Consider the following 47,158-nt stretch of genomic DNA (forward strand, 5'->3'; position numbering starts at 1 on the left):
CCGGGCGGCGAGGGTCGCGACGGTGTCGCCGTCGCGGGCCACCGCCACCTGATAGCTCGCATAGGTGATGACGCCGCGGCCGTCCGGCGTGGCGTTCGCCACCGCGCTCGGCGAGGGGCTGACGTTGCCGCCGGCGCAGGCGGCGAGGCCGAGGCAGAGCGCCGTGGCGACGATCAGGCGGCGGAGCGGAAGGGGGGCGCGACGTGGCATGGGTCCGACCATATCTTGAGCGTGCCGGTCAGTCCAACACATCCTGTGCGAGGCCCTCGACCAGCGGCACGAACCGCACGGCGCCGAGCTCGGTATAGTCGAGCCCCGCCTCGGTCTTGGTGATGCGCAGGAGCGTCTGCACGGCGTGGATCTGGCCGACCGGCAGGACCATGACGCCGCCGGGGCGGAGCTGGTCGAGCAGGAGCTTCGGCGGGTCCTCGGCGGCGGCGGTGACCAGGATGCGGTCGAAGGGCGCCTGCTCGGGCAGGCCGAGCGCCCCGTCGCCGATCACCACGGTGATGTTGTGGAGATCGAGCCGGGCGAAGAGCGTCCGCGCGGCGCGGGCGAGCGCGCGATGGCGCTCGATCGTGTAGACCCGCCGCGCCAGCCGGGCGAGGATCGCCGCCTGGTAGCCGGAGCCGGTGCCGATCTCCAGCACCTTGCAGCGCCGCGTCACCTCCAGCGCCTGGGTCATCAGCCCGACGACCGAGGGCTGGCTGATGGTCTGGCCGCAGGCGATCGGCAGCGGCGTGTCCTCGTAGGCGCGGTCGCGGAACACCCCCTCGATGAAGGCGTCGCGAGGGGTGGATTCCATGGCCGTGAGCACGTCGGGATTGGTGACGCCGTGCGAGCGCAGCGCGAAGACGAACTGCATCCGGCGCTCGGCCTCGTCCATCGCGCTACTCCAGGGCGGCCGCGAGCGGCGCGACGAGGTCGTGCGCGGTCAGGTCGGCGCGGAGCGGCGTGACGGTGACGAAGCCGTCGTGGCACTCGCGCGAGTCCGAGCCGGGCAGCGTATCGCCGTTGCCGTGGGCATGGGTCAGCCACAGGTATTGCCGCCCGTTCGGCGCGACATGCGGCTGGACCCCGAAGGTCGGCGCGAGGCGCTGGCCCTGCACGGTGGCGCGCACGCCGCGCACCTCGGCGGCGGGGAGCGGCGGGAAGTTCAGGTTGTAGAAGACCCCGTAGGGCGCGGGCGCCCAGGCCGCCGTCTCGATCAGCCGCCGGCAGACCCGGGCGCCCCAGACCCGGGCCGCGTCGAACGGGTCGCCCTCGACGCGGTCGAGCGGCCCGAAATACTGCGACAGCGCCACGGCCCGCAGCCCGGTCAGCGCCGCCTCCATCGCGCCGCCGACGGTGCCGGAATAGAGCGTGTCCTCCGCGAGGTTGTGGCCGCGGTTCACCCCGGAGATGACGAGGTCGGGCGGCCGGTCGCGCAGTATCTCGCCCACCGCGGCGAGCACGCAGTCGGCTGGCGAGCCCTCGACGGCGAAGCGGCGGGCCTCGAGCCGCTCGAGCCGCATCGGCCGGATGTAGGAGACGCAATGCCCGACGCCCGACTGCTCGAAGGCGGGGGCGACGACCCAGACGTCGGCGTCGGTTCCCGCGAGCTCGGCGGCGATCGCCTCGGCCACGGCGAGGCCCGGCGCGCTGATGCCGTCGTCGTTGGTGATCAGGATGCGCATCTCGGGCCCTCGTGTCGCCGTCCCGCCCGGGAGGCAGCCCACGCCCGGCCGACGGCTTCCCCTTTTTCACGAGGGCTCGCCGGCTGTCAACGGAACCGCCTCGCCGGACCCTCCGAGGCGGGAGGCGGCCCGGTCAGACCACCGAATCGCGCCACTCGATCGCCGCGCCGACCGCAGCCAGCGCGTCGTCCACGTCGATCACCGGGTCGATCTGGAAATTCAGCATCGCGAAGGCCGCGGTCTCGCGATGCACCGCGGCGAGGTTCTCGGCCTCGAACACCACGAAGCCGCCCGGCTCGCCGACGCGGACCACGAACTCGTGGATGCGCACCCGGTCGGGCCGCCGCCAGGCGCGCATCAGCTCCAGCACGCGGCGCTGGCCTTCCTCGTATTCCGCCGTGGTGCCGTGACGCTTCTTCTTCCAGGTCAATACGTACTTCATGCAGGCTTCCTTGCCGAAGGCCGGGGGTCCCGGGGGGCGAAATGGCCCGCGCGGGGCGCGCCGCGGAGGAAAGACGCGAGTGCCAATGCGCCGAACCTACCGGAAATCGGGCGATTCTCCCAGCGCCGCGGCCGGCGCGCCCCACATGATCGAGATGTCGCCCGTTCGCATCTGCTCGGCCTCGTCCAACAGCCTCGCGACGATTGGCCATGAGGATGCACCGCCCGGGCGTCGTGTGGGACAAGGCAAGAGTCGTATAGCGGGGCCGGCGCGGCCGCGCCGGGTTCCTTGGGGCTTGCGTCCCCGGCGGATTCCGCTACCCCCTCGGCCCAGCCAGGAGGTCCGCAATGGCCCGCGATCCGCTGTTCCTCGTCGTCGCCTTCGCCTGCCTCGCCGTGCTCGGCGTGCTCGTGGTCGGGGTCGGCGGCTTCGCCCGGGGCGGCGCGTTCAACCGCAAGTACGGCAACAAGCTGATGCAGCTCCGGCTGCTCCTGCAGTTCATCGCGGTGATCCTGATCGTCCTCTTCGTCTGGATCTCGCGCCGCGGAGGCTGAGCATGGTCGTCCTCAACCGCATCTACACCCGCACCGGCGACCGCGGCGAGACCGCGCTCGGCGACGGCAGCCGGGTGCCGAAGCATGCGCCGCGCGTCGCCGCCTACGGCACCGTCGACGAGACCAACGCCACGCTCGGCCTCGCCCGGCTGCACGCGGCCGGCGAGCTCGCGGAGGCGCTGGCGCGCATCCAGAACGACCTCTTCGACCTCGGCGCCGACCTCTGCACCCCGGATCTCGAGAACGACGCCACGGCGAAGTATCCGCGCCTGCGCGTCGTCGCCGCGCAGGTCGACCGGCTTGAGGCCGAGATCGACGCGATGAACGCCCGGCTGACCCCGCTCCGCAGCTTCGTCCTGCCCGGCGGCTCGGCGCTCGCGGCGCACCTGCACCTCTGCCGCACCGTGTCGCGCCGCGCCGAGCGGCTGGCGGTCGAGCTCGCCGGGATCGAGCCCGTGAACCCGGAGGCGGTGAAATACCTCAACCGCCTGTCCGACTGGCTCTTCGTCGCCGCCCGCATCGCCAACGACGAGGGCCGCGCCGACACGCTCTGGACGCCGGGCGCCAATCGCTGAGGCAGGGGCGCCCGCGGCGGCGGCGCCTGCGCCCCCCGCAGGGGCGCCGGTAACCACTTCGTGTCACCGACCGCTTCGGTTTTTCGCGAATCGAGGTAATATATCAGTGACGGCGGCCGTGGGGTGGCGCCGCCGCCAAACGGGCGGGACCTGGCGATGGGAGCGAGGAACTTCGGAGGCTATTCGCGGGCGGAGCGTCTGTCGGACGCCGTCGTCCACGTCGCCGGCGTGACGTTCGGCGTGGCGGCGGCGGGGGCGATCGTGACGCTCGCCGCGGTCTGGGAGGGCGCCGGGCGCCATCTCGCCGCCGCGGCGGTCTACGGCTTCTGCCTCGTCGCCATGCTGGCCTGCTCCGCGCTCTACCACATGACGCCCGCGCCCGAATGGAAGGACCGGCTGCGCCGGCTCGACCAGTCGGCGATCTACCTCAAGATCGCCGGGGCCTACACGCCCTTCGCGGTGATGACCGGGCCGCAGGCGATGCCGTTCCTCGCCGGGCTCTGGGCGGTCGCCGCGGCCGGGGTGTCGCTGAAGCTCCTGTCGGCGCGCCAGCTCTTCGGGCTGACCGTCGCGCTCTACCTCGCCATGGGCTGGGCGGCGGTGCTGGTCGGCGGCCCCGTCCTCGAGCGGATGACGCCGGAGGGCTACCGGCTCGTGCTGACCGCGGGCGCGCTCTACACCATCGGCGTCGCCTTCCTCTGCTGGGACCGGCTGCCGTTCCACGTCACCATCTGGCACCTCTTCGTGCTCGCGGGGAGCCTCAGCGTCTACGCCGCGCTGGTGATCGAGCTCCGCGGCGTCGCCGCCTGACCGCGCCCCCCGGCCGCGGGCAACTTTCTGTTGCGCGGCCCCGCCCCCCCTCGTAGGAGAGCGCGAACATTTCCGGGGGAGCTCAGCCGATGAAGATCCTCGTGCCCGTGAAGCGGGTGATCGACTACAACGTCAAGCCGCGGGTCAAGGGCGACGGCTCCGGGGTCGAGCTCGCCAACGTCAAGATGAGCATGAACCCCTTCGACGAGATCGCCGTCGAGGAGGCGATCCGGCTCAAGGAGAAGGGCGTCGCCACCGAGATCGTCGTGGTCTCCATCGGCGTCAAGCAGGCGCAGGAGACGCTGCGCACCGCGCTCGCCATGGGCGCCGACCGGGCGATCCTGATCGAGGCCGCGCCGGACGTCTCCACCGACATCGAGCCCCTCGCCGTGGCGAAGCTCCTCAAGGCCGTCGCCGACGCCGAGGCCCCGGGGCTGATCATCGCCGGCAAGCAGGCGATCGACAACGACATGAACGCCACCGGCCAGATGCTCGCGGCCCTCCTCGGCTGGCCGCAGGCGACCTTCGCCTCCGAGGTCGCGGTCGAGGGCGACAAGGCGACCGTCACCCGCGAGGTCGACGGCGGCCTCCAGACGATCGCGGTCCGGCTGCCGGCGGTGGTCACCGTCGACCTGCGCCTCAACGAGCCGCGCTACGCGTCGCTGCCGAACATCATGAAGGCCAAGAAGAAGCCGCTCGAGGAGAAGACGCCCGCCGACTACGGCGTCGACGTCAGCCCGCGGCTCAAGGTGGTCAAGACCGTCGAGCCGGCGACCCGCAAGGCCGGGGTGAAGGTCGGCTCGGTCGACGAGCTGATCGCGAAGCTCAAGACCGAAGCGGGGGTGATCTGATGGCCGTCCTGGTCCTCGCCAAGCACGACAACGCCCACCTGAACGACGCCACCGCCCGGGCCGTGACCGCGGCCAGGGCGCTCGGCGGCGACATCACCGTGCTCGTCGCCGGCGAGAACGCCGGCGCCGTCGCCGAGGCCGCCGCGCAGCTCGACGGGGTGACGAAGGTGGTCCACGTCGAGGGCGCCGGCCTCGGCCACCGCCTTGCCGAGCCGCTGACCGACCTCGTCGTGTCGATGGCCGGGCCTTTCGAGCACATCGTCTTCCCCGCGACCACCTCCGGCAAGAACGTCGCCCCCCGGGTGGCGGCGCTCCTCGACGTCATGGTGATCTCCGACGTGACCGGCGTGGTCGGCCCCGACACCTTCGAGCGGCCGATCTACGCCGGCAACGCGGTGCAGACCGTGCAGTCGGCCGACGCGAAGAAGGTGATGACCGTGCGCGGGACCGCCTTCGAGCCCGCCGGCGCCCAGGCCGCCGCCCCGGTCGAGACCGCCGCCGCTCCGGCGGACGCCGGCCTCTCCGCCTGGGTCGAGGACAAGGTCGCGACCTCCGACCGGCCGGAGCTGACCAGCGCGAAGATCGTCGTCTCCGGCGGCCGCGGCGTCGGCTCGGAGGAGAACTTCCGCATCATCGAGGCGCTGGCCGACAAGCTCGGCGCCGCGGTCGGCGCCTCGCGCGCCGCGGTCGACTCGGGCTTCGCCCCGAACGACTGGCAAGTCGGCCAGACCGGCAAGGTCGTCGCGCCGGAGCTCTACGTCGCGGTCGGCATCTCCGGCGCGATCCAGCACCTCGCGGGGATGAAGGACAGCAAGGTCATCGTCGCGATCAACAAGGACGAGGAGGCGCCGATCTTCCAGGTCGCCGACTACGGCCTCGTCGGCGACCTCTTCGCCATCGTCCCCGAGCTGACCGGCAAGCTCGGCTGAACGCCTCGCGGCGCAAGCCGCGGCCCTCGCCTTTCGCGGCCCCACCACGTGGGGCCGCCGCCGTTTGAGGGCGCTCCCGACGGAGCGCCCGCCCCTGCTGCGCGACGGGTAAGAGACAGCCCGGCGGGAACAGGCCGCGACGTCGAAGCCAGACGGATTTGACCCGTGGCAAATCCCGTCCGCGATCGCCCCGCCGGGGGCGAGCGCGTCGCCGCGCTCGCCGGGGCGATCACGGCCGGATTGCGCGCGACGGGGAAATCTTCACCCCTGACGACCTCCGCGCCAACGCGCTCCGGTCGTCGGCGCGGCGAAAGCCGTGCTTTCGCTTGTCGCGCCGTGGCCTCGCGGGCAGAGCCCGCTTCGGTCGGTCCGTGTGGCCCCCTATTCCCCGACCGGGGCGACCGCCACCCGCCGGCCCGTCTCCGCCGAGACGCGCACCGCGTCCATCACCGCCATGTTGCGCGCGCCCTCGACGGCGCCGACATGGGTGGGCAGGCCGTCCTCGACCACCGCGCGGAAGTGCCGGATCTGCCGGACGTACGGATCCTCGCGCGCCGTCGCGTCCCGCGTCATCCGCATCGGCACGGTCCAGTCGCGCGCCCCGTCGTGGCGCCAGACCTCCAGCCGCGGCAGGGTCAGCGCCGCCTCGGTCCCCACCACCCGGTGCGAATCGACGTCATGGACCGCGAAGCGCCCGCTGTCGTCGGCGGTCAGGTCCCAGCTCCACGGCCCGGCCGCCGTGTCGGAGACGACGAGCGAGGCCAGCGCCCCGCTCGCGAGCTCGAAGGTGATCGCCCCGGTGTCCTCGACCGCGAGCCCCCGCGTGGCGCTCGACGCATAGGCCGACAGCGACACGATCTCGCCGCACAGATAGCGCAACAGGTCGATCTCGTGGATCAGGTTGATGAGGAACGTGCCCCCCACCCCCGGCGTCCGCCGCCATTCCGGCGCGAAATAGTCGTCCGGCTTCATCAGGCAGGCCGCCACGCTGACGCAGACCAGCCGCCCGAGCGTCCCCGCCTCGATCAGCGCCCGCGCCCGCTGCACCCTTGTGTCGTGCCGGCGGTGATGGCCGACCAGCACCGGCAGCCCCGTCCGCCGCGCCGCGGCGAGCAGCGTCTCCGCCTCGGCGAGCGTATTGGCGAGCGGCTTCTCCACGATCGCCGGCACGCCCGCCGCGAGGCAGTCCAGCGCGATCGCGACATGGGTCTCGTTCGGCGTCGCCACGATCGCCCCGTCGGGACGCTCGGCCGCGAGGAGTGCTCCGTGGTCGCGGTAGTGCCGCGTCCCGAAGCGGGCGGCGAGCGCCGCGCCGCCGTCGAACGGATCGGCGATCCCGGCGAGCTCGAAGCCCTCCGTCCCGGCGATCGCCTGGCAATGAGTGAGGCCGATCGCCCCGGCGCCGATCACGGCGATGCGCATCTCGCTCGTCCCCTCAGGCCGGCACGGCGGCGGCGACCACGGCCTTCGTGGTCCGCAACGCCAACGCCGCCCGCTCCGCCGGGCCGAGCCGCTCGGCGAGCGCGTGGTTCGGGATCTCGACGCTGATCACCGCGTCCGCCGGGATCGCCCGCGCCAGCCCCGCGAGGTCGATCCCGCCCTCGCCCGGCATCAGCCGCGCGCGCCGGGCGATGTCGATCAGCCCGGCGTCGGAGGGATCGTATTCCGCCGGCCCGTCGCAGAACTGCACGTAGTGGACGAGCCGCGGCGGCAGCGCCGCGATCTCGGCCAGCGTGGTGTCGGAGCGGTCGCAGTGCAGCGCGTCGACCAGCACCCCGCCGTTCGGCTCGCCCGCCGCCTCGACGATGCGCCGCGCCGCAGCGAGGTTCGGGACCTTCGTCCACGGCATGAACTCGAGGTCCACCGTCAGCCCGAATCCGGCCGCGAGCCGCGCCAGCGCCGCGAAGCGCTCGGTCAGCCGCGCCTCCTCGGGATCGTCGCCCGCCACCAGCACGTTCCGCGCCCCGAGCCGCGCCCCCCGCTCGAAGAACGGCGCGAAGCCGGCGACGTCCGTCTCCGCCTTCAGCCGGGCGATCTCGATGTCCGCCACCCCGATCCCGCTGTCGCGGACCGCCGCCGCCGTCTCGGCGAGCAGGCGGTCGTCGGTCATGATCGGATACGCCGCCTCCCCCGACGCCGCCGCCGGCAGGAGCCGCAGCCCGACGAGGTCGTAGCCGGTCGCCGCCGCGACCTTCACCGCCTCCACCGGGCCGACGTCGAAGACCGTCAGGAAGGCGAGCGAGAACCTGTGCGCCATGACCGGCCCCTACTGCAACGGCGAGAAGGCGAGCGGCATGGCGATGGTCGAGGTCATCGCCGGCGTCAGCCAGTCCGGGCCGCCCTTGGCCGGCCAGGCCCCGTCGGCGAAGGACTGCGACCGCGCCTTCGCCCGCGCCTCCAGCGAGGGATAGGGCCAGAGCTGGGTCAGCCGCGGGCTGCCGTCGAGCGAGTACATCGCGATCGTCAGCCGCGAGTAGGCGCTCCGCCCCGGCACGGCGCCCTGCCACTTGCCCATGGTCGGCATCAGGCCGTTGAGCTTCATCCGGTAGCTCCGCAGCTCGTAGAACGGCCCGAACCTGCCCGGCTCGACCGGCGGCAGGAAGTCGAGCGGCCTGTAGGTGTCGAAGCTCATGTCGACCAGATGCTCGACGCAGCCGAACGGGTTGTCGCTCCTGAGCGCCCGGTCGCGCTCCTCGACAAGCGCGTCGAGGCTGTCGAAGCCGCGCAGCACGTAGATCTCGTTCAGCGCCCCGATGTCCGAGGCGAAGGCGCCGAGCAGCCGCCCGCCGCCCTCGGCCACCCAGGCCTCCACCGCCGGCGCGGCCTTGCCGGCGCCGAAGATCACCGTCTTCAGCGTCGCGATCTCGTAGAACGTCATGCCGAGGCTTCCTCCAGTCTCTCTGTCTCGTCGAGCCCGTCCACGAGCAGTCCCGCGAGCACGCGGCCCGCGACGTATCCGAAGGTCATCGCCGGCCCGAGCGTGATGCCGCCGCTCGGATAATTGCCGCCCATGACGCTGGTCATGTCGTTGCCCACCGCGAACAGCCCCGGGATCGCCGCGCCGTCCGCGCCCGTCACCCGCGCCGCCGCATCGGTGCGCAGCCCCGCGAAGGTGCCGAGGCTCCCCGCGACGATCCGCACCGCGTAGAACGGCCCGCGCTCCAGCGGCCCGAGCGCCGGGTTCGGCCATCGCGCCGCCGCATCGCCCTGCACCCGGTTGTAGGGCGAGGCGCCGCGGCCGAAATCCGGATCCTCGCCGCGCCGGGCATGCTCGTTGAACCGCGCCACCGTCGCCTCCAGCGCCGCCGGGTCGATCCCGCAGGCCCGCGCCAGCTCGGGAATCGTCCGCCCCCGCCGCAGGTAGCCGCTCGCCAGGTGCGGCCGCAGCGGGAACGGGAACGGCTTCGCCGCCCCGAGCCCCCAGCGCCGCTGCGCCGCATGATCGGCGATCAGCCACGCCGCCGGCTCCGCCCCCTCCGGCGTCGCCCGGAACAGCCCCGCCATGAAGTCGTGATAGCTGTCCGCCTCGTTGACGAACCGCCGCCCGGCCGCATCCACCGCCAGGAACCCCGGCTTCGCCCGCTCCACCAGATGCGGAAACCGCCCGACGCTGCCGTCGCCCCGAGGGACCAGCGACACCGGCGCCCAGGCCCCCGGATGCACGAGGTCGTCGGCCACCCGCGCCCCCACCGCCTCCGCCATCCGCATCCCGTCGCCGGCGTTCCCCTCGGGCGCCGCCGAATGGTGCTCCGCGTGGTCGAACATCGCCGCGATCCGCGCCGCGTCGTGGGGGAATCCCCCCGTCGCCAGCACCACCCCGCGCCGCGCCCGTACCACGCCCGCCTCCGCCCCGCCGATCGCGGCGCCGACCACCCGCCCGTCCTCGACCACCAGCCGCTCCGCCGGCGCGCCCGTCCGGATCTCCACGCCCTTGTCGAGCGCGCTCCTGAGCAGCCGCGCCGCCAGCGCGTTGCCGTTGACGAGCTGCATCCCCCGCCCGTGAACCGCGAGGTCGCGCCCATGCCGCAGGAACCGCCCCGCCGCGTAGCGCGCCGAGGCAACCGACCGCGTCGCGTTGACGAGATGGCCCATGTCCGCGCCCGAGGCGACGCCCATCCCGGCCACGGACACGATGTCGAGCGGCGGCCGCAGCTTGGCGATCCACGCCCCCAGCCCCCGCCCGTCATAGGGCGCCGCCGCCACCGACCGCCCGCCGGTCGCATGGCCCGGCGTGGCGTGGAAATCCGGCGCCTTGTTGCCGTCGACGAAGGCGACCGCGGTCTCCGCCTCGAAGAACCGCACCATCTCCGGCCCGTTCCGCAGGAACACCTCCAACCGCGGATCCGCCGCCCGGTTCCCGAGCTCGCTCGCCAGATACCGCCGCGGCCCGGCCTCGTCCTCGACGATCCCTGCCCGCACGGCGAGCGGGTTGCGCGGTATCCACAGCCACCCGCCCGACCACGCCGTCGTCCCGCCGAGCACCGGCTCCTTCTCGACCACCACCACGTCGAGCCCGTGGAACGCCGCCACCACCGCCGTCGCCAGCCCGCCGGCCCCGGAGCCCACGACCAGCACGTCGCACACCCGATCCCCGCTCATGACGCCAGCAGCCCCGGCATCAGCGCCCGCTCCGCCCGCCTAGCGCAAACGCCGGCCTCCCACACGTCCCCGGTCAGGAACGTCGCCCGCACTCCCTGCCCCGCCGGCGCATCGAGCGGCCCCTGCGGCGCCGGCTTGCGCCCGCTCGTCGTCGGCGCCAGCTCCAGCGCCCCGCCGCGCGCCGCGCAATCCGCGGCGAGCCGCAGCGCCACCGCGCCGCCGATGCCGTCGCTCGCCCCGGTGACGACCGCCCTCATGCCGTCCGTCTTTCCGCCGGACGGGCGGCGAAGAACCGCGAGCCCCGGCTCGCCGCGCCGATCTCCCCGGCCGCCGCCTGCAACGCCGGCGCCAGCGCCGCCATCCGCGCGGCGTCGAGCCGCACGCTCGGCGCCGCGATCGAGAGGCAGCCGATCGCCTCGCCCGTCCCGGCGCTGCGCACCGGCACGGCCATCGCCGCCATGCCGGCGAGATAGCTGTCGATCGCCACCGCGTATCCCTGCGCCCGCGCCTCGGCGAGCCGCGCGAGCAGTTCCGTCGCGCTCGCCGGCGCCTTCGCCCCGGCCCCCGGCTGCGTCGGCGCGATCCCCTGCCGCGACACCGCCATCAGCGCGTCATCGTCGCTCATCGTCGCGAGCCAGGCCCGCCCACCGGCCGAGGAGGCGAGATGCGCCACCACCCCCTGCTCGCGGCCCGGGTCATAGCGCAGGCCGCCCGTCGCGCCCTGCGCCACGCCGACCCAGACGAGGCTGTCGCCGTCGATCACGCTCAGCCGCACCAACTCGCCCGACTCGGCCGCCAGCCGGTCGAGGATCGGCTGCGCAACATCCGTCACCCCGCTCTGCCCGAGGAAGGTCAGCCCCAGCGACGCCAGCTTGATCGTCAGCGCATAGTCGCCCTGCGCGCGGTCCTGCCGCACGTAGCCCAGGCGCGCGAGATCGTTCAGCAGCCGGTGCGCCGCGCTCGGCGGCATGTCGAGCCGCGTGGCGATCGCGCCCACCGGCAGGCCCGCCGGATGCCAGGCCAGCATCTCCAGTATCCCGAGCGTCCGCTCCAGCACGCTGCTCACCGCAACCTCCGATTCCCGTCGCGTGCCGACGACATACTACCTCGCCCGCAAAAATGGAATGATATTCTGAAATTGAATTGCGTTCGGCACTGTGGCACCAATCGGCCAACGATGACGAATCGGAGGACGCAATGGCGGCGGCAGACGGGCTCGGCGGGATCGCGGAGGGCGCGACGTTCGACCTCGCGGTCCTCGGCGCCGGCGCGGGCGGCATGGCGGCCGCGGTGTTCGCGGCGCTGGAGGGCCAGCGCGTGCTCCTCGTCGAGCGCACCGAGTATCTCGGCGGCACCTCCGCCCTCTCCGCGGCCACCACCTGGATCCCCGGCACCCGCCTCGCCGCCACCGTCGGCGCCGAGGACAGCCGCGCCGACGTCTCCGGCTTCCTCGACCGCGCCGTCGGCAACCGCGCCCCCAAGGCCCTGCGCGAGGCCTTCCTCGACGCGGGGCCGGACGCGATCCACACCCTCCTCGACAGGACCGACGCGCAGTTCCGCGCCCGGCCCTTCCACCCCGACTACCTCTACGAGCTCGAAGGCGCGACCGCCTGCGGCCGCGCCCTCGAGCCGGAGCCCTTCGACGGCCGCGCCCTCGGCGCCGACCTCGCCCTCGTCCGGCCGCCGATCCCCGAGTTCACCATCCTCGGCGGCATGGCCATCGACCGCGACGACATCAAGCACCTGCTGCGGATGAAGCAGTCCGCCGCCTCGCTCGCCTATGCGCTCCGCCTCATCGCCCGCTACGGCCTCGCGCGGCTCCGCTACCCGCGCGACCCGCGGATGCTGATGGGCAACGCTCTGATCGGCCGCCTGCTGCTCACCGCCCGCCGCCTCGGCGTGACGATCCTCACCGAGGCCGAGGTCACCGACCTCACGACCGCGGACGGCGCCGTCACCGGCCTCGCCGTCCGCCAGGGCGCCGTCGCGCGCCATATCGGCGTCACCCGCGGCGTGGTGCTGGCGAGCGGCGGCTTCACCCGCCACCCGACGCGCCGGCAACAGATGCTCCCCGCCCCGGCCCCGGATTGGAGCCCGGCGGCCCCGGGCCACACCGGCGCGCTCCACGACATCGTGCTGAAGCTCGGCGCCCATTACGGCACGGGCCAGGCGCAGAACGCCTTCTGGGCCCCGATCTCCGTCCGCAAGCGCAAGGACGGCTCCATGGCCGCCTTCCCGCATTTCGTCCTCGACCGCTCGAAGCCCGGCACGGTCTGCGTCGGCAAGGACGGCCGCCGCTTCGTCAACGAATCCCGCAGCTATCACGAGTTCGTCGCCGCGATGTACGCGGCGAACACGGATGGCTCGACCATCCCGGCCTTCATCCTCTGCGACAGCGTCGCGCTGCGGAAATACGGCCTCGGCATGGTCCGCCCCGGCGGCGGCGATGTGAAGCCCTTCCTCGCCGACGGCTATCTCGTCGAGGCCCCCACCCTCGCGGCCCTCGCCGGCAAGCTCGGCATCGACCCCGCCGGCCTCGCCGAGACGGCGCAAAGGATGAACGCCTTCGCCGCCGCCGGCGTGGATGCCGACTTCCACCGCGGCGAGACCGTCTACGAGCGCGCCAACGGCGACGCCGAGGCAGGGACGAAGAACCCGACCCTCGGCCCGATCGGCGCGGCCCCCTTCTACGCCGTCCGCCTCTGGCCCGGCGACATCGGCGCCGCCATGGGCCTCGTCACCGACCCCGACGCCCGCGTGCTCCGCGAGGACGGCAGCCCGATCCCCGGCGTCTACGCCGTCGGCAACGACGCCCAGTCGATCATGGGCGGCGTCTATCCCGGCCCCGGCATAACCATCGGCCCGGCGATCACCTTCGGCTACATAGCCGCCCGCCACGCCAACCGGAGGGCGGCCGCATGACCCCCCGCCCGTTAACCCCCCGTAAAAAAGTGGCAAGCCGGATTCCAGCCGGATTCCAGCCCCATTCCAGCCAGCATTTTTCGAGCTCCGGCAAAGGGTTCGCCGCCCTCCCGCCACGGGGACCAAAATCCGCATGACCCGCGTCCTCGTCACCGGCGGAACCGGCTTCCTCGGCGCCTGGGTGGTCCGCGACCTCGTCGCCCGCGGCCACGCCGTCCGCGTCCTCGACCTCCGCCCCGACCCCGCCCATCTCGACTTCGTCTCCCCCGGCCTCTCGGCCGCCGTCGAATGCCGCGCCGGCGACATCCGCGACCCCGCCGCCGTCCGCGCCGCGATCTCGGGCTGCGACCGCGCCGTCCACCTCGCCGGCGTGATGACCCTCGACTGCGCCCGCGACCCCGTCGCCGGCGCCATGATCAACCTGATCGGCAGCCTCAACCTGTTCGAGGCCGCCATCGCCGAGGGCCTGCCCTCGCTCGCCTACGTCTCCACCGCCGGCGTCTTCGGCCCGACGGATGCGGAAAACCCAAGGCCCGCAACGCATTACGGCGCCTTCAAGCTCGCCGTCGAAGGCAGCGCGCGGGCCTATCTCGCCGACCGCGGCTTCCCCTCTGTCGGCTTCCGCCCCTACATCGTCTACGGCCCCGGCGAGTCTTCCGGCATCGCCGCCGGCCCCAGCATCGCGCTGCGCGCCGCCCACGAGGGCCGCCCGGCCGTCATCCGCTTCTCCGGCCGCGTCGGCTTCGTCCACGTCGAGGAGGTCGCGGCCGCCTTCGTCGCCGCCGTCGAGAGCCCGCCCGAAGGCGCCGAAGCCTGGACGCTCGCCGGCGAGACCACGGACATGACCACCTTCCTCACCACCCTCCGCGCCCAGATCCCCGCCGCCGACATCGCCATCGACGGCCCGCCGCTGCGCATCCCGCCCGAGATCGGCGCCGGCCCCCGCCCCGCCTTCCTCGCCGCAACGCCCCGGATCGGCCTCGCCGAAGGCGTCGCCCGCACCCTCGCCCATTATCGCAAGAGCTGACCCCATGGACGTGATCCTGAACGGAGAAACCCGCCTCTACTACATCGTCGGCGACCCGATCGCGCAGGTGAAGTCCCCCCCGGCGCTGACCGCGATCCTCGTCGAGCGCGGCGCCAACGCCCTCGTCGTCCCCGCCCACGTCGCCCCGGCCGACCTCGACGCCTTCCTCGCCGCCGCCCGCGTCACGCGGAACGTCGACGGCATCGTCGTCACCGTCCCCCACAAGATCGCCTGCCTCGCCTTCTGCGACGAGACCACCGAGCGCGCCGCCTTCGCCGGCTCGACCAACGTCATCCGCCGCGGAGCGGACGGCCGCTGGCGCGGCGACAACACCGACGGCCAGGGCTACCTCGACGGCATGGCCGCCCGCGGCTTCGACGTCGCCGGCAAGACCGCGCTCCTCGTCGGCGCCGGCGGCGCCGGCTCGGCCATCGCCTACGAGATCCTCGCCCGCGGCGCGAAGCATCTGAAAATCCACGACATCGACACGACCCGCCGCGACCGCATCCTCGCCCGTCTCGCCGAGCGCTTCCCCGGCCGCGCCGCCTCCGGCGACGCCGACCCGACCGGCGTCGACCTCGTCGCCAACGCCACCCCGCTCGGGATGCGCGAGGGCGACCCGCTCCCCGTCGACGCCACGAAACTCGTGGCCGCCCAGTTCGTCGCCGACGTCATCACCCGGCCCGAGATCTCGCCGCTCCTCGTCCACGCCCGACACATCGGTTGCGCGACGATGCCCGGCGCCGGCATGTTCGACGCGCAGGCCCAGCTCCTCGTCGACCGGATGCTCGGGCTCGACGCGGTCTGAACCGGGGGGAGCGCGATGCCGGATCTCCCGCTGCGCCAGGTCGAGGTCATCCGCGCCGCGATGATGACCGGCGCCATCCAGGGCGCGGCCGAGCTCCTGCACGTCTCGTCCCCCGGCATCAGCCGGCTCCTCGAGCACACCGAGGAAAGCCTCGGCGGGCGCCCCCGACGCCCCGTTCCGCATCGCCGCCCAGAAACGCCGCCTCCGCCCCACCGGCCTCCCGCGGACATGACGGCCGGGGGCGGCCCGGATCACGCCTCCGGGTCGTCGCGGCTCCGCGCCGGCGGCAGGCGGGCCCAGGCGAGCACCAGCTCGTAGAACACCGACAGCACCACGGGCCCGAGGAACAGCCCGACGAGCCCGTGCGTCAGCGTGCCGCCGATCACCCCGGTCAGGATGACGAGCATCGGCGTCGTCAGCCCGCGCGCCATCAGGATCGGCTTCAGCACGTTGTCGACGAGCCCGACGGGCACGAGGAGCGCGGTCAGCACGACGGCGAAGGTCGTCGTCTGCGTCACCCAGATCCAGATCAGCACCGGCAGCAGCACCGGCGCGGCGCCGATCTGGACGATGCAGAGCAGCAGCACGCCGAAGGCGATCAGCCCGGCGCCCGGGATGCCGGCGCCATAGAGGATGACCCCCGCCAGCAGCGCCTGCAGCAGCGCCACCCCGATCACCCCGCGCGAGACGTTGCGGATCGTCGCCCCCGCGAGGTCGACGAAATGCGCGCCGCGCGGGGCGATGAGGCGGCTCGCGAAGGCCCGCACCCCGGCGGCGAGGCGCGGCCCCGGCGGGAACAGGAACCCGGCGATCACCACCGAGACGACGAACTTCAGCACGTCGGCGCCGAGCGCCGCGACCTTGCCGAGCACCACCCCGCCGGCGGGCAGCATCGCCGGCCCGTAGCGGTGCGTGGCCTCCTCGAGGTTGCCCGCCGCCAGCGCCCAGGCCTCCGAGACCGTCTCGCCGACCACCGGCCAGCCCGCGACGCCCGCCGGCGGCGGCGGGATGCGGAGCGCCCCGGACTGCACCCCCGTCGCCAGCCATTGCACGCTCTCGGCGAGGCTCCCCACCAGCAGGCTCACCGGCCCGAGCACCGTGGCGAGCGCGACGAGGGTGATGAGCGTCGCCGCGAGCCCCCCGCGCCCGCCGAGCCGCGCCTCTAGCCAGGCATAGGCGGGATAGAGCGCGACGGCGAGCAGCACCGCCCAGACCACGATGGGGATGAACGGGCTGACGAGCTGCAGCGACCACCAGGCGAACAGCCCGAGAAAGGCGAGGCGGACGACGAAGTCGGTCGCGCCCGCCTCGAACGCCTCCCGCCGCGCCCGGGGAAATCGCCGCTCCGGCATCACGACGAGCCCGCGGCGGCGGCCGTGTCGAGGCCGGCGCGGTCGAGGCTCGCGACGATCCGCGCCGCCGGCTCCGGCGCGAGATGGCGGCCGGCGAGGTCGCCGGCGATCCGCGCGCCGGAGCCCGGATTGCCGGCGAGGATGGCCGGGACGGCCTCGTCGGCGAGGCCGGGCTCCGTCGCCGCCGCGGCGACGGCGACGTGGCCATGGAGGATCTGCGGCGCGTTCCCCCGCCGCGCCTCGGCGAGCGCCTCGGCGTGGCGGCCATGGGCGAAGCGCCAGAGGAAGAGGTCGACCCGGTAGCCCCCGGGCTGCCCCGGATTGCCGGCGTAGGCATCCTCCAGGAGCGGCAGCGCCAGCGCCCGCGGGGCCCCGGGGTCCGACGGCGCTCCACCCTCCGGCGCCTCCGAGGTGCCCCCGAACGCCGGCGCATAGCCGCCGCGGGGAATGTCGATCCGGAACCGGCTCGCCCTCGCCATGCCTTCCGCCCCCCTCATCCCGCCGGAATCGCCGCCCGATACCGCTCGAAGGTGATGTTGTCCGCCACCCGCCGCGCCAGCGCCTCCTCCGCCGGCGAGCGGATCGTCCAGGTCAGCACCGCGAGCCCGCCAGCCTTCAGCCGCGCCACCGCCGGACTCGCGAGGTCGGCCTTGTCGTGCGAGACGAAGCTCGACCCCGTCGGCCCCGCCTCGGCCAGCGACGCGAGCTCCGCCCGGCGATAGTCCGGCAGCGCCCAGTCCTCGCCGTCGAAGGCGCAGGAGGTGAGCCCGCGCGCCACCCCCGGCGCCGCCGCGGCCAGCGCCGCCACCGAATGCGGGTTGAACGACATCACCGCCACCGGCCCGGCATAGCCGGCCAGCAGCCCGGCCACCCGCGCCTCCAGCGGCCCCACCTCCGGCCCGAGCACCCCGGTCTGGTCCTTCACCTCGACGAGGAGCGGCGCCCGCCCCCCGACGATCGCCAGAACCTCGGCGAGCGTCGGGATCGTCTCGTCGCTGCCGCTCAGCCGCAGCCGCCCGAGCGCCGCCGCTGCGTGGTCGGCGACCAGCCCCGGCGCGCCGGTCAGCCGCGGCAGCGCCTCGTCGTGGAACACCATCGCCTCGCCGTCGGCGGCGCGCTGCACGTCGACCTCGACGCCATAGCCCGCCTCGACCGCGGCCCTGACCGCGGCCCGGCTGTTCTCGATCACGCCGCCGGCGGCGTCGTGCAGCCCGCGATGCGCGAGCGGCAGCCGCAGGAAGGCCGGGTCGAGCGCGGGCGAAAGCTCAGGCAAGCTCGAAGATCGCCTCGATCTCGACCGCCACCCCGAGCGGCAGCGCCGCCACGCCGACGGCCGAGCGCGCATGGCGCCCCTTGTCGCCAAAGACCTCGACGAGGAAGTCCGACGCGCCGTTCACCACCTTCGGCTGGTCGGTAAACGCCGGCGCGCTGTTGACGAAGGCCGTCAGCTTCACGATCCGCGCGATCCCGTCGAGATCGCCCCCTGCCGCCTTGCGCGCCTGGGCGAGCAGCGCCAGCGCGCAGGTCTTCGCCGCCGCCGCCCCGGCCGCCACGTCGAGATCCTCGCCGAGCCGCCCGCGGATCGGCCCGCCGGCGTCGCCGCTGATCTGGCCGGAGACGTAGACCATCTTGCCCGAGACGACGAAGGGCACGTAGTTCGCCGCCGGCGCCGGCGCGTCGGGCAGGCTCGCGCCGAGCTCGGCGAGACGTTTCTCGATTGCGGACATGGGCGGTCTCCCTCGTACTGGTTTCGCGCCCTTATAGGCCGGGCGCCCACCCCCGCCAAGCGCCGGATCTCCCGGCCCCCGCGCCTGTGGATAACTCGACATCACGAATAATGTATATTTGCACCAATTACTTAATATGCGTCCCACTGTGGGACATTTTCAGAAGCCGAACCGTGGCGGGTGGCCGAGCGCGGCGACGGCGGCCGTCACCATCGCCACCATGGCGATCGCCTGGTTGATCGCCCGCCGCCGCGACAGCCGCTTGCGCAGCGCCTCGCCGGAGAGCCGCCGCGCCCGGACCTGCCGCGCGAGCCGCAGCGTCCCGAACCCGGCCGCCGCCAGCGGAAAGGCCAGCAGGAACGCCGCCTCCGCCGCCTCGACGCGATAGGCGTAGGCGAGCGTCGCGAGCCCGGCCAGCGCAAACCCCGCCGCCGCCGCCGCCCAGGCCCCGCAGGCGTCGCCGATCCCCGCCAGCCGCTCCGCCCCGATCCGCGCCAGCAGGTCCACCCGCTCCGCCACCTCCGGCAGCCGCGCCGCCCGCACCACCATGTCGTGCGGCACCCCCAGCGTGCGCTGGCAGACGAGCGCCCAGACGACCACGGTCAGCGCCCAGTACCAGACGCTGAAGAAGCTCTCGAAGCGGAACACGGACAACAAGGGGCGGGACTCCGGCGGCGACCGGCCGGTCCTACCGCGGCCAGCCCCGCGATCCAACCCCGACAGGGGTTGAGCGTCGCCGCCGCGCCGTGGCACAGGGGACCCGAGCCAGCCGGAGGAGCCCGCGCCAGATGACCCCGCTCGCCGCCCCCTTCCCGCTCGGCCGCCCGCGCCGCCTGCGCCGGACGCCGTGGATCCGCGACCTCGTCGCCGAGGCGAGCCTCGCGCCCGCCGACCTGATCTGGCCGATCTTCGTGCGCGAGGGAACCGACGCGGCCGAGCCCGTCGCCTCGCTCCCCGGCGTCGAGCGCCTGACCATCGACCGCGCCGTCCGCGCCGCCGAGGAGGCCGCAAGCCTCGGCATCCCCTGCCTCGCGCTCTTCCCCTACACCGAGGCCGCCGACAAGAACCCGCAGGCGACCGAGGCCTGGAACCCGGAGAACCTCGTCTGCCGCGCCACCCGCGCCATCAAGGCCGCCGTGCCCGAGGTCGGCGTCCTCCTCGACGTGGCGCTCGACCCCTACAACTCCGACGGCCACGACGGCCTCGTCCGCGACGGCGAGGTCCTCAACGACGAGACCCTGGTCGCGCTGGAGAAGATGGGCCTCGCCCAGGCCGAGGCCGGCGCCGACATCCTCGCCCCCTCCGACATGATGGACGGCCGCATCGGCGTCCTGCGCGCCGCCCTCCACGAGAACGACCTCCCCGACGTGACGATCCTCGCCTACGCCGCCAAGTACGCCTCCTGCTTCTACGGCCCCTTCCGCGACGCCGTCGGCTCCGGCGGCGCGCTCAAGGGCGACAAGAAGACCTACCAGATGGACCCGCGAAACCGCGACGAGGCCCTGCGCGAGGTGGCGATCGACCTCGCCGAGGGCGCCGACATGGTGATGGTCAAGCCGGGCCTCCCCTATCTCGACGTCTGCGCCGCGGTGAAGGCCCGCTTCGGCGTGCCCACCTTCGCCTACCAGGTCTCCGGCGAGTACGCGATGATCGAGGCCGCCGCCGCCAACGGCTGGCTCGACCGCGACCGCGCCATGTGGGAAAGCCTCATCGCCTTCAAGCGCGCCGGCTGCGACGGCGTCCTCACCTACTTCGCCCCCCGCGCCGCCCGCGCGCTGGCCGCCCGCTGACCCGCCGCCCGCCGACCAGCCCCGCCCGCACCGCCTGCTGCCGCCCGCACCGCGCCGCCCGCGTCCGCGCCGCCCCCTGCCCCCCGGCCGGCGCGCGGCCGGAATCGTCACGAGGCTCGGACGCCCGCGCCGCCCCGTCCCCCAGCCGGCGCCCGGCCGGGACCGGCGCAAAGCTCGGACGCCGCTCCGCCCGGCCTCCCGCGCCGACGGCCCCTCCTCGTTGACCCCGCCGCCCGCGCTGTCGCGCGGCCGCTCCCCGTCCCGCACCCTTCACGACCGCCGCACGCCTTCCTCGCCGGACCGCGAGGCCCGGCCGATTGCCGGTTGACCTTCCCGCCCGCCCCTCCCACGGTCCGCGCGCCATGACCGACGCTCCCCGGACGCCGCCGCCCTTCGCCGCCTTCGAGTGGCAGATCGCCTGGCGCTACCTGCGCGCCCGCCGCCGCGAGGGCGGCGTCTCCGTCATCGCCTGGTACGCGCTGGTCGGCGTCATGCTCGGCGTCGCCACCCTGATCGTCGTGCAGGCGGTGATGATCGGCTTCCGCGAGGAGTTCACCGACCGCATCATCGGCGCGAACGCCCACGTCACCGTCTACCAGGCCCCGACGCTCGGCCCCGACGGCCAGCCCGACCGGCTGATCCGCGACTACGACGCGCTGGCCGCCCGCCTCGCCGCCGTCCCCGGCGTCACCCGCGCGAGCCCCCTCGTCCGCGGCCAGGTGATGGCCTCCGCCCATGGCCGCGCCACCGGCGTCGAGGTCCTCGGCACGCGCACCGCGGATCTCGAGAAGGTCCCGCTGGTCGCCCGCCCCGAGATCGGCTTCGGCGACCTCTCCCGCCTCGACAAGGGCGTCGCCATCGGCGCCGGCGTCGCCCGCGAGCTCGGCCTCGCCGTCGGCGACGTCGTCACCCTGATCTCGCCGCAGGGCATCGACACCCCCTTCGGCGCCTCGCCGCGCATCTCCGACTACGAGGTCGTCTACGTCTTCGGCGTCGGCCGCTTCGACATCGACCGCACCCGCGTCTACATGCCCTTCGCCGAGGCGCAGGCCTTCTTCGACCGCGACGCCGCCGCCGACGAGATCGAGGTCTTCACCGCCGACCCGATGGACGTCGACGCCCTCCGCGCCCCCCTCGCCCGGGCCGCCGGCGACGGCGCGGTGCTCTGGACCTGGCGCGACGCCTCCGGCGCCTTCCTCTCCGCCCTCGACGTCGAGCGCCGGGTGATGTTCATCATCCTCTCCCTCGTCGTGCTGATCGCCGGCCTCAACATCGTCTCCGGCCTCGTCATGCTGGTGAAGAACAAGGGCCGCGACATCGGCATCCTGCGCACCATGGGCCTGACCAGCGGCTCGATCATGCGGGTGTTCTTCCTCTGCGGCGCGCTGATCGGCGTGACCGGCACGGTGCTCGGAGTCCTCCTCGGCTGCCTCTTCGCCACCTACATCCAGGACATCCAGGCGGTGGTGGAATGGATCTCCGGCGGCTCGGTCTGGAACCCCGAGATCCGCTTCCTCACCGAGATCCCCGCCCGCCTCCGCCCCGGCGACGTCGCCGCCGTCGTCGCCATGGCGCTCGGCCTCTCCTTCCTCGTCACCCTCGCCCCCGCCCGCAACGCCGCCCGCCTCAACCCCGTCGAGGCCCTGCGCTATGAGTGACGCCCTCCGGCTGACGGACGTCCGACAGGCCCCCACCCCCGGCGCGCCCGGCGAGGTCGTCGCCATGGCGCCTGGCCTCTCCGTCGGCGCGCCGGCCCGCCCCAACCCCGTCGAGGGCCCTGCGCCATGAGTGACGCGCTCCGGCTCACCGACGTCCGCAAGGTCTACAACCCCGGCGCGCCCGGCGAGGTCGTCGTCCTCGACGGGGCCTCGCTGGCGCTCGCCCCCGGCGAGGTCGTTGCGCTGGTCGCGCCCTCCGGCGCCGGCAAGTCGACCCTGCTCCACGTCGCCGGCCTGCTCGATTCGCCCAGCTCCGGCGAGATCGCCATCGAGGGCCGCCCCGCCCACGGCCTCGACGACGCCGCCCGCACCCGGCTCCGCCGCGAGACGATCGGCTTCGTCTACCAGTTCCACCACCTGCTGCCCGAGTTCAGCGCCCGCGAGAACGTCGCCCTCCCCCAGCGCGCCGCCGGCGCCCGTCGCGCCGCCGCCGAGGCCCGCGCCGACGCCCTCCTCGCCGAGGTCGGCCTCGCCGCCCGCGCCGCCCACCGCCCGGCCGAGCTCTCCGGCGGCGAGCAGCAGCGCGTCGCCTTCTGCCGCGCGCTCGCCAACGCCCCCCGCATCCTCCTCGCCGACGAGCCGACCGGCAACCTCGACCCCGAGACCTCGACCCGGGTCTTCGAGACCCTCCTCTCCCTCGTCCGCGCCACCGGCCTCGCCGCGCTGATCGCCACCCACAACCCCGACCTCGCCGCCCGCATGGACCGCACCCTGCGCCTCTCGGCGGGACGCATCGTGGAGACCGGCTGAAGGCGGAGCGCGCGGCTATGGCCCCGGGGCCGCTCCCGACCCGGCCCATGCCGATCCGGACGCCCGGGCCATGGCGCCCCCCGCCCCTTCCCCTCGGCGCCGCCTTCGCCTAAACCGCGGCGACACCGGATCCCGGCGCGCGAGGGAACATGAAATTCACCCTGTCCTGGCTCAGGGAGCACCTCGACACCAAGGCGAGCCTCGGCGAGATCACCGCCGCGCTCACCGACCTCGGCCTCGAGGTCGAGGGCGTCGAGGACCCGAGCCGCAAGCTCGCCGCCTTCACCGTCGGCGAGGTCCTCGAGGCGACGCAGCACCCCGACGCCGACCGCCTGCGCGTCTGCCGCGTGCTGACCCGCGACGGCGAGAGGCAGATCGTCTGCGGCGCCCCGAACGCCCGCGCCGGAATCAAGGTCGTCGTCGCCATGCCCGGCGACTACATCCCCGGCACCGACCTGACCCTCAAGGTCGGCCGCATCCGCGGCGTCGAGAGCCAGGGCATGATGCTTTCCGAGCGCGAGATGGAGCTCTCCGAGGCCCATGACGGCATCGCCGAGCTCGACCCCGACGCCCCCGTCGGCGCCGCCTTCGTCGACGTCGCGAACCTCGACCCGACCATCGAGATCGCCGTCACCCCGAACCGCCCGGACGCGCTCTCCGTCGCCGGCGTCGCCCGCGACCTCGCCGCCCGCGGCCTCGGCCGCCTCGTCACCGCCCCGATCGAGCCCGTCCCCGGCGCCTTCCCGAACCCGGTGGCGATCTACCTCGCCCCCGACGTCGCCTCCGAGGCCTGCCCGCTCTTCGCGGGACGGCTGATCCGCGGCGTCCGCAACGGGCCCTCGCCGGCCTGGCTCCAGGACCGGCTCCGCGCCATCGGCCTCCGCCCGATCTCGGCGCTCGTCGACATCACCAACTACGTCACCTACGACCGCGCCCGCCCGCTCCACGTCTTCGACGCCGACCGCGTCAACGGCCCGGCGATCACCGTCCGCCTCGCCCGCCAAGGCGAGCGCCTCGTCGCCCTCGACGGCAAGGACTACATGTTCGACGGCTCCGAGACGCTGGTCTGCGACGCGCACGGGGCGGAATCGATCGGCGGCGTCATGGGCGGCGCCCGCACCGGCGTCACCGAGGCGACGACCAACGTCCTCGTCGAGAGCGCCTGGTTCGACCCGATCCGCACCGCCCGCACGGGGCGCCGCCTGCGCATCAACTCCGACGCCCGCTACCGCTTCGAGCGCGGCGTCGACCCGCGCTCGGCCGTGCCGGGGATCGAGCTCGCCACGCGGATGATCCTCGACCTCTGCGGCGGCGAGCCCTCCGAGGTCGAGGTCGCCGGCCGCCCGCCGGTCTCCGAGCGGACCTACCGCCTGCGCCTCTCGCGCGTCGGCACGCTCGTCGGCCTCGACGTCGCGGCCCCCGAGCAGGAGCGCATCCTCGTCGCCCTCGGCTTCGCGGTCGACCGCGACGGCGAGGAGCTGGTCGTCACGCCGCCCTCCTGGCGGCCGGACGTCCTCGGCGAGGCCGACCTCGTCGAGGAGATCGCCCGCATCGCCAGCCTCTCCGGGCTCAAGGGCAAGCCGATGTCGCGCGCCCCCGGCGTCGCCCGCCCGGTGCAGACGCCGATGCAGCGCCGTGCAGGCGCCGCCCGCCGCCGCATCGCCGCCGCCGGCTTCCACGAATGCGTCACCTACAGCTTCATCGACGAGCGGGCCGCGCGCCTCTTCGGCGGCGGCGCCGACGCGGTCCGCATCGAGAACCCGATCAGCTCGGAGATGAGCCATCTCCGCCCCGACCTCCTGCCCGGCCTCCTCTCCGCGGCGGCGCGCAACCAGGCCCGCGGCGCCAGCGACTTCGCGCTCTTCGAGGTCGGCCACGTCTTCCCCGGCGGCGAGCCCGGCGAGCAGCGCCTGCACGCCGCCGGCATCCGCGTCGGCGCCACCGGGCCGCGCGACCCCTTCGGCGCCCGCCGGCCGGTGGACCTCTGGGACGCCCGCGCCGACGCGGAGGCCGCGCTCGCCGCCATCGCCGCGCCGGGCCTGATGCTGCGGCGCGACGCGCCGGACTGGCTGCACCCGGGCCGCTCCGGCGTGCTGACGCTGGGGCCGAAGACCGTCGTCGCCACCTTCGGCGAGATCAACCCGCGCGTCCTCGCGGCGCTCGACCTGCGCGGCCCGGCGGTCGGCTTCGCCATCGACCTCGAGGCGCTGCCCTTCCCGCGCGCCCGCGGCACGGCCCGGCCGGCGCTCGTCGTCTCCGACCTGCCGGCGGTGGAGCGCGACTTCGCCTTCGTGCTCGACGACCGCGTCGAGGCCGAGGCCGTGCTCAAGGCCGCCCGCGCCGCCGACAAGACGCTGATCGCCGGGGTCACGGTCTTCGACGTCTTCGCCGGACCGCGCGCCGAGGCGCAGATGGGCGCGGGCAAGAAGTCGCTCGCCATCGCCGTCCGCCTGCAGCCGACCGAGCGGACGCTCACCGAGGCCGAGATCGAGGCCGTCTCCGCCCGCGTCGTCGCCGGCGTGGCCAAGGCGACCGGCGGGACCTTGCGCAGCTGACCCAGCCGGGGACCTCCCCCCGCCGCCGCCGGCCTTGCGGCCGCCGCCGCCGGGCGGACCCAGGCGCCGCGTCCACGTCGCGCCGGCTCGACCGGAGCGCCCGCGGCGCGCCGCACCGTAGCGCGGACGGCGCCGTCTCTCCGCCCCGGCCATGGCGCAGTTCGAGACGTTCAGCCCGGAAGCTCCGTCGCGGACCCGAATCCGGGCCGCTCCCGCCGGCGCCGTCTCCGGCGCGAAAAGCGCCGCCTTCCGCCTTCCGCCCGGGGGGTCGAGGGGTTAAGTCCAGCGGACACCCCGGGGGCAAGGAATGGCCAAGGACCCGCTCGTCATCTTCACCCCCTCGGGCAAGCGCGGCCATGTCGCGGCCGGGACGCCGGTGCTGGCCGCCGCCCGCCAGCTCGGCGTCGACCTGGACAGCGTCTGCGGCGGCCGCGGCATCTGCTCGAAGTGCCAGATCACCCCGTCCTTCGGCGAGTTCCCCAAGCACGGGCTGACCGTGGACGCGGACGCCCTCTCGCCGTGGAACGCGGTCGAGGAGCGCTACAAGTCCAAGCGCGGCCTCGCCGCCGGCCGCCGCCTCGGATGCCAGGCCCAGATCCTCGGCGACGTCGTCATCGACGTCCCCCCCGAGTCCCAGGTCCACAAGCAGGTCGTCCGCAAGCGCGCCGAGGCCCGCCGGATCGTCATGGACCCGGCCACCCGGCTCTACTTCGTCGAGGTGGCCGAGCCGGACATGCACGAGCCCTCCGGCGATCTCGAGCGGCTGGAGAAGGCGCTCCTCGACCAATGGGGCCTCGCCCACGTCAAGGGCGACCTGCGTACCCTGCAGATGCTCCAGCCCGCCCTGCGCAAGGGCGAGTGGAAGGTCACCTGCGCCGTCTTCCACGGCGACGGGACCGGCGAGGCCCGCATCCTCCACGTCTGGCCCGGCTTCTACGAGGGCTCGATCTACGGCCTCGCCATCGACCTCGGCTCGACGACGATCGCCGGCCATCTCTGCGACCTCGTCACCGGCGACGTCCTCGCCTCCGCCGGCCTGATGAACCCGCAGATCCGCTTCGGCGAGGACCTGATGAGCCGGGTCAGCTACGCCATGCTGAACCCCGACGGCGCGGCGCAGATGACCCGCGCCGTCCGCGGGGCCCTCAACGACCTCGTCCGGCAGGCCGCCGCCGAGGCCGGGGTGGAGCGCGGGCTGGTCATGGAGGCGGTGATCGTCGGCAACCCGGTGATGCACCACCTGCTGCTCGGCATCGACCCGGTCGAGCTCGGCCAGGCCCCCTTCGCGCTGGCCACCGCCTCGGCGCTCACGCTCTGGGCCTCCGAGATCGACCTCGCGATGCACCCCGACGCCCGCATCTACGTGCTGCCCTGCATCGCCGGGCATGTCGGGGCCGATGCGGCGGCTGTGGCGCTCTCCGAGGGGCCGAACGTCTCGGACGAGCTGATGCTGATCGTCGACGTCGGCACCAACGCCGAGATCCTGCTCGGCGACCGCCGCCGGGTGCTCGCCTGCTCCTCGCCGACCGGACCGGCCTTCGAGGGGGCGCAGATCAGCTCCGGCCAGCGCGCCGCGCCGGGGGCGATCGAGCGCGTCGAGATCGACCCCGTCACCCGCGAGCCGCGCTTCCGCGTCATCGGCTCGGACATCTGGTCCGACGAGCCCGGCTTCGCCGAGGCGACCGCGGCGACCGGGATCACCGGCATCTGCGGCTCCGGAATCATCGAGGTGATCGCCGAGATGCGCCTCGCCGGCCTCCTCGACGCCTCCGGCCTGATCGGCTCCGCCGAGGCGACCGGCTCCTCCCGCTGCGTGCCCGAGGGCCGCACCCACGCCTACCTGCTCCACGACGGCTCGGCGGCGGGCGGCCCGCGGATCCTCGTCACCCAGGGCGACGTGCGCGCCATCCAGCTCGCCAAGTCCGCCCTCTATGCGGGCGCGCGACTGCTGATGGACAGCCTCGGGGTCGATGCGGTCGACCGCATCGTGCTGGCCGGGGCGTTCGGCGCGCATATCTCGCCGCGCCACGCCATGGTGCTCGGCATGATCCCCGACTGCGACCTCGCCAAGGTCACCTCCGCCGGCAACGCCGCCGGCACCGGGGCGCGGATCGCGCTCCTCAACGCCGCCGCCCGCCGCGAGGTCGAGGCGCTGGTCACCCGCATCCACAAGGTCGAGACCGCGATCGAGCCGCGCTTCCAGGAGCACTTCGTCGCCGCGAACGCCATCCCGCACGCGACCGACGCCTTCCCCCACCTGCCGCCGCTGCCGGAGGTCGCCTTCGGCGCCGCCGGCGCCGAAGGTCGGCGGCGCCGCCGCGGGTGACGGCCGCTATGGCGCAGGGGAGCGCGCCTCGCACGCGAAGGCGTCATTCGCCCGTATCCAATGCAGCTTGCAACCGCGCAGGAGCTTGCGCCCGAACCCTGGGTCCGCCCCGAAGAGCCGCCTCCGACGGTCCGCTGCCCTACGGCAGCTTCGCCGCCGCGACGACGGGGCCGAGGCGGTCGCGCTGGACGATGACGGCGACCGGCTCGGGGCCGGGCGTCGGCAGGTCGAGCTCGATCGGCGTCACCCCGTCCCAGCGCCCGACCGAGGTCCAGTCGGTGACCACGTTGGCGTAGTCGATGTCGTAGCCGGCGTTCTCGCCATGCTCGATCGCCACGTTCGCCTCGTCGATGTAGCGCACCAGATAGACCTCGGACGGCCCCACCCCGACCGGATTCGCCGCGGTGATCCGCACGTCGAGCCGCTCGCCTTCGCGGGTCAGGTCGACCTTCGCCTCGGCGGGGCGCGCCCGGTGCTCGGCGATCAGCGCCGCGACCCGGTCGGCGTCGGCCCCGCCCACCCGGTCCGCGCCCTGCACGATCATCTGCGGCGTGTAGAGCGACCGCTTGCCCGCCGCCCGCGCATAGGCGCGCTGGCGCAGGCTGTGCGCGGTCTGGCCGAAGCTGTCCTTCCAGCCGAGATAGTCCCAGTAGTCGACGTGCAGCGCCAGCGCCACCACGTCCGGCCACTGCGCCAGCTCGGCGAGGATCGCGTCGGCCGGCGGGCAGGCCGAGCAACCCTGGCTGGTGTAGAGCTCGACGACGACGGGCGTCTCCTGCGCAACCGTCGCCGCGGGGACGAGCGCCGGGGCGGCGAGCGCCGTAACGACCAGAACAGGCTGGAAAATTCGCATCGTTCCCCCGGGCGGCGACGGCCACAGGACTATCGCCGCGCGCCCGCCGGCGCCAGTCAAGCCTTCGCGAGGAATTCCGCGCGCGCCGGCGGGCGGGGCCGACCGCTCAGCGCAGCTCGAGCACCACGTCGCCGGAGACCGGATCGGTGAGGCCGAGCCCGCCGCCGAGATCCTCCAGCATGTCGCGGAAGGTGTCCAGCATCCCGATCATCTCCGGCCGGGCGGCCGCCAGACGGTCCATGTCGTCCCACTCCCCGACGAGGCAGAAGGTCTGCTCACCGGTCCGCACCATCCGGGCATGGCGCATCCCGTCGAGCTTCGGGTTCATGCGCCGGTGCGCCTCGACGAAGTCGCCCTCCCGCCCGGGCTTCACGCGGAAACGCACGATGTTCATCGCTGTCATGGTCTGACCTCCCCGGCCGTGCGGCGGCGGCGTCCGGTCGAAGCGAGGCGGGCGGCGCGGTGACGCATGGCCTTGCCGAGGGCGTCGGCAGCCACCCCGCGCGGGAGCGTCCGGGCCGACGCCCGGAAACCCGGCCCACCCCGAATGCGGCGCGGGGGCGGCGACGATCATACGCCCGCGCGCCGCTCCCGTCACCGGCTTCCGCCGCCGATCCCGCCCCGTGCGCGCCTCCCCCCGGACGGGCCGGGGAGCGCGCGGTCAGGCCGCGCCGGCGAGGTTGCGCAGCACGTAGTGCAGCACGCCGCCATGCTCGACGTACTCGATCTCGATCGCCGTATCGATCCGGCACTTCAGCTGGATCTCCCGCACCGTCCCGTCGCCGTAGACGATGGTGCAGGGCACGAGCGACAGGGGCTTCAGGTCGCCGGCGAGACCGGCGATCGAGATCGTCTCGTCGCCCTTCAGCCCCAGCGTCTTGCGGTTGTCGCCGTTGGTGAACTCGAACGGGATCACCCCCATGCCGACGAGGTTCGAGCGATGGATGCGCTCGAAGCTCTCGGCGATCACCGCCTTCACCCCGAGGAGCGCCGTCCCCTTCGCCGCCCAGTCGCGCGAGGAGCCGGCGCCGTACTCGACGCCGCCGACGATGACGAGCGGCACGCCCTGGTCCTTCCAGGCCATGGCCGCGTCGAAGATCGAGGTCTGCTCGCCGTCCGGCCCGAGCGAGTAGCCGCCCTCGACGCCGTCGAGCATCTCGTTCCTGATGCGGATGTTGGCGAAGGTGCCGCGCATCATGATCTCGTGGTTGCCGCGCCGCGAGCCGTAGGAGTTGAAGTCGCGCGGGGCGATCTGGCGCTCGGTCAGGTAGCGGCCGGCCGGGGTGGCCGCCTTGAACGAGCCGGCGGGCGAGATGTGGTCGGTGGTCACCATGTCGCCGAGGAGCGCGAGGATGCGCGCGCCGGTGATGTCGGAGATGACGCCCTTCTCCTGGCCCATGCCCTGGAAGTAGGGCGGGTTCTGGATGTAGGTCGAGGTCGGCGGCCAGTCGTAGGTCTCGCTGTCGGTGGTCTCGACGGCGCGCCACTTCTCGTCGCCCTTGAACACGTCGGCGTATTTCGACTGGAACGCCTCGCGCGTCACCGTCCGCTCGACGAGCTCCGCCACCTCCTCGTTGGTCGGCCAGACGTCGGCGAGGAACACGTCCTTGCCGTCCGGCGTCTGCGCCAGCGGCTGGGTGGTCAGGTCGATGTTGACGTCGCCGGCCAGCGCATAGGCGACGACCAGCGGCGGCGAGGCGAGGTAGTTCGCCCGCACGTCCGGCGAGATGCGGCCCTCGAAGTTGCGGTTGCCCGACAGCACCGCCGTCGCCACGAGGTCGTTCTCGGCGATCGCCTTGGAGATCGCCGGATCGCCGAGCGGGCCGGAATTGCCGATGCAGGTGGTGCAGCCGTAGCCCGCGAGGTTGAAGCCGATGGCGTCGAGGTCCTCCTGGAGGTTCGCGGCCTCGAGGTATTCCGACACCACCTGGCTCCCTGGCGCGAGCGAGGTCTTGACCCAGGGCTTGCGGGTCAGGCCGAGGGCGCGGGCCTTGCGGGCGACGAGGCCGGCGCCGATCATCACGTAGGGATTGGAGGTGTTGGTGCAGGAGGTGATCGCGGCGATCACCACCGAGCCGTCGCGGATCGTGTAGTCCTCGCCCTCGACGCTGGCGGTCTTGCGCACGTCGGCCGGCGCGGCGACGACGCCGCCGCCCTCGTCCTGCATCTCCTGCGCGCCCTCGCTCTTGTCGATGCCGCGGTAGTCGGCGACGGTCTTGTAGAAGGCCGAGGACGCCATGTTGAGCGGCGTGTAGTCCTGCGGCCGCTTCGGCCCGGAGATCGCCGGGACGATCTCGCCCATGTCGAGGTGCAGCGTGTCGGTGTAGACCGGATCGTAGTCCGGGCCCCGCCACATGCCGTTCTCGCGGGCGTAGGCCTCGACCAGCGCGATGCGGTCCTCGTCGCGGCCGGTGTTCCTCAGATAGCGCAGCGTCTCGCCGTCGATCGGAAAGAAGCCGCAGGTGGCGCCGTATTCCGGCGCCATGTTGGCGATGGTCGCGCGGTCGGCGAGCGGCAGGTGGTCGAGCCCCTCGCCGTAGAACTCGACGAACTTGTTCACCACGCCCTTCTTGCGCAGCATCTGCACGACCTTGAGCACCAGGTCGGTCGCCGTGGTGCCCTCGACCATCCTGCCGGTGAGCTTGAATCCGATCACCTCGGGGATGAGCATCGAGACCGGCTGGCCGAGCATGGCCGCCTCGGCCTCGATGCCGCCGACGCCCCAGCCGAGCACGGCCATGCCGTTGACCATGGTGGTGTGGCTGTCGGTGCCGACGAGGGTGTCCGGGTAGGCGACGAGGGCGCCCGACGGGTCGGTGTCGGTCCAGACGGTCTGGGCGAGGTATTCGAGGTTGACCTGGTGGCAGATGCCGGTGCCCGGCGGCACCACGCGGAAGTTGTCGAAGGCGCTCTGCCCCCATTTCAGGAACTGGTAGCGCTCGAAGTTGCGCTCGTATTCCAGGTCGACGTTGAGCTGGAAGGCGCGGGGCGTGCCGAACTCGTCGATCATCACCGAGTGGTCGATGACGAGGTCGACCGGGTTCAGCGGGTTGATCTTCTGCGGGTCGCCGCCGAGCGCCTTGATGCCGTCGCGCATCGCCGCGAGGTCGACGACCGCCGGCACGCCGGTGAAGTCCTGCATCAGCACCCGCGCCGGGCGGTACGCGATCTCGCGCGGGTTCTTGCCGCCGAGCCTGCCCCATTCCGAGAAGGCGCGGATGTCGTCGAGCGAGACGGTCTTGGCGTCCTCGAAGCGCAGCATGTTCTCGAGCACGACCTTGAGCGAGGCCGGCAGCCGGCCGAAGTCGCCGAGCCCCGCCTTCTCGGCCGCGGCGATCGAATAGTAGGCGTATTCCCTGTTCCCCACCTTGAGGCTGCGGCGCGTCTTGGCGGAGTCGGTTCCTACGAAAACGGTCATCTGGCCTCCCGGGGCGAGTCTTGGGGCTGGGGAACGTCTCCCTTCCTATGCCGCAACGGCGAGAAGCCCGCAAGGCTTCCGCGAGCAAAACGCATACCATGGCATACAAAAAAATCGACTTGCGGGGGACGCCCGGATCTCGACGGGCGCCGGGACATGTCGGCGGCCCCCGCCCGGGCCTTGCGGCGCGGCGGAATCCGGCGGAACGGGGCTCCGGAGGCGCAGCCGCGTTTCAGGTCGCGGCGGAAGCGGGCGCGTTGCGACGGCGGCGCCGGACAGGGCCCGAAGCTCCCAGTCCCCCCAGGGCTCCGAGGCCGCCGAGCAGCAGCAGGGCCGCCGGCGGCAGCGGCACCGGCACGGCCTTGAGATCGTACATCGCCGCGCCGTTGAACGACGCCTGGCATTGGTCGTCGAACGAATCCAGCTCGCAGGCGCCCCGCGGCGAGTAGAGCCCGCCGGCGGAGAAAGGGTCGCCGAAAAGCTCGAACGTCGGGCCGAGGTCGGGGAAGCTGTTCGACCGGCTGCCCTGAAGGAAGAAGATCGTCGGGCCGCCGGGGACCACCTCCCAGACGCCGCCAAAGCTGAAGTAGGGGGTGTTGGCGCGCGTGAAGACCTGGTCCGCCATACGGACGTCGAAGTCGACCAGCGCCTCGACGCCAAACCCGTCGTCCGGATCGAAGCCGGCAGTGTCGACGGTGACCCGTCCCGTGGCCGGGCTGCCGTCGTCGACGCCGCCGTCCGCGCAGTTCTGCACGCAGGCGCCCGCGAAGGAATAGGTGACCGTCGCGGCCGCGACGGGCGCCGCCGCGGCGGTCGCCAAGACAGTCCCGACGAAAAGCGTCAATCCGCGCATCTCACGCTCCCGTTGCCCATGGCGTCATCTTTGCGGCACGCCCCACGCTGTCAAGCTCGCGCCCGCCCGGCGGCGGGGTGCGGCGGGGCGGGGCCGCTTCCCCGTGTCGGCCGCATCGGCTATGCCCGCGCCATGGGCCTCGCCGTCACAGATCTCGCCTGCCGGCGCGCCGGGCGTCGCGTGCTCGACGGCGTCGGGCTCACGCTCGCCGACGGCGGGACGCTGGCGCTGCGCGGGCCGAACGGCGCGGGCAAGTCGACGCTCCTGCGCGCCCTCGCCGGGCTGCTGCCGCCCGAGCGCGGCGGCGCGACGCTCGACGGCCTCGCCCTCGGCGCCGATCCGGACGGCTGGGCCGAGCGCGTCGCCTATGCCGGGCACCTCGACGCGGTGAAGGCGGCGCTGACCGTCGCCGAGAACCTGCGCTTCTGGGCCGCCGTCCTCGGCGCGCCGCCGCAGGCGGTCGCGGCCGCGCTCGACGCCTTCGACCTCGGCCCCATCGCGCCCCGCCTCGCCGGTTCCTGCTCGGCCGGCCAGCGCCGCCGCCTCGGCCTCGCCCGGCTGGCGCTGGCGCCGCGCCGGCTGTGGCTCCTCGACGAGCCCAGCGTCTCGCTCGACGCCGAGGCGACCGCCCGCCTCACCGACCTCCTCCGCGCCCACGCCGCCGGCGGCGGCATGGCGGTGATCGCCACCCACGTCGCGCTCGGCGTCGAGGCCGCCGAGCTCCGCCTCGCGCCCCCCGCCGCGGCCACGGCCGCCGCGGCCGACCCGTTCCTCGCATGAGGACCGCCCGCGCCATCCACATGCGCGAGCCCGGCCTCGCGCTCCGCTCGTGCGGGAGACTCCGGCTCGCGCCCCCCCGCCGCGGTCACCGCCGCCGCGGCCGAACCCTTCCTCGCATGAGGGCCGCCCGCGCCATCCTCATGCGCGAGCCCGGCCTCGCGCTCCGCTCGTGCGGGAGACCCGGCCTCGCGCCCCCCGCCCCGGCCGACCGCTTCCGCGCATGAGGGCCGCCCGCGCCATCCTCGCGCGCGAGCTCGGCCTCGCGCTCCGCTCCGGCGGCGGCGCCGGGCTCGGCCTCGCCTTCTTCCTGATCGTGGTGCTGCTCGCGCCCCTCGGCGTCGGGCCGGAGCCGCGGGCGCTCGCCGGCCTCGCGCCCGGCATCCTCTGGATCGCCGCGCTCCTCGCCTGCCTGCTCTCGCTCGACCGGCTGTTCCAGGCCGACGCCGAGGACGGCAGCCTCGACGCCCTCGCGCTGGCCCCCCTGCCGCTCGAGGCGGTCGTCGCGCTCAAGGCCCTCGCCCACTGGCTGACCACCGGCCTGCCGCTCGCCGCCGCCGCGCCGCTCCTCGGGGTGGCGCTGCACCTGCCCGCGGCCGCGCAGCCCTGGCTCGTCGCCGGCCTCGCCGCGGGAACGCCGGCGCTAAGCTTCCTCGGCGCGATCGGCGCCGCGGTGACCGTCGGCGTCCGCCGCGGCGGGCTCCTGCTCTCGGTGCTGGTGCTGCCGCTCTACCTGCCGACGCTGATCTTCGGCGCCCGCGCCGTCGCCGACGCCGCTGCGGGCGAGGACCCGACGCCCGCCTTCCTGCTCCTCGCCGGCGTCACGCTCGGCGTGCTCGCCGCCGCTCCCTTCGCGGCGGCCGCGGCGATCCGGGCCAACCTGCGCTGACGCGCTACTCCGCGAGCGCGAGCCGCAGCGCCGTCTCCCCCGCGACCGTCAGCGCGCCGCCTTCGCGCGCGAAGACGTAGCGCGTCGCCGGATAGCCCGGCAGCGCGAAGGCCACCCGGTCGCCGTCCCCCAGCGCCATCGCGATCCGCAAGGCATGGCCCCCACGGCCGGCCTTGGGCGCGAAGGTCGCCACCACCTCCATCGACCCGGGCGCCCCCTCCGGCGCCGCGCCGTAGTAGGCGACCATGTCGAGCGGCCCCTCGTGCAGCGACGCCGCCACCCCGGGCGCCGCGACGGAGACCTCCTCCGCCATGCCGGGGGCCGCGAAGCCGAGGACGACCGCGGCGGCGGCCGACAGGATACGATACATGCTGACACCTCTTACTCTCTCGTCGGGCCGCCCGCGGCGTCCCCGGCAAGAACAGGCTGATCGCATCCGATCAATTTCGCAAGCGCAACATGACCGCGAGCGGCCCGCTCCGGTCATACCCGTCATGCCTCCACCGGGAACCGTCGTAAAATCAAAGCACTACCCGCCACCCCTCCCGAACGCCGGTCCAAACGGCGCCCCAGCGCATACTGCACTTGCGCACAACTCCCGCCTTTCCGACCGTCCCGCGCCGCGCTAGGACTCGCGCAGGAACCACGGGGGAGCTGGCCAATGGAGATCGTCTCGACCGCCGTCTACGTGGGGCCGAACGTCTACGCCAAGGCGCCGCTGATCCGGCTCACCGTCGACCTGCACCGCCGCGCCGACCTGCCGGTCTCCGAGGTCGCCGACCGCGTGCTGCCGCCCCTCCTCGACGCGCTGCCCGGCCTCGCCACGGCGCGCACCGAGACCGGCGCGTCGCTCCTCGACCGCCTCAAATCCCCCGACGCCCGCCTCGGCGAGTTGATGGCGCATCTCGCGCTCGCGCTGATGAACCACGCCGGCGCCCCGGCGGAGCGCGCCTTCACCCGCCCGGCCGCCCATCCCGACGAGGTCGAGGTCCTCTACGGCTACGAATCCGAGGAGGTCGGCATCGAGGCCGGCGAGGTCGCCCGCGCCATCCTGCTCGACCTCATCGACCCGCGCGACGACGCCACGCCGCTCGACGAGGCCATCGCCGACTTCGACGACTACGCCGGCCGCCGCGCCCTCGGCCCCACCGCCCTCGCCCTCGTCCACGCCGCCGAGGCCCGCGACATCCCCTGGGCGCGGCTCAACGACGCCAGCATGATCCAGCTCGGCCAGGGCCGCTGGCAGACCCGCATCGAGGCGGCGCTGACCGGGCGCACCTCCCACATCGCCGTCGAGATCGCCTCCGACAAGGAGCTCTGCTCCCGCCTCCTCTCCGACCTCGGCCTGCCGGTGCCGCGGCAGCGCTACGTCCGCTCGCCCGAGGACGCCATCCGCGCCGCGAGCCGCATCGGCTATCCGGTGGTGGTCAAGCCCGTCGACGGCAACCACGGCCGCGGCGTCGCGGTGAACCTCGAGACCGACGAGGCCGTCGCCGAGGCCTTCGACGTCGCCGAGGCCGAGGGCTCCGGCGTCGTGGTCGAGAGCATGATCCGCGGCGACGACCACCGCCTGCTCGTCATCGGCGGCAAGCTGGTCGCCGCCGCCCGCCGGATGCCCGGCCATGTCCGCGGCGACGGCCGCTCCACCATCGCCGAGCTGGTCGAGGAGGTGAACCGCGACCCCCGCCGCGGCGCCGGCCACGAGAACGTGCTGACCCGGCTGGAGATGGACGCCGTCGCCGGGAAGCTCCTCGCCGAGCGCGGCCTCGACGCCGCCTCCGTCCCCCCGGCCGGCGAGATCGTCTACCTGCGCAAGACCGCCAACCTCTCCACCGGCGGCACCGCCATCGACGTCACCGACGTCATCCACCCCGACAACCGCCTGATGGCCGAGCGCGCCATCCGCGCCGTCGGCCTCGACATCGGCGGGGTCGATTTCCTGACCACCGACATCACCCAGAGCTGGCGCGACACCGGCGGCGCGATCTGCGAGATCAACGCCGGCCCGGGGATGCGCATGCACATCGCCCCCTCCGAGGGCAAGGGCCGCGACGTCGGCGGCGCGGTGATCGACATGCTCTATCCCGGCGGCGCCCCTGCCCGCGTGCCGATCGCGGCGCTCACCGGGACCAACGGCAAGACCACCACCGCGCGGATGCTCGCGCATGTCCTCAAGATGGCCGGCCACGTCGTCGGCCAGACCTCCACCGACGCGGTGATGATCGACGGCAACGTCACGGTGAAGGGCGACATGACCGGCCCCGCCTCGGCCCGCATGGTGCTGCGCGACCCGACCATCGACATCGCGGTGATCGAGACCGCCCGCGGCGGCATCGTCCGCGCCGGGCTCGGCTACGATTTCTGCGACGTCGGCGCCGTCCTCAACGTCACCTCCGACCATCTCGGCCTCGGCGGCGTCGACACCATCGCGCAGCTCGCCGAGGTCAAGCGCCTCGTCGTCGAGGTGGCGAAGGACACCGCCGTCCTCTCCGCCGACAACCTCGAGACGCTGAAGATGGCGGCCTTCACCCCGGCGCGGCGGGTGTGCTGGGTGACCCTGAACCCCGACCACCCGCTGGTGCGCGAGCACATCCGCCTCGGCCAGCCCGCCGTCGTGCTGGAGAAGGGCGCGAACGGCGAGCAGATCGTCATCTACGACAACGCCGCGCAGATCCCGCTGATCTGGACCCACCTGATCCCGGCGACGCTGGAGGGCAAGGCGCTCCACAACGTCGAGAACGCCATGTTCACCGCCGCGATGGCCTATGCGCTGGGGAAATCGCTCGACCAGATCCGCAACGGCCTCCGCACCTTCGACAACACCTTCTACCAGTCGCCCGGCCGGATGAACGTCTTCGACGAGCACGGCTTCCGGGTGATCCTCGACTACGGCCACAACGAGGCCGCGGTCGGGGCCATGGTCGACCTCGTCGAGCGGCTGAACCCGCTCGGCAAGCGCATCGTCTGCGTGACCTGCCCCGGCGACCGCCGCGACGAGGACGTCCGCGCCATCGCCGCCAAGGTCGCCGGCCACTTCGACGCCTACATCACCCACAGCGACGACGACCCGCGCGGCCGCGCGCCCGGCGAGGTGCCCGAGATGATCCGCGCCGAGCTGATCGCCCTCGGCGTCGCGCCGGAGGCGATCGCCATCTCCGCGAGCGAGACCGACTCGGTGCAGGCGGCCCTGGAGATGGCGCGTCCGAACGACCTCGTGCTGGTGTTCTGCGAGGCGATCACCGCGACCTGGAAGCAGATCATCTACTTCCACCCCGCCGAGGCCCCGGCCCCGCCCGCCCCCGAGAGCCGCGTCGCCGCCGCCGGCTTCGAGGTGCCCGAAGGCTTCGAGCTCGTCAGCGACGTCCGCGGCGTCCGCATCGCCCCGGTCGCCTGAGCCGGCGCGTGACACACCCCTCGCCGGATCGCCCCGCCCCGGGGCCGGGCGCACGAGCGCCCGGTTCCCCGCCTGCCTGTCCCGCCGGAGGCGCGCCTTCGGCGCGTCGGAAGGCGCTCCGCGCCCCCGAGAGCCGCGCCGACGCTCCCCTCGAGTATCGCTCGGCCCGGGCGATGCGCCAGCGGCGGCAGCGCCTGCCTGCCCCCCGGCCTGGCGGATTCACGCTTCGCCTCCAGCCCTCGGAGACGGAAAGTCTGAAGCCGATGGCCGACCGACCGAAGCGGGCTCTGCCCGCGAGGCTGCGGCGCGACAAGCGAAAGCACGGCTTTCGCCGCGCCGACGGCTGGAGCGCGTTGGCGCGGAGGCCGTCAGGGGCGCAGATTTCTCCCGAAGCGTGCAATCCGTCCGTGAGCGCCCCGGCGAGCGCGGAATCGCGCTCGCCCTTGGGGGGGCGATCGCGGACGGATTTGCCACGGGTCAAATCCGTCGGCATTCAGCGTCGCGGCCCGTTCCCTCCCGATCCGTGGCTTCAGCCGGGATATGTGGATGCCGCAGGCTCCCCGGCAGGCGCTCGCGCCAGCCCGGGCAAGCGCGCCGACGCCCCCTTGGGATGTCGCTCGGCCCGGGCGCAACCGCCGACGCTGGCCGGAGGCGACGCGCTGATCCGAGGCGATCGCGCAGCCTCCTTCGGGCCCCGGCCAGCCTATGGATAACTTCGTTATTAAGACTTTTATCAAGCAAAACCAACCAGATGACCCGCTTCCCACAATGCGGCATTTTGCCCGGACGCGCGCGATGAACCCGCCCCTGGCGAAGCTCGCCGTCATCGGCGGCCGGCTCGAGGACAACAACGAGGCGGTCTACGCCGAGATGCATCGCCTCGCCGGCGGCCGCATCCTCGTCTTCCCGACCGCCTCCGCCGAGCCGGTCGAGGTCGCCGCCGAGCAGGTCGCCGCCTTCCGCGCCCACGGCTTCGAGGCCGAGACGGCGCCGCTCCACGCCGGCGGAACCACCGCCGACGACCCCGGCCTCGCCGCGCAGGTGGCGGCCTTCGGCAGCGTCTACTTCACCGGCGGCGACCAGGCCCAGATCACCGCCGCCCTCGCGCCCTCGGGCCGCGAGACCGCCGCCCTCGCCGCCATCCGGGCGAGCCTCGCCGCCGGCGGCCTCCTCGCCGGCTCCTCCGCCGGCGCGGCGATGATGTCGGCGCCGATGCTCCTCGGCGGCACCTCGCTCGAGGCCCTCGTCCACGGCGTCACCGACGATCCCGGCAAGCCCGGCCTCCTGATCGGCGACGGCCTCGGCTTCTTCCCCTTCGGCATGGTCGACCAGCACTTCATCAAGCGCGGCCGGCTCGGCCGGCTCGTCGTCGCCATGGCCGCCGCCGGGGTGCGCCGCGGCTTCGGCGTCGACGAGAACACCGCGCTCCTCGTCGAGGGGACGCGCGGCTGGGTCCGCGGCGAGTACGGCGTCATGCTCGTCGACCTCGGCGCCCGCAGCCGCGCCGGCGCCCTCGGCCCCGCCTTCCGGCTCAGCTACCTCGACGACGGCGACGCCATCGACCTCGCCCGCTTCGAGCCCGAGCCCGGCCCCGCCAAGCGCCGCGTCCGCAAGCGCGAGCGCGTCTACCGCGCCCCGGCGCAGTCCCGCCGCAACGCCTTCGGCGCCTATACCCTCTACGACCTGATGGCCCGCCTCGCCCTCGGCGACCCCGACGCCTATTCCGCCGACGCCGCCTCCGCCTTCGACGCCCGCACCGGCGTCAACGTCACCGTCACGCTGGAGCGCGCCCGCCGCCGCACCCGCGCGCTGATCGCGACGCCGCCCTCCGGGCTGCGCATGACCGGCATCGACTTCCGCTGCTCGATCGCCGCCGAGCGGCTCAGCGCCACCCGCATCCGCGAGCGCATCGGCCGCCCCGCCCGCAGCTTCGGCATGGCCCCCGCGCCCGAGGCCCGCATCGTCCTCCTCGGCTCGGCGCCGACCACCGCCGACCCGGCCATGCTCGCCGCCGTCCTGCCGCTGCTGCGCGGCGGCCCGGTCGGCGTGCTCGCCGCCGCCTCCGCCGAGCCCGCCCGCGTCGCCCGCGAGCACGTCGTCCTGCTCCAGTCGCTCGGCCTCGAGGCCATCGACCTCGAGGCCACCATCGACACCGTCGAATACGCCGCCACCGACGCCGACTTCCTCGAGACCGTCGGCGGCCTGCGCGCCCTGCTCTTCACCGGCGGCAACCAGACCCGCCTCGTCGAGACCCTGCTCCACCGCGGCGAGGAGAGCGCGCTCCTGCGCGCCGTCGCCCGCGCCCATGCGCAAGGCGCCGCCCTCGTCGCCGCCTCCGGCGCCGCCTCGGCGCTCTCCGGGGTGATGATCGCCGGCGGCTCCTCGCCCGAGGCGCTGCGCTTCGGCGTCGCCTCCGACGTCGGCCATCGCGGCCTCGCCATCCAGGAGGGCGTCGGCCTCTTCGGCGGCGGCGTCGTCGACCAGAACCTGATCGGCGGCGAGCGGCTGGGCCGCCTCCTCGTCGCCTGCGCCGAGGAGAGCGAGCGCTTCGGCGTCGGCGTCTGCGAGGACAGCGCGGCGATCTGGTCCGAGGCCGACGCCCGCATCGAGGCCGCCGGCCGCCACGGCGTCGTCCTCGTCGAGGTCGACCCGCTCGGCCTCGTCCTCCACAGCGACAGCTTCGTCGCCGAGGGCGTCCGCGTCACCATGCTCGCCCCCGGCGACGCCGCCGAGCTCCGCACCGGCACGGTGACCCGCGCCGGCGACCCCGCCGCCGCCGAGGCCCTGCTCCACGCCATGCTCGACACCCTCGCCGCCCAGGTCGGCGCCCGCGACGGCGACCCCCGCGCCCATGCCGGCGCCTGGGGCCCCCGCGGCGTCACCCTGCGCATCCGCCCCGAGCCCGGCCCCGCCGCCTCCATCGACCTCGAATGCCCCCGCGACGCGTGAACGCTCGGCTCACGAGACGGCCGCCGGCGGCCGTCTCGGGTCCCTGACGGGCGTCAACCTTCGTTGAGAAAGGGTTGACGCATCAGGAATTTATGCATGGTTTCAATATCTTGATCCGAATTTCACGCGTGTGATCGCGCGGGGATCTCCCCTGGCGGGCCATCGGCCCGGCCTCGCCGGACGCCCGGGGGGCGCCGCCCCCGACAACCGGAATCGGCGATCCGGCCGGCGATTCACCGGCTGCGAGAGTTGACCCGGCCCGCGAATAGCTCTACCGCTCCTCCCCGGACGCGGGTGTAGCTCAGTTGGTAGAGCATCAGCTTCCCAAGCTGAGGGTCGCGGGTTCGAATCCCGTCGCCCGCTCCAATTCTCCCCATGGCAGGGGCAAGGGCTTGCCAGCGGCCCGCCTGCGCCTGGCGACGGCGCGCCATGACATCGCTCGACCTCCTCCCGACCATGCCCGCGGTCCGCGGCGCGCTCACCCCGGCCCGACCGATGGCCGACCTGACCTGGCTCCGCGTCGGCGGCCCGGCGGACTGGCTCTTCCAGCCGGCCGACGAGGCCGACCTCGCCGCCTTCCTCGCCGCGCTGCCCGCCGGCGTCCCCGTCTTCCCGATGGGCGTCGGCTCCAACCTCATCGTCCGCGACGGCGGCGTCGAGGGCGTGGTGATCCGCCTTGGCCGCGGCTTCAACGGCATCCGCGTCGAGGGCGAGAACGTGATCGCCGGCGCCGCCGCCCTCGACGCCCACGTCGCCCGCAAGTCGGCCGAGGCCGGGGTCGACCTCGGCTTCCTGCGCACCATCCCCGGCTCCATCGGCGGTGCGGCGCGGATGAACGCCGGCTGCTACGGCCTCTACACCCGCGACGCCTTCGTCTCCGCCCGCGCGGTGACCCGAACCGGCGAGGCCGTGACCCTCGGGCCGGACGACATGGGCTTCGCCTACCGCTCCACGACGCTGCCGCCCGACATGGTGATCGTCGAGGTGACCCTGACCGGCCCCCGCGACGCGCCCGAGGCGATCGCGGCGCGGATGGACGAGCAACTCGCCCGCCGCGACGCCAGCCAGCCGACGAAGGACCGCTCGGCGGGCTCGACCTTCCGCAACCCGGCCGGGTTCTCCTCGACCGGCAAGGCGGACGACGTCCATGACCTCAAGGCCTGGAAGCTCATCCAGGACGCCGGCATGAAGGGCGCAACCCTGGGTGGAGCGCAGATGTCCCCCATGCACGCGAACTTCCTGGTCAACGCCGGGGGGGCGAGCGCCGCCGATCTGGAGAATCTCGGCGAGCTGGTGCGAAAAAGGGTTTGGGAATCCTCAGGGATAACGCTAGAGTGGGAAATCATGCGGGTGGGCAGATCCCTCCCGGCATGAGGCTGACCCCGAGCAAGGCCGCAAAGGCCATGGGGCGGACAATGAGGCGGGCATGTCGAGCAGGACACGCGCCCGCATCGCGGTGCTTATGGGCGGCCGCTCGGCCGAGCGCGAGGTTTCGCTCTCGTCGGGCCGCGAATGTGCAGCCGCGCTGCGGCAGGAAGGCTATGACGTCGTCGAGATCGACGCCGGCCCCGACCTCGCGCGCGCGCTGGTCGAGGCCGCCCCCGACGTAGCCTTCAACGCGCTGCACGGCCGCTGGGGCGAGGACGGCTGCGTCCAGGGCCTGCTCGAATGGCTCGCCATCCCCTACACCCATTCCGGCGTGCTCGCCTCGGCGCTGGCCATGGACAAGATCCGCGCCAAGCAGGTCTTCGCCGCCGCCGGCCTGCCGGTGGCCGAGGGCCGCCTCGTCTGCAAGACGGAGGCGCGCGGCCATCACCCGATGCCGCCGCCCTACGTGATCAAGCCGGTCAACGAGGGCTCCTCCGTCGGCGTCTACCTCGTCGCCGAGGGGGCGAACGGCCCGGCCCAGGTCGCCGACGACATGCCCGAGGTGCTGATGGTCGAGGCCTACGTGCCCGGCCGCGAGATGACCGTCACCGTGATGGGCGACCGGCCGCTGGCGGTCACGGACATCCTCTCCGACGGCTGGTACGACTACCACGCCAAGTATGCTCCCGGCGGCTCGCGCCACGTGGTGCCCGCCGAGATCCCGGCGGAGATCGAGGCGGCCTGCCTCGACCAGGCGCTGCGCGCCCACCGCGCCGTGGGCTGCCGCGGCGTCAGCCGCACGGACTTCCGCTGGGACGAGGCGCGCGGCCTCGACGGGCTGATCGTGCTGGAGATCAACACCCAGCCCGGCATGACGCCCACCTCGCTCGCGCCCGAGCAGGCGGCGCATTGCGGCATGAGCTTCGGCGATCTGGTGCGCTGGATGGTGGAGGACGCCTCGTGCTCCCGGTAGCCGTCCACCCCGGCCGCCCCCCGGCCGTCCGCCCCGGCCCGCGCCGCGACCCGGCGCCGTCGCGGCTCCGCTACCGGCTGAACCGGCTGTGGCTGCGGCCGTCGTTCCGCCGCCTCGTCAACTTCGGCGTGCCGATGCTGGCCGGGATCCTCGCCGTCTGGACCCTCGCGGCGGAGCTCGACCTGAAGGCCCGGGCGGTCCTCGCCTACGAGAACCTCAGGTCCAGCCTGATCGAGCGACCCTCCTTCCTCATCACCCGCATCGACGTGCCCGGCGTCACCCCCGATCTCGCCGAGGCGATCCGCGTCGCCGCCTTCGTCGACCTGCCCGTCAGCTCGCTCGAGGTCGACGTCGGCGCGGTGCGCGAGCGCGTCGAGGCGCTCTCCGCCGTCGAGCGCGCCTCCGTCCGGGCGCTGGCCGGCGGCAGCCTCGAGATCCGCGCCATCGAGCGGATCCCCGTCGTCGTCTGGCGCAGCCCCGACGGGGTGATGCTCCTCGACCACGCCGGCGTGCGCGTCGCCGAGATCGACAGCCGCCTGCGCCGGCCCGACCTGCCGCTGATCGCCGGCGAGGGCGCCGACGCCGCGGTGCCGGAGGCGCTGGCGCTCCTCCAGGACGCGCAGCCGATCCTCGACCGCATCCGCGGCCTCGTCCGCGTCGGCGAGCGGCGCTGGGACCTCGTGCTCGACCGCGACCAGGCGATCCTCCTGCCCGAGACCGACCCGCTCGGCGCGCTCCGCCGGGTGATGGCGCTCGACGCCGCCGAGGAGATGCTGTCGCGCGACGTCAGCGTCGTCGATTTCCGCGACCCGGCCCGGCCGGCGCTCAGGCTCAACGAACACGCGCAGGCCGAGCTGGCTCGCCTGCGCAAGGAGATGAAGGGAGAGGACGCATGAGGCGACAGCTCTACGAGGTGCAGCGCGCGATGCGGGCGCGGCGCGAGGCGGCGCTGAGGCGCGGCGTCATCGCCGTGCTCGACATCGGCACCTCGAAGGTCTCCTGCCTCGTCCTCCAGTTCGTCCCCTCCGACGACGAGAGCGACGCCCCCGACGCCCGCCCGACGCTGACGCAGGGCGCCTTCCGCGTCATCGGCGCCTCCAACACCCGCTCCCGCGGCGTCGCCTTCGGCGAGATCGCCGCGATGGAGGAATGCGAGCGCGCCATCCGCACGGCGATCCAGGCGGCGCAGAAGATGGCCTCGCTGCGGGTCGACCACGTCATCGTCTCCTTCGCCGGCGGCAGGCCGCGCAGCTACGGCTGCACCGGCGAGACCGAGGTCGAGCACGGCGCCGTCGCCGAGCGCGACATCGGCCACGTGCTCGCCGCCTGCGACATCCCCGACTACGGCCAGGACCGCGAGGCGCTGCACGCGCTCCCCGTGAACTTCTGCCTCGACAACCGCACCGGCCTCACCGACCCGCGCGGGCAGATCGGCAAGATCCTCGCCGTCGACATGCACCTGCTGACGATCGCGGCCACCCCGCTCCGCAACGTGCTGCACTGCATCCGCCGCTGCGACCTCGAGCTCGCCGGCGTGGTGGTCGCCCCCTACGCCTCCGGCCTCGCCAGCCTCGTCGAGGACGAGCAGGAGCTCGGCGCCGCCTGCGTCGACATCGGCGGCGGCGTCACCGGCCTCTCGGTCTTCGTCCGCCGGCAGATGATCTACGCCGACACGGTGCGCATGGGCGGCGTCCACGTCACCTCCGACATCTGCCAGGGCCTGCAGGTCTCGATGCAGGACGCCGAGCGGCTGAAGACCATGCACGGCGGCCTGATCGCCACCGGCCTCGACGACCGCGAGATGATCGAGCTGCCCTCGATCCTCGGCGACTGGGACCACGACCGCCGCCAGATCTCGCGCGCCGAGCTGATCGGCGTGATGCGCCCCCGCGTCGAGGAGATCCTCGAGGAGGTCCGCGCCCGCCTCGACGCCTCGGGATTCGAGTACCTGCCGAGCCAGCGCATCGTGCTGACCGGCGGCTCCGCGCAGATCCCCGGCCTCGAGTTCGTGGCGAGCCACATCCTCGGCCGCCAGTGCCGGGTGGGCAAGCCGCTCCGGGTGCAGGGCCTGCCGCAGTCGGCGACCGGCGCCGCCTTCTCCACCGCGGTCGGCCTCGCCATGCACGTGAGCCACCCGCAGGACGAATGCTGGGACTTCGAGATGCCCGCAGACCGCCAGGGAGCCCGCCGGGTGTCGCGGGCGTTGCGCTGGTTCAGGGAGAACTGGTAAATCGTGTGGCAGTTCGGTCGCATACACGGTGATGTTGTGAGCTTCCACAACATATTGAGGTTGACATGTGGATTCTGCGTGACCCTAGCGCGAGGATCCGTTAACTTTCCAAGTTACGGAGCAGGCCGCGGGCGCGGGGAAAACCGCGGCGGAGTCACGAGGCAGGGGCAACAGGACAGGCGGACGACAAAATGGCGCTGAAACTCTCGATACCGGTCACCAACGACCTCAGCCCCCGGATCACGGTCATCGGCGTCGGCGGCGCCGGCGGCAACGCGGTCAACAACATGATCGACAAGGCGCTGGAGGGCTGCGAGTTCGTCGTCGCCAACACCGACGCCCAGGCGCTCCAGCAGAGCCGCGCCACCAACAAGCTCCAGCTCGGCGCCCGCGTGACCGAGGGCCTCGGCGCCGGCGCGCGTCCCGAGGTCGGCGCCGCCGCGGCGGAGGAGTCGATCGAGGACATCGTCGAGCGGCTGGCGAGCTGCCACATGTGCTTCATCACCGCCGGCATGGGCGGCGGCACCGGCACCGGCGCCGCCCCGATCATCGCCAAGGCGGCGCGCGAGATGGGCGTGCTGACCGTCGGCGTCGTGACCAAGCCCTTCCAGTTCGAGGGCGCCCGGCGGATGCGCCAGGCCGAGGCCGGCGTCGAGGAGCTGCAGCGCCACGTCGACACGCTGATCATCATCCCGAACCAGAACCTGTTCCGGCTCGCCAACGAGAAGACCACCTTCACCGAGGCGTTCTCCCTCGCCGACGACGTGCTCTACCAGGGCGTCAAGGGCGTGACCGACCTGATGGTCCGCCCCGGCATCATCAACCTCGACTTCGCCGACGTGCGCGCGGTGATGAGCGAGATGGGCAAGGCGATGATGGGCACCGGCGAGAGCGCCGGCGAGGATCGCGCCGTGCAGGCGGCGGAGAAGGCGATCGCCAACCCGCTCCTCGACGAGATCAGCCTCAAGGGCGCCAAGGGCGTGCTGATCAACATCACCGCGGGCCCGGACCTGACGCTCTTCGAGCTCGACGAGGCGGCCAACCGCATCCGCGCCGAGGTCGACCCGGACGCCAACATCATGGTCGGCTCGACGCTCGACCCGGAGATGGCCGGCCAGATGCGCGTCAGCGTCGTCGCCACCGGCATCGACGCCGTCGCGAGGGCCGAGGCCATGCCGGTGCGCCGCGCGACTGCCGAGCCGATCGCCGCGCCGGCGCCCGCGCCCGCCCGGCCTGCGGCCGCCGCCTTCCCGGCGCCGGCGCGCGCGCCCGAGCCGGCCGCCCCGCCGGCGCACTTCGCCGATCGCCGCGAGCCCGAGGCCGAGGACCGCTCCGAGCTCTTCGCCGAGCCGGCCGCCGCCGCGCCGGTGCCGCAGCCGGCCCCCGTCGCCGGCGCGCCGCGCCGCGCCGGCGATCCCTCGCCCGAGGCGCTCGCCCGGCTGCAGCGCGCCGTGCAGAACGTGCCCAAGGCGGCGCCGATGGCCGCGTCCGCGGCGACGGCGGCCGAGCCGCGGCGGGACGCCGACCGCGGCAGCAGGCTCACCATCAACAGCCTGATCCACCGCATGACCGGCCAGGTCGGCCGCGAGGACGCCCCGCTGCGCCCCCGCGCCGCCGAGCCGGCGAGCCGGCCCGCCCAGGACGCCGGCTACGAGGACCAAGATCGCGAACGCGTCGACATCCCCGCCTTCCTTCGCAGGCAGGCGAACTGACGGACCGGCCATAAGGGCTGCTTGCCGCCCGGCCCGGGGCGCCCGCCATGCGGGCGCCCGTTTTCTTTCACGATACGATGCCAGGGCCGCGCACCCTCATGGCCAATGCCCGCAATGCTGCTGGACGAGCCCGGGCAAATGCGAACGGGCGAGGTCTCGATCATGCCTATTTGCGCGCAAATATAATTCGAAATATATTTACAGGAGACCTCTGCGAAACGCTTGGTTTGGCCTCTTTTCGGGTCTTTCGGGCATTCGTGGGCGCCCCGGGGGCCGAGGGACGGTGGCGGAGGTCTGCACCGTGCGGGCCCGTTCGGGCCGCCCGCGCCCG

Annotated in this window: 43 protein-coding genes and 1 tRNA gene (1 of these 44 only partly in view); 24 read left to right on the plus strand and 20 right to left on the minus strand. The window is 73.7% G+C overall.

The window, feature by feature from the left end:
• From KBB57_RS08200 to KBB57_RS08215, 4 genes are all read right to left on the minus strand, one after another.
• Positions 1-210: the start of a LysM peptidoglycan-binding domain-containing protein gene (locus KBB57_RS08200; RefSeq protein WP_290748542.1), read on the minus strand. It extends 891 nt beyond the left edge of the window; 210 of the gene's 1,101 nt are visible here — the first part of the coding sequence; its start codon is at positions 208-210; the stop codon falls past the left edge of the window.
• A 28-nt stretch (positions 211-238) separates the two neighbouring features.
• Positions 239-886, minus strand: coding sequence for a protein-L-isoaspartate(D-aspartate) O-methyltransferase (locus KBB57_RS08205; protein WP_290748544.1), 648 nt, complete (start codon positions 884-886; stop codon positions 239-241).
• A 4-nt stretch (positions 887-890) separates the two neighbouring features.
• On the minus strand, positions 891-1,676 hold the full coding sequence (gene surE / locus KBB57_RS08210) for a 5'/3'-nucleotidase SurE (RefSeq protein WP_290748546.1): 786 nt from the start codon (positions 1,674-1,676) through the stop codon (positions 891-893).
• Between the two features lie 133 nt (positions 1,677-1,809).
• A complete protein-coding gene (locus KBB57_RS08215; protein ID WP_290748548.1) occupies positions 1,810-2,118 on the minus strand; it encodes a DUF3303 family protein in 309 nt (102 codons plus the stop codon).
• 347 nt (positions 2,119-2,465) lie between these two features.
• Here KBB57_RS08215 and KBB57_RS08220 point away from each other — a divergent pair, with 347 nt between their 5' ends.
• The 5 genes from KBB57_RS08220 (at position 2,466) to KBB57_RS08240 (ending at position 5,837) form a co-directional block, all read left to right on the plus strand.
• Positions 2,466-2,672: a twin transmembrane helix small protein gene (locus tag KBB57_RS08220; protein ID WP_290748549.1), complete on the plus strand. Its 207-nt coding sequence runs from the start codon at positions 2,466-2,468 to the stop codon at positions 2,670-2,672.
• Between the two features lie 2 nt (positions 2,673-2,674).
• A complete protein-coding gene (locus KBB57_RS08225; RefSeq protein ID WP_290748551.1) occupies positions 2,675-3,247 on the plus strand; it encodes a cob(I)yrinic acid a,c-diamide adenosyltransferase in 573 nt (190 codons plus the stop codon).
• A 156-nt stretch (positions 3,248-3,403) separates the two neighbouring features.
• Positions 3,404-4,057, plus strand: a complete 654-nt coding sequence (locus tag KBB57_RS08230) for a hemolysin III family protein (protein WP_290748554.1) — start codon at positions 3,404-3,406, stop codon at positions 4,055-4,057.
• 89 nt (positions 4,058-4,146) lie between these two features.
• Positions 4,147-4,908 (plus strand): electron transfer flavoprotein subunit beta/FixA family protein, encoded by a 762-nt coding sequence (locus KBB57_RS08235; protein ID WP_290748556.1) that lies wholly within the window; start codon positions 4,147-4,149, stop codon positions 4,906-4,908.
• The gene (locus KBB57_RS08240; RefSeq protein ID WP_290748559.1) at positions 4,908-5,837 is read left to right on the plus strand and encodes an FAD-binding protein; all 930 of its coding nucleotides are present in this window, start codon (positions 4,908-4,910) and stop codon (positions 5,835-5,837) included. Before KBB57_RS08235 ends, KBB57_RS08240 begins: the two co-directional genes overlap by 1 nt.
• Before the next feature lie 381 nt (positions 5,838-6,218).
• On the opposite strand, the gene KBB57_RS08245 is transcribed toward KBB57_RS08240, so the two are convergent.
• The 6 genes from KBB57_RS08245 to KBB57_RS08270 are packed head-to-tail and all read right to left on the minus strand — an operon-like array spanning position 6,219 to position 11,502.
• Positions 6,219-7,259, minus strand: a complete 1,041-nt coding sequence (locus tag KBB57_RS08245; RefSeq protein WP_290748561.1) for a Gfo/Idh/MocA family oxidoreductase — start codon at positions 7,257-7,259, stop codon at positions 6,219-6,221.
• A gap of 13 nt (positions 7,260-7,272) precedes the next feature.
• Entirely contained in the window at positions 7,273-8,094 is an 822-nt protein-coding gene (locus KBB57_RS08250; RefSeq protein ID WP_290748564.1) for a TIM barrel protein, read from the minus strand.
• Positions 8,095-8,103: 9 nt separating this feature from the next.
• A complete protein-coding gene (locus tag KBB57_RS08255) occupies positions 8,104-8,715 on the minus strand; it encodes an NIPSNAP family protein (RefSeq protein WP_290748569.1) in 612 nt (203 codons plus the stop codon).
• Positions 8,712-10,436 (minus strand): FAD-dependent oxidoreductase, encoded by a 1,725-nt coding sequence (locus KBB57_RS08260; protein WP_290748572.1) that lies wholly within the window; start codon positions 10,434-10,436, stop codon positions 8,712-8,714. The genes KBB57_RS08255 and KBB57_RS08260 overlap by 4 nt, the downstream gene beginning before the upstream one ends.
• Positions 10,433-10,693, minus strand: coding sequence for a hypothetical protein (locus tag KBB57_RS08265; protein WP_290748573.1), 261 nt, complete (start codon positions 10,691-10,693; stop codon positions 10,433-10,435). The genes KBB57_RS08260 and KBB57_RS08265 overlap by 4 nt, the downstream gene beginning before the upstream one ends.
• Positions 10,690-11,502: an IclR family transcriptional regulator gene (locus tag KBB57_RS08270; protein ID WP_290748575.1), complete on the minus strand. Its 813-nt coding sequence runs from the start codon at positions 11,500-11,502 to the stop codon at positions 10,690-10,692. The genes KBB57_RS08265 and KBB57_RS08270 overlap by 4 nt, the downstream gene beginning before the upstream one ends.
• Before the next feature lie 131 nt (positions 11,503-11,633).
• Between KBB57_RS08270 and KBB57_RS08275 the strand changes: the two genes are divergently transcribed.
• From KBB57_RS08275 to KBB57_RS08290, 4 genes are all read left to right on the plus strand, one after another.
• The gene (locus KBB57_RS08275; protein WP_290748577.1) at positions 11,634-13,358 is read left to right on the plus strand and encodes an FAD-dependent oxidoreductase; all 1,725 of its coding nucleotides are present in this window, start codon (positions 11,634-11,636) and stop codon (positions 13,356-13,358) included.
• A 133-nt stretch (positions 13,359-13,491) separates the two neighbouring features.
• Entirely contained in the window at positions 13,492-14,385 is an 894-nt protein-coding gene (locus tag KBB57_RS08280; protein ID WP_290748580.1) for an NAD(P)-dependent oxidoreductase, read from the plus strand.
• Positions 14,386-14,389: 4 nt separating this feature from the next.
• On the plus strand, positions 14,390-15,193 hold the full coding sequence (locus KBB57_RS08285) for a shikimate dehydrogenase (protein WP_290748582.1): 804 nt from the start codon (positions 14,390-14,392) through the stop codon (positions 15,191-15,193).
• A gap of 15 nt (positions 15,194-15,208) precedes the next feature.
• The gene (locus tag KBB57_RS08290; RefSeq protein WP_290748584.1) at positions 15,209-15,511 is read left to right on the plus strand and encodes a LysR family transcriptional regulator; all 303 of its coding nucleotides are present in this window, start codon (positions 15,209-15,211) and stop codon (positions 15,509-15,511) included.
• Here KBB57_RS08290 and KBB57_RS08295 read toward each other — a convergent pair.
• From KBB57_RS08295 to KBB57_RS08315, 5 genes are all read right to left on the minus strand, one after another.
• Positions 15,445-16,545, minus strand: a complete 1,101-nt coding sequence (locus KBB57_RS08295; RefSeq protein WP_290748587.1) for an AI-2E family transporter — start codon at positions 16,543-16,545, stop codon at positions 15,445-15,447. The two genes, KBB57_RS08290 and KBB57_RS08295, sit on opposite strands and share 67 nt — an antisense overlap.
• A complete protein-coding gene (locus KBB57_RS08300; protein ID WP_290748589.1) occupies positions 16,545-17,024 on the minus strand; it encodes a hypothetical protein in 480 nt (159 codons plus the stop codon). Before KBB57_RS08300 ends, KBB57_RS08295 begins: the two co-directional genes overlap by 1 nt.
• A gap of 14 nt (positions 17,025-17,038) precedes the next feature.
• Complete coding sequence (locus KBB57_RS08305; protein WP_290748591.1) at positions 17,039-17,818, minus strand: glycerophosphodiester phosphodiesterase family protein; 780 nt, start codon at positions 17,816-17,818, stop codon at positions 17,039-17,041.
• On the minus strand, positions 17,811-18,272 hold the full coding sequence (locus KBB57_RS08310; protein WP_290748593.1) for a RidA family protein: 462 nt from the start codon (positions 18,270-18,272) through the stop codon (positions 17,811-17,813). Before KBB57_RS08310 ends, KBB57_RS08305 begins: the two co-directional genes overlap by 8 nt.
• A gap of 159 nt (positions 18,273-18,431) precedes the next feature.
• The gene (locus KBB57_RS08315) at positions 18,432-18,929 is read right to left on the minus strand and encodes a component of SufBCD complex (protein WP_290748595.1); all 498 of its coding nucleotides are present in this window, start codon (positions 18,927-18,929) and stop codon (positions 18,432-18,434) included.
• Between the two features lie 131 nt (positions 18,930-19,060).
• Between KBB57_RS08315 and hemB the strand changes: the two genes are divergently transcribed.
• The 5 genes from hemB (at position 19,061) to KBB57_RS08340 (ending at position 27,411) form a co-directional block, all read left to right on the plus strand.
• The gene (gene hemB / locus KBB57_RS08320) at positions 19,061-20,062 is read left to right on the plus strand and encodes a porphobilinogen synthase (RefSeq protein ID WP_290748597.1); all 1,002 of its coding nucleotides are present in this window, start codon (positions 19,061-19,063) and stop codon (positions 20,060-20,062) included.
• A 362-nt stretch (positions 20,063-20,424) separates the two neighbouring features.
• Entirely contained in the window at positions 20,425-21,720 is a 1,296-nt protein-coding gene (locus KBB57_RS08325; protein ID WP_290748599.1) for a lipoprotein-releasing ABC transporter permease subunit, read from the plus strand.
• A gap of 126 nt (positions 21,721-21,846) precedes the next feature.
• Entirely contained in the window at positions 21,847-22,530 is a 684-nt protein-coding gene (locus KBB57_RS08330; RefSeq protein WP_290748601.1) for an ABC transporter ATP-binding protein, read from the plus strand.
• Positions 22,531-22,679: 149 nt separating this feature from the next.
• On the plus strand, positions 22,680-25,085 hold the full coding sequence (gene pheT, locus KBB57_RS08335) for a phenylalanine--tRNA ligase subunit beta (protein WP_290748604.1): 2,406 nt from the start codon (positions 22,680-22,682) through the stop codon (positions 25,083-25,085).
• Positions 25,086-25,392: 307 nt separating this feature from the next.
• Positions 25,393-27,411, plus strand: a complete 2,019-nt coding sequence (locus KBB57_RS08340; protein WP_290748606.1) for an ASKHA domain-containing protein — start codon at positions 25,393-25,395, stop codon at positions 27,409-27,411.
• A 139-nt stretch (positions 27,412-27,550) separates the two neighbouring features.
• On the opposite strand, the gene KBB57_RS08345 is transcribed toward KBB57_RS08340, so the two are convergent.
• From KBB57_RS08345 to KBB57_RS08360, 4 genes are all read right to left on the minus strand, one after another.
• On the minus strand, positions 27,551-28,264 hold the full coding sequence (locus KBB57_RS08345) for a thioredoxin family protein (protein WP_290748608.1): 714 nt from the start codon (positions 28,262-28,264) through the stop codon (positions 27,551-27,553).
• Positions 28,265-28,370: 106 nt separating this feature from the next.
• Positions 28,371-28,667, minus strand: a complete 297-nt coding sequence (locus tag KBB57_RS08350; RefSeq protein WP_290748610.1) for an antibiotic biosynthesis monooxygenase — start codon at positions 28,665-28,667, stop codon at positions 28,371-28,373.
• A gap of 258 nt (positions 28,668-28,925) precedes the next feature.
• Positions 28,926-31,682: an aconitate hydratase AcnA gene (acnA, locus tag KBB57_RS08355; protein WP_290748613.1), complete on the minus strand. Its 2,757-nt coding sequence runs from the start codon at positions 31,680-31,682 to the stop codon at positions 28,926-28,928.
• Between the two features lie 232 nt (positions 31,683-31,914).
• Positions 31,915-32,535, minus strand: a complete 621-nt coding sequence (locus KBB57_RS08360; RefSeq protein ID WP_290748615.1) for a hypothetical protein — start codon at positions 32,533-32,535, stop codon at positions 31,915-31,917.
• A gap of 132 nt (positions 32,536-32,667) precedes the next feature.
• Between KBB57_RS08360 and ccmA the strand changes: the two genes are divergently transcribed.
• Together ccmA and ccmB are read left to right on the plus strand one after the other, a co-directional pair.
• Positions 32,668-33,315, plus strand: a complete 648-nt coding sequence (ccmA, locus tag KBB57_RS08365) for a heme ABC exporter ATP-binding protein CcmA (protein ID WP_290748617.1) — start codon at positions 32,668-32,670, stop codon at positions 33,313-33,315.
• 220 nt (positions 33,316-33,535) lie between these two features.
• A complete protein-coding gene (gene ccmB / locus KBB57_RS08370; protein ID WP_290748619.1) occupies positions 33,536-34,201 on the plus strand; it encodes a heme exporter protein CcmB in 666 nt (221 codons plus the stop codon).
• 4 nt (positions 34,202-34,205) lie between these two features.
• Here ccmB and KBB57_RS08375 read toward each other — a convergent pair whose 3' ends face one another.
• On the minus strand, positions 34,206-34,571 hold the full coding sequence (locus KBB57_RS08375; protein WP_290748621.1) for a hypothetical protein: 366 nt from the start codon (positions 34,569-34,571) through the stop codon (positions 34,206-34,208).
• 291 nt (positions 34,572-34,862) lie between these two features.
• On the opposite strand from KBB57_RS08375, the gene cphA reads away from it, so the two are divergent.
• The 8 genes from cphA (at position 34,863) to ftsZ (ending at position 46,827) form a co-directional block, all read left to right on the plus strand.
• The gene (cphA, locus tag KBB57_RS08380; RefSeq protein WP_290748623.1) at positions 34,863-37,595 is read left to right on the plus strand and encodes a cyanophycin synthetase; all 2,733 of its coding nucleotides are present in this window, start codon (positions 34,863-34,865) and stop codon (positions 37,593-37,595) included.
• A gap of 795 nt (positions 37,596-38,390) precedes the next feature.
• Positions 38,391-40,544 (plus strand): cyanophycinase, encoded by a 2,154-nt coding sequence (locus KBB57_RS08385; protein ID WP_290748624.1) that lies wholly within the window; start codon positions 38,391-38,393, stop codon positions 40,542-40,544.
• A 290-nt stretch (positions 40,545-40,834) separates the two neighbouring features.
• Positions 40,835-40,910 (plus strand) — tRNA-Gly (locus KBB57_RS08390).
• A 63-nt stretch (positions 40,911-40,973) separates the two neighbouring features.
• The gene (gene murB / locus KBB57_RS08395; RefSeq protein ID WP_290748627.1) at positions 40,974-41,918 is read left to right on the plus strand and encodes a UDP-N-acetylmuramate dehydrogenase; all 945 of its coding nucleotides are present in this window, start codon (positions 40,974-40,976) and stop codon (positions 41,916-41,918) included.
• 52 nt (positions 41,919-41,970) lie between these two features.
• Positions 41,971-42,885: a D-alanine--D-alanine ligase gene (locus KBB57_RS08400; protein ID WP_290748629.1), complete on the plus strand. Its 915-nt coding sequence runs from the start codon at positions 41,971-41,973 to the stop codon at positions 42,883-42,885.
• Entirely contained in the window at positions 42,873-43,781 is a 909-nt protein-coding gene (locus tag KBB57_RS08405; protein WP_290748631.1) for a cell division protein FtsQ/DivIB, read from the plus strand. The genes KBB57_RS08400 and KBB57_RS08405 overlap by 13 nt, the downstream gene beginning before the upstream one ends.
• Entirely contained in the window at positions 43,778-45,115 is a 1,338-nt protein-coding gene (ftsA, locus tag KBB57_RS08410) for a cell division protein FtsA (RefSeq protein ID WP_290748633.1), read from the plus strand. The genes KBB57_RS08405 and ftsA overlap by 4 nt, the downstream gene beginning before the upstream one ends.
• Before the next feature lie 191 nt (positions 45,116-45,306).
• Positions 45,307-46,827 carry a cell division protein FtsZ gene (ftsZ, locus tag KBB57_RS08415; protein ID WP_290748636.1) on the plus strand — a complete coding sequence of 507 codons (1,521 nt, stop codon included), beginning with the start codon at positions 45,307-45,309 and terminating at the stop codon, positions 46,825-46,827.
• The last annotated feature ends 331 nt before the right edge of the window (positions 46,828-47,158 follow it).

The organism is Amaricoccus sp., from assembly GCF_017993425.1.
Classification (GTDB): domain Bacteria; phylum Pseudomonadota; class Alphaproteobacteria; order Rhodobacterales; family Rhodobacteraceae; genus Amaricoccus.

Bases quoted from the DNA above. Each gene is read 5' to 3' on its own strand.
- KBB57_RS08205 (WP_290748544.1), bottom strand. From the start codon at position 886: ATGGACGAGGCCGAGCGCCGGATGCAGTTCGTCTTCGCGCTGCGCTCG.
- surE (WP_290748546.1), bottom strand. From the start codon at position 1,676: ATGCGCATCCTGATCACCAACGACGACGGCATCAGCGCGCCGGGCCTC.
- KBB57_RS08215 (WP_290748548.1), bottom strand. From the start codon at position 2,118: ATGAAGTACGTATTGACCTGGAAGAAGAAGCGTCACGGCACCACGGCG.
- KBB57_RS08220 (WP_290748549.1), top strand. From the start codon at position 2,466: ATGGCCCGCGATCCGCTGTTCCTCGTCGTCGCCTTCGCCTGCCTCGCC.
- KBB57_RS08225 (WP_290748551.1), top strand. From the start codon at position 2,675: ATGGTCGTCCTCAACCGCATCTACACCCGCACCGGCGACCGCGGCGAG.
- KBB57_RS08230 (WP_290748554.1), top strand. From the start codon at position 3,404: ATGGGAGCGAGGAACTTCGGAGGCTATTCGCGGGCGGAGCGTCTGTCG.
- KBB57_RS08235 (WP_290748556.1), top strand. From the start codon at position 4,147: ATGAAGATCCTCGTGCCCGTGAAGCGGGTGATCGACTACAACGTCAAG.
- KBB57_RS08240 (WP_290748559.1), top strand. From the start codon at position 4,908: ATGGCCGTCCTGGTCCTCGCCAAGCACGACAACGCCCACCTGAACGAC.
- KBB57_RS08245 (WP_290748561.1), bottom strand. From the start codon at position 7,259: ATGCGCATCGCCGTGATCGGCGCCGGGGCGATCGGCCTCACTCATTGC.
- KBB57_RS08250 (WP_290748564.1), bottom strand. From the start codon at position 8,094: ATGGCGCACAGGTTCTCGCTCGCCTTCCTGACGGTCTTCGACGTCGGC.
- KBB57_RS08255 (WP_290748569.1), bottom strand. From the start codon at position 8,715: ATGACGTTCTACGAGATCGCGACGCTGAAGACGGTGATCTTCGGCGCC.
- KBB57_RS08260 (WP_290748572.1), bottom strand. From the start codon at position 10,436: ATGAGCGGGGATCGGGTGTGCGACGTGCTGGTCGTGGGCTCCGGGGCC.
- KBB57_RS08265 (WP_290748573.1), bottom strand. From the start codon at position 10,693: ATGAGGGCGGTCGTCACCGGGGCGAGCGACGGCATCGGCGGCGCGGTG.
- KBB57_RS08275 (WP_290748577.1), top strand. From the start codon at position 11,634: ATGGCGGCGGCAGACGGGCTCGGCGGGATCGCGGAGGGCGCGACGTTC.
- KBB57_RS08280 (WP_290748580.1), top strand. From the start codon at position 13,492: ATGACCCGCGTCCTCGTCACCGGCGGAACCGGCTTCCTCGGCGCCTGG.
- KBB57_RS08285 (WP_290748582.1), top strand. From the start codon at position 14,390: ATGGACGTGATCCTGAACGGAGAAACCCGCCTCTACTACATCGTCGGC.
- KBB57_RS08290 (WP_290748584.1), top strand. From the start codon at position 15,209: ATGCCGGATCTCCCGCTGCGCCAGGTCGAGGTCATCCGCGCCGCGATG.
- KBB57_RS08295 (WP_290748587.1), bottom strand. From the start codon at position 16,545: ATGCCGGAGCGGCGATTTCCCCGGGCGCGGCGGGAGGCGTTCGAGGCG.
- KBB57_RS08300 (WP_290748589.1), bottom strand. From the start codon at position 17,024: ATGGCGAGGGCGAGCCGGTTCCGGATCGACATTCCCCGCGGCGGCTAT.
- KBB57_RS08310 (WP_290748593.1), bottom strand. From the start codon at position 18,272: ATGTCCGCAATCGAGAAACGTCTCGCCGAGCTCGGCGCGAGCCTGCCC.
- hemB (WP_290748597.1), top strand. From the start codon at position 19,061: ATGACCCCGCTCGCCGCCCCCTTCCCGCTCGGCCGCCCGCGCCGCCTG.
- KBB57_RS08325 (WP_290748599.1), top strand. From the start codon at position 20,425: ATGACCGACGCTCCCCGGACGCCGCCGCCCTTCGCCGCCTTCGAGTGG.
- KBB57_RS08330 (WP_290748601.1), top strand. From the start codon at position 21,847: ATGAGTGACGCGCTCCGGCTCACCGACGTCCGCAAGGTCTACAACCCC.
- pheT (WP_290748604.1), top strand. From the start codon at position 22,680: ATGAAATTCACCCTGTCCTGGCTCAGGGAGCACCTCGACACCAAGGCG.
- KBB57_RS08340 (WP_290748606.1), top strand. From the start codon at position 25,393: ATGGCCAAGGACCCGCTCGTCATCTTCACCCCCTCGGGCAAGCGCGGC.
- KBB57_RS08345 (WP_290748608.1), bottom strand. From the start codon at position 28,264: ATGCGAATTTTCCAGCCTGTTCTGGTCGTTACGGCGCTCGCCGCCCCG.
- KBB57_RS08350 (WP_290748610.1), bottom strand. From the start codon at position 28,667: ATGACAGCGATGAACATCGTGCGTTTCCGCGTGAAGCCCGGGCGGGAG.
- acnA (WP_290748613.1), bottom strand. From the start codon at position 31,682: ATGACCGTTTTCGTAGGAACCGACTCCGCCAAGACGCGCCGCAGCCTC.
- KBB57_RS08360 (WP_290748615.1), bottom strand. From the start codon at position 32,535: ATGCGCGGATTGACGCTTTTCGTCGGGACTGTCTTGGCGACCGCCGCG.
- ccmA (WP_290748617.1), top strand. From the start codon at position 32,668: ATGGGCCTCGCCGTCACAGATCTCGCCTGCCGGCGCGCCGGGCGTCGC.
- ccmB (WP_290748619.1), top strand. From the start codon at position 33,536: ATGAGGGCCGCCCGCGCCATCCTCGCGCGCGAGCTCGGCCTCGCGCTC.
- KBB57_RS08375 (WP_290748621.1), bottom strand. From the start codon at position 34,571: ATGTATCGTATCCTGTCGGCCGCCGCCGCGGTCGTCCTCGGCTTCGCG.
- cphA (WP_290748623.1), top strand. From the start codon at position 34,863: ATGGAGATCGTCTCGACCGCCGTCTACGTGGGGCCGAACGTCTACGCC.
- KBB57_RS08385 (WP_290748624.1), top strand. From the start codon at position 38,391: ATGAACCCGCCCCTGGCGAAGCTCGCCGTCATCGGCGGCCGGCTCGAG.
- murB (WP_290748627.1), top strand. From the start codon at position 40,974: ATGACATCGCTCGACCTCCTCCCGACCATGCCCGCGGTCCGCGGCGCG.
- KBB57_RS08400 (WP_290748629.1), top strand. From the start codon at position 41,971: ATGTCGAGCAGGACACGCGCCCGCATCGCGGTGCTTATGGGCGGCCGC.
- ftsA (WP_290748633.1), top strand. From the start codon at position 43,778: ATGAGGCGACAGCTCTACGAGGTGCAGCGCGCGATGCGGGCGCGGCGC.
- ftsZ (WP_290748636.1), top strand. From the start codon at position 45,307: ATGGCGCTGAAACTCTCGATACCGGTCACCAACGACCTCAGCCCCCGG.